Origin of the sequence: Streptococcus sp. HMSC065H07, assembly GCF_001837325.1 — a bacterium.
GTDB lineage: Bacteria > Bacillota > Bacilli > Lactobacillales > Streptococcaceae > Streptococcus > Streptococcus salivarius_H.
Genome location: NZ_KV832044.1, coordinates 43617 through 84125, shown reverse-complemented (window position 1 = coordinate 84125; position 40509 = coordinate 43617). Strand labels below are relative to the sequence as shown.

40 protein-coding genes and 1 tRNA gene are annotated in these 40509 nt (G+C 40.1%); 31 read left to right on the top strand and 10 right to left on the bottom strand.

The features are described 5' to 3' along the window. Positions 1–139 precede the first annotated feature (139 nt). On the top strand, positions 140–475 hold the full coding sequence (gene traF / locus HMPREF2637_RS09655) for a DUF6568 family protein (protein WP_064523149.1): 336 nt from the start codon (positions 140–142) through the stop codon (positions 473–475). Between the two features lie 17 nt (positions 476–492). After that, positions 493–906, top strand: coding sequence for an acyl-CoA thioesterase (locus tag HMPREF2637_RS09650; protein ID WP_064523145.1), 414 nt, complete (start codon positions 493–495; stop codon positions 904–906). A 31-nt stretch (positions 907–937) separates the two neighbouring features. On the opposite strand, the gene HMPREF2637_RS09645 is transcribed toward HMPREF2637_RS09650, so the two are convergent. Beyond that, the gene (locus HMPREF2637_RS09645) at positions 938–1720 is read right to left on the bottom strand and encodes a protein-ADP-ribose hydrolase (RefSeq protein ID WP_064523142.1); all 783 of its coding nucleotides are present in this window, start codon (positions 1718–1720) and stop codon (positions 938–940) included. A 194-nt stretch (positions 1721–1914) separates the two neighbouring features. Here HMPREF2637_RS09645 and trxA point away from each other — a divergent pair, with 194 nt between their 5' ends. From trxA to rsmA, 5 genes are all read left to right on the top strand, one after another. Further along, positions 1915–2229, top strand: coding sequence for a thioredoxin (trxA, locus tag HMPREF2637_RS09640; RefSeq protein WP_002884315.1), 315 nt, complete (start codon positions 1915–1917; stop codon positions 2227–2229). A 65-nt stretch (positions 2230–2294) separates the two neighbouring features. Beyond that, a complete protein-coding gene (locus HMPREF2637_RS09635) occupies positions 2295–2726 on the top strand; it encodes a CoA-binding protein (RefSeq protein ID WP_002891932.1) in 432 nt (143 codons plus the stop codon). A gap of 53 nt (positions 2727–2779) precedes the next feature. Then, the gene (locus tag HMPREF2637_RS09630) at positions 2780–3556 is read left to right on the top strand and encodes a TatD family hydrolase (protein WP_064523160.1); all 777 of its coding nucleotides are present in this window, start codon (positions 2780–2782) and stop codon (positions 3554–3556) included. Continuing rightward, on the top strand, positions 3549–4109 hold the full coding sequence (rnmV, locus tag HMPREF2637_RS09625; protein ID WP_021143590.1) for a ribonuclease M5: 561 nt from the start codon (positions 3549–3551) through the stop codon (positions 4107–4109). Before HMPREF2637_RS09630 ends, rnmV begins: the two co-directional genes overlap by 8 nt. 126 nt (positions 4110–4235) lie before the next feature. Further along, a complete protein-coding gene (rsmA, locus tag HMPREF2637_RS09620; protein WP_064523139.1) occupies positions 4236–5108 on the top strand; it encodes a 16S rRNA (adenine(1518)-N(6)/adenine(1519)-N(6))-dimethyltransferase RsmA in 873 nt (290 codons plus the stop codon). A gap of 39 nt (positions 5109–5147) precedes the next feature. On the opposite strand, the gene HMPREF2637_RS09615 is transcribed toward rsmA, so the two are convergent. Beyond that, positions 5148–5230 (bottom strand) — tRNA-Leu (locus HMPREF2637_RS09615). Between the two features lie 134 nt (positions 5231–5364). Between HMPREF2637_RS09615 and rsgA the strand changes: the two genes are divergently transcribed. From rsgA to gap, 10 genes are all read left to right on the top strand, one after another. Next, a complete protein-coding gene (gene rsgA, locus HMPREF2637_RS09610) occupies positions 5365–6237 on the top strand; it encodes a ribosome small subunit-dependent GTPase A (RefSeq protein WP_064523136.1) in 873 nt (290 codons plus the stop codon). Positions 6238–6244: 7 nt separating this feature from the next. Then, a complete protein-coding gene (rpe, locus tag HMPREF2637_RS09605) occupies positions 6245–6904 on the top strand; it encodes a ribulose-phosphate 3-epimerase (RefSeq protein ID WP_002884311.1) in 660 nt (219 codons plus the stop codon). Beyond that, positions 6897–7529, top strand: coding sequence for a thiamine diphosphokinase (locus HMPREF2637_RS09600; RefSeq protein WP_037602710.1), 633 nt, complete (start codon positions 6897–6899; stop codon positions 7527–7529). The genes rpe and HMPREF2637_RS09600 overlap by 8 nt, the downstream gene beginning before the upstream one ends. Before the next feature lies 1 nt (position 7530). Then, entirely contained in the window at positions 7531–8805 is a 1275-nt protein-coding gene (locus tag HMPREF2637_RS09595; RefSeq protein WP_064523134.1) for a DNA recombination protein RmuC, read from the top strand. Next, positions 8795–9736, top strand: coding sequence for a 3'-5' exoribonuclease YhaM family protein (locus HMPREF2637_RS09590; RefSeq protein ID WP_070840036.1), 942 nt, complete (start codon positions 8795–8797; stop codon positions 9734–9736). Before HMPREF2637_RS09595 ends, HMPREF2637_RS09590 begins: the two co-directional genes overlap by 11 nt. 93 nt (positions 9737–9829) lie before the next feature. Further along, the gene (gene purR / locus HMPREF2637_RS09585; RefSeq protein WP_060973393.1) at positions 9830–10645 is read left to right on the top strand and encodes a pur operon repressor; all 816 of its coding nucleotides are present in this window, start codon (positions 9830–9832) and stop codon (positions 10643–10645) included. A gap of 228 nt (positions 10646–10873) precedes the next feature. Next, the gene (gene rpsL, locus HMPREF2637_RS09580; RefSeq protein ID WP_002884809.1) at positions 10874–11287 is read left to right on the top strand and encodes a 30S ribosomal protein S12; all 414 of its coding nucleotides are present in this window, start codon (positions 10874–10876) and stop codon (positions 11285–11287) included. An 18-nt stretch (positions 11288–11305) separates the two neighbouring features. Continuing rightward, positions 11306–11776 (top strand): 30S ribosomal protein S7, encoded by a 471-nt coding sequence (gene rpsG / locus HMPREF2637_RS09575; RefSeq protein WP_002884746.1) that lies wholly within the window; start codon positions 11306–11308, stop codon positions 11774–11776. Between the two features lie 211 nt (positions 11777–11987). Next, the gene (gene fusA / locus HMPREF2637_RS09570; protein WP_002891917.1) at positions 11988–14069 is read left to right on the top strand and encodes an elongation factor G; all 2082 of its coding nucleotides are present in this window, start codon (positions 11988–11990) and stop codon (positions 14067–14069) included. Between the two features lie 188 nt (positions 14070–14257). Continuing rightward, on the top strand, positions 14258–15268 hold the full coding sequence (gene gap / locus HMPREF2637_RS09565) for a type I glyceraldehyde-3-phosphate dehydrogenase (RefSeq protein ID WP_002884461.1): 1011 nt from the start codon (positions 14258–14260) through the stop codon (positions 15266–15268). A gap of 153 nt (positions 15269–15421) precedes the next feature. Here gap and HMPREF2637_RS09560 read toward each other — a convergent pair whose 3' ends face one another. Continuing rightward, complete coding sequence (locus HMPREF2637_RS09560; protein ID WP_064523131.1) at positions 15422–16084, bottom strand: hypothetical protein; 663 nt, start codon at positions 16082–16084, stop codon at positions 15422–15424. Between the two features lie 141 nt (positions 16085–16225). On the opposite strand from HMPREF2637_RS09560, the gene pgk reads away from it, so the two are divergent. The 5 genes from pgk (at position 16226) to HMPREF2637_RS09535 (ending at position 20875) form a co-directional block, all read left to right on the top strand. Then, positions 16226–17425 (top strand): phosphoglycerate kinase, encoded by a 1200-nt coding sequence (gene pgk / locus HMPREF2637_RS09555; RefSeq protein ID WP_002891914.1) that lies wholly within the window; start codon positions 16226–16228, stop codon positions 17423–17425. 187 nt (positions 17426–17612) lie between these two features. Then, complete coding sequence (locus HMPREF2637_RS09550; protein ID WP_037602725.1) at positions 17613–18116, top strand: FUSC family protein; 504 nt, start codon at positions 17613–17615, stop codon at positions 18114–18116. 173 nt (positions 18117–18289) lie between these two features. Next, positions 18290–18664: a MerR family transcriptional regulator gene (locus HMPREF2637_RS09545; protein WP_008535631.1), complete on the top strand. Its 375-nt coding sequence runs from the start codon at positions 18290–18292 to the stop codon at positions 18662–18664. A gap of 48 nt (positions 18665–18712) precedes the next feature. Then, positions 18713–20056: a type I glutamate--ammonia ligase gene (gene glnA, locus HMPREF2637_RS09540; protein ID WP_002884322.1), complete on the top strand. Its 1344-nt coding sequence runs from the start codon at positions 18713–18715 to the stop codon at positions 20054–20056. 186 nt (positions 20057–20242) lie between these two features. After that, complete coding sequence (locus HMPREF2637_RS09535; RefSeq protein WP_064523128.1) at positions 20243–20875, top strand: CHAP domain-containing protein; 633 nt, start codon at positions 20243–20245, stop codon at positions 20873–20875. Between the two features lie 100 nt (positions 20876–20975). On the opposite strand, the gene rnjA is transcribed toward HMPREF2637_RS09535, so the two are convergent. Then, the gene (gene rnjA / locus HMPREF2637_RS09530; protein WP_002884294.1) at positions 20976–22658 is read right to left on the bottom strand and encodes a ribonuclease J1; all 1683 of its coding nucleotides are present in this window, start codon (positions 22656–22658) and stop codon (positions 20976–20978) included. Between the two features lie 4 nt (positions 22659–22662). Continuing rightward, positions 22663–22893: a DNA-dependent RNA polymerase subunit epsilon gene (locus HMPREF2637_RS09525; RefSeq protein ID WP_064523125.1), complete on the bottom strand. Its 231-nt coding sequence runs from the start codon at positions 22891–22893 to the stop codon at positions 22663–22665. Positions 22894–23153: 260 nt separating this feature from the next. Here HMPREF2637_RS09525 and tsaB point away from each other — a divergent pair, with 260 nt between their 5' ends. Genes tsaB through HMPREF2637_RS09500 form a run of 5 tightly spaced genes read left to right on the top strand, consistent with a single transcriptional unit; the run spans position 23154 to position 26325 of the window. Then, on the top strand, positions 23154–23840 hold the full coding sequence (gene tsaB / locus HMPREF2637_RS09520; RefSeq protein WP_064523122.1) for a tRNA (adenosine(37)-N6)-threonylcarbamoyltransferase complex dimerization subunit type 1 TsaB: 687 nt from the start codon (positions 23154–23156) through the stop codon (positions 23838–23840). Then, a complete protein-coding gene (rimI, locus tag HMPREF2637_RS09515) occupies positions 23800–24255 on the top strand; it encodes a ribosomal protein S18-alanine N-acetyltransferase (RefSeq protein ID WP_064523119.1) in 456 nt (151 codons plus the stop codon). Before tsaB ends, rimI begins: the two co-directional genes overlap by 41 nt. After that, on the top strand, positions 24255–25268 hold the full coding sequence (gene tsaD / locus HMPREF2637_RS09510) for a tRNA (adenosine(37)-N6)-threonylcarbamoyltransferase complex transferase subunit TsaD (protein WP_064523116.1): 1014 nt from the start codon (positions 24255–24257) through the stop codon (positions 25266–25268). Before rimI ends, tsaD begins: the two co-directional genes overlap by 1 nt. Before the next feature lie 51 nt (positions 25269–25319). Further along, complete coding sequence (locus HMPREF2637_RS09505) at positions 25320–26009, top strand: AzlC family ABC transporter permease (protein ID WP_064523113.1); 690 nt, start codon at positions 25320–25322, stop codon at positions 26007–26009. After that, positions 25999–26325, top strand: coding sequence for an AzlD domain-containing protein (locus HMPREF2637_RS09500; RefSeq protein WP_037599077.1), 327 nt, complete (start codon positions 25999–26001; stop codon positions 26323–26325). The genes HMPREF2637_RS09505 and HMPREF2637_RS09500 overlap by 11 nt, the downstream gene beginning before the upstream one ends. A 51-nt stretch (positions 26326–26376) precedes the next feature. Here the strand turns inward: HMPREF2637_RS09500 and HMPREF2637_RS09495 are convergent, their stop codons facing one another. From HMPREF2637_RS09495 to rnhC, 3 genes are read right to left on the bottom strand one after another with little or no spacing between them, the layout of a single operon-like run. Continuing rightward, positions 26377–28881, bottom strand: coding sequence for an SF1B family DNA helicase RecD2 (locus tag HMPREF2637_RS09495; RefSeq protein WP_064523110.1), 2505 nt, complete (start codon positions 28879–28881; stop codon positions 26377–26379). Positions 28882–28941: 60 nt separating this feature from the next. Further along, entirely contained in the window at positions 28942–29583 is a 642-nt protein-coding gene (gene lepB / locus HMPREF2637_RS09490) for a signal peptidase I (RefSeq protein ID WP_004183556.1), read from the bottom strand. A gap of 18 nt (positions 29584–29601) precedes the next feature. Continuing rightward, the gene (rnhC, locus tag HMPREF2637_RS09485; protein ID WP_064523107.1) at positions 29602–30492 is read right to left on the bottom strand and encodes a ribonuclease HIII; all 891 of its coding nucleotides are present in this window, start codon (positions 30490–30492) and stop codon (positions 29602–29604) included. Between the two features lie 315 nt (positions 30493–30807). Between rnhC and zapA the strand changes: the two genes are divergently transcribed. Then, complete coding sequence (zapA, locus tag HMPREF2637_RS09480) at positions 30808–31122, top strand: cell division protein ZapA (protein ID WP_004183554.1); 315 nt, start codon at positions 30808–30810, stop codon at positions 31120–31122. After that, the gene (locus HMPREF2637_RS09475) at positions 31119–31661 is read left to right on the top strand and encodes a CvpA family protein (RefSeq protein WP_064523104.1); all 543 of its coding nucleotides are present in this window, start codon (positions 31119–31121) and stop codon (positions 31659–31661) included. Before zapA ends, HMPREF2637_RS09475 begins: the two co-directional genes overlap by 4 nt. A gap of 102 nt (positions 31662–31763) precedes the next feature. Here HMPREF2637_RS09475 and HMPREF2637_RS09470 read toward each other — a convergent pair whose 3' ends face one another. Beyond that, positions 31764–34112 (bottom strand): endonuclease MutS2, encoded by a 2349-nt coding sequence (locus HMPREF2637_RS09470; RefSeq protein WP_064523101.1) that lies wholly within the window; start codon positions 34110–34112, stop codon positions 31764–31766. A gap of 232 nt (positions 34113–34344) precedes the next feature. Between HMPREF2637_RS09470 and polA the strand changes: the two genes are divergently transcribed. After that, positions 34345–36984 (top strand): DNA polymerase I, encoded by a 2640-nt coding sequence (gene polA / locus HMPREF2637_RS09465; RefSeq protein WP_064523098.1) that lies wholly within the window; start codon positions 34345–34347, stop codon positions 36982–36984. A gap of 416 nt (positions 36985–37400) precedes the next feature. After that, positions 37401–38495, top strand: a complete 1095-nt coding sequence (locus HMPREF2637_RS09460; protein WP_081260142.1) for a DUF6287 domain-containing protein — start codon at positions 37401–37403, stop codon at positions 38493–38495. 295 nt (positions 38496–38790) lie between these two features. Here HMPREF2637_RS09460 and mutY read toward each other — a convergent pair whose 3' ends face one another. Beyond that, positions 38791–39942 (bottom strand): A/G-specific adenine glycosylase, encoded by a 1152-nt coding sequence (mutY, locus tag HMPREF2637_RS09455; RefSeq protein ID WP_064523095.1) that lies wholly within the window; start codon positions 39940–39942, stop codon positions 38791–38793. Between the last annotated feature and the right edge of the window lie 567 nt (positions 39943–40509).

The following is a 40509-nucleotide window of genomic DNA, read 5'->3' as shown; positions in this document are numbered from 1 at the left end:
ATGTCGTAGGTTCGAGTCCTACTGGCGGAGTATAGTTTCTAAGCTAGACATGCTCTAGCTTTTTTTGTTAAGTTATTTACTTGTTAAAACTCTAGATTTCAGATATGATATGATTATATTTTAATTGAGAGGTATTATTATGTCGAATTTTGCATCAGAGTTTACACCTATTTCTATTACTACTGCTAAAGATAAAATTTCTTCTATAGATAAGTTTATTTTATTTATTGGACGTCCTTCTTGTCCATATTGTCAACTTTTTGAACCTAAATTATCAAATGTTGCACGTAATTCAAATCTTACTATTTTCTATATTAATAGCGAAAATAGTGAAGAACTAGAAGATATTCAAGCTTTACGTAAAAGATATGGTATTGCTACAGTTCCTGCTCTATTTGTTTCAGAAAATGGATCTGCTAAGGTTGTATGTGACTCTTCTCTTTCTGAGGATGATATTTTAGATTTTATTTCTTAGTCTTTTTGGAGGTTCTTATGTTTATTTGTAAACACGAGGTCCAGTATTATGAAACAGATCGAATGGGTATTACTCATCATTCTAATTATGTTCGATGGATGGAAGAGGCGAGAACTTTTTTTCTAAGAGAGATAGGTTGGCCTTATGAAAAAATTGAAGAGGAGGGAATTATCTCTCCTGTTACTTCAATTTCCTGTGACTATAAAGCTACTTCTACTTTTGCAGATGTAATTTTTATCGAGATTAATGTTAAAAGAGTTAAATCTGCTAAACTTACTTTTGTATACAATATGGTAAATCAAAACGGAATCCTTGTTTGTACGGCTGTTTCTGAACATAGTTTCTTGTCTAAGGACGGTGGTTTTGTCAATCTTAAAAGAGATCATTTGTCATTTTTTAATCTTTTAAAAGAGCATTCAGTTATGCAATAAAAAAGAAGAAAATCAAATTGATTTTCTTCTTTTATTCGGCAAGGAGTTTTTGATAAATAGCAAAATTTTCATCATCAAATACGTTAAATATTACTTTTTTTATTATACTTGACTCGTCAATGAAGGTTTTGACTGTTTGAATGGCGATTTTGGCCGCTTCTTGTTTTGGAAAATTGAAATCTCCAGTTGATAGACATGGTATAGCAATTGATTCAATGTTATTTTTCTCAGCTAGCGCTAATACTGAAAGATAACTTTTTGCTAAAAGATCTTCATCAATTTGTGTCGGTTGGTCTACTATTTTTGGACCTACTGTATGAATGACAAAGGCAGAAGGAAGATTGTAAGCTGGGGTGATTTTAGCCATGCCAACGGGTTCTTCATATCCTTGTTCTAAGATGAGTTCGAAACAAGCTTGGCGTAACTGAACACCTGCGTATGTATGAATAGCGTTATCTACACAATCATGAAGTGGTTTCATACATCCAAGTAAGGTTTTATTAGCTGCATTTACGATTGCATCTACTTCGAGTCTTGTAATATCACCTTTCCAGAGGTAGATTCGATCATCTTGTGGAATGGGCTGGAGCGAACTGAGTTGTACAAATCCTCTTTCCCCTTTTCTAACTTGTAGGTAAAGGTCTTGGATTGTTAAGAATTGTGTTGATGCTGCCATTGGTTTACGTGTATTAAAGAGTGCTCTGAGAAGTTTTTGTTTTTCCTCGAGTTCTTCTGGGATAATCAAATCATGTAATTCTAGATTTTCTTTTTTGAGTTCACCTATGAGATAGGTAATCATTGCATCTTTATCCATATTTACTCATTTCTATTTTTATAGTTTTTTATTATTATACTCCCAAGACTGGCTGTGGGCAAGTGATGTCTATGATAGGTAATGACTAATATTTGATAAGAATTTTTTATGTATGTGTCAAATTCTTGCAATAGCCTTTAGAATCATATAGAATAGGTCTACAAAAGTTTTATAATGTCTAGGAGGATGATTAAATGACACAAGTAGTAACAGATGCTACATTTGAACAAGAAACAGCTGAAGGCCTCGTTTTGATTGATTTTTGGGCAACTTGGTGTGGGCCTTGCTTGATGCAAGCACCAATTCTTGAGCAACTTTCTGAAGAGATTTCAGAAGATGAACTTAAGATTGTTAAAATTGATGTTGATGAGAACCCAGAAACAGCTCAGAAGTTTGGAATTATGTCTATTCCAACTTTACTCTTCAAAAAAGATGGTGAGGTTGTTAAGCAAGTAGCAGGTGTACATACAAAAGAACAAATTAAAGCTATCGTTGCCGAGCTTAGCTAACTAATCGTCACAGTCCCGTTTAGGGATTTTTATTTTTAGTTTATTCAAACGACGAGGAGAATCATATGTCTTATTCATTTCAAAATCCTAGTGATGAGGTTATAGAATCTTATTTAAAATCTGCAAAGACGATTGCAATTGTTGGTTTATCTCATCGCAAGGAGGCAGCATCTTATCAGGTTGCTCATTTTCTACAAGCTGCTGGTTATCGTATTATACCAGTAAATCCCAAACTAGAAGGTCAGGAGCTTCTAGGAGAGCATGTTTATGCTCATCTTAAAGATATCCCATTTTCGATTGATATTGTTGATGTATTTAGACGAAGTGAGCTTTTACCAGATGTTGCCTATGATTTTCTTGAAACGGATGCAACAGTTTTTTGGAGTCAAATTGGTCTTGAGAATGAGGAGGCTGAGACTATTCTTCGTCAAGCGAATAGACAGGATATTGTAATGAATCGTTGTACAAAGAGAGAATATATGCGACTCTTTGTTTAATAAAATGAAAAGGTGAGTGAGCTATGCTCGCTCGTTTTTGTTATAATAGAGCTATGATTGAAATTTTTGATACGCATACCCATCTTAATGTGGATAATTTTGCAGGAAAAGAACAAGAAGAAATAGATTTTGCAGCTGAACTAGGTGTTGTTAAAATGAATATTGTTGGTTTTGATAAACCAACAATAAATAAATCTTTAGCACTATCAGAGAGATATGATCAATTATATAGTACGATTGGATGGCATCCTACGGAAGCGGGGTCCTATTCTCAGGAAATTGAGGATATGATTGTATCACAATTGGATAATCCGAAAGTAGTGGCACTTGGGGAAATCGGTTTGGATTATTATTGGATGGAAGATCCTAAAGAAACTCAGATTGATGTCTTTAAGCGTCAAATATTTTTGTCAAAGGAACACAATTTACCTTTTGTTGTCCATACACGTGATGCACTTGAGGATACTTACGCTGTTATTAAAGAAGTTGGTATTGGTCCTCGTGGGGGGATTATGCACTCATACTCAGGATCCCTAGAAATGGCTCAAAAATTTGTTGATCTTGGAATGATGATTTCATTTTCAGGTGTTGTAACTTTTAAGAAGGCTTTGGATGTCCAAGAAGCTGCTCAGAAGTTACCTTTAGATAAGATTCTGGTTGAAACGGATGCACCGTATTTGGCACCTGTTCCCAAACGTGGTCGTGAGAATCGTACAGGCTATACACGTTACGTAGTAGACAAGATTGCTGAGCTTCGTGGTTTAACGAGTGAAGAAGTGGCTAGGGCTACTTATGACAATGCGATGAGGATTTTTGGTCTGGATGAATAAAATAAAGATTCAAGAAGTCATCGTTGTAGAAGGTAAGGATGATACGGCAAATTTGAGACGTTTTTATGAGGTGGATACCTATGAGACTAGAGGATCCGCTATTAATGAGGATGACTTAGAGCGTATCGATAAGCTTAATGACTTACGCGGAGTGATTGTTTTTACTGATCCAGACTATAATGGTGAGCGTATCCGTAAAATCATTATGGAAGCTGTTCCGACAGCAAAGCATGCTTTTTTAAACCGTGGGGAAGCAACACCAAAATCTAAGACTAAAGGTCGTTCATTGGGTGTTGAGCATGCGAGTTTTGAGGATCTTCAAAAGGCCTTATCTGGAGTTTTAGGTAGTTACGATGATGATAATCAGTTTGATATTAGTAAATCAAATCTTATGAAGTTAGGGCTACTAATGGGAGCAGATAGTCGAAAGCGTCGAGAATATTTGGGCGAGGCGCTTCGTATTGGTTATTGCAATGGAAAGCAGCTTTTAAAGCGTTTGGAATTGTTTGGAATCACATTAGAGGAGCTAGAAGAGGCTATGTCAAATTACTAGATTACCAGTGATCTTAACATCAAATCGCTACTAAGTAGCTTATTATTGAGGTTGGGATAATTAAGGGTTTGGACCTGTTTTGTGTTCAAGTATAAAAATCGTGAAAATAATAAGAAAAGAGAATAAATGAGAATTGCAGATTATAGCGTGACCAAGGCTGTCCTTGAACGCCATGGCTTTACCTTTAAGAAGTCTTTTGGACAGAACTTCTTAACAGATACAAATATTTTACAAAAAATTGTTGATACGGCAGAGATTGATAAAAGTGTCAATGTAATCGAAATTGGACCTGGTATCGGAGCATTAACAGAATTCTTAGCTGAAAATGCTGCGGAAGTTATGGCTTTTGAAATTGATGATCGGTTGGTTCCGATTTTAGAGGATACATTACGTGATCATGAAAATGTTAACGTGATTAATGAAGATGTTCTCAAGGCGGATTTACAGACACGTGTCAAAGAGTTTAAAAATCCAGAACTACCAATCAAGGTTGTAGCTAACTTGCCATACTATATTACGACGCCAATTCTGATGCATTTGATTGAGAGTAAGATTCCTTTTGCAGAATTTGTTGTTATGATGCAAAAAGAGGTTGCTGACCGCATTTCTGCAGAGCCTAATAGCAAGGCTTATGGTTCTCTATCAATTGCTGTGCAGTATTATATGACCGCTAAAGTGGCATTTGTTGTCCCTCGTACAGTCTTTGTACCAGCCCCGAATGTTGACTCAGCAATTTTGAAGATGACGCGCCGTGAACAACCGTTGGTTGAAGTTAAAGATGAGGATTTCCTTTTCCGAGTGGCTAAGGCTAGCTTTGTCCATCGTCGTAAGACATTGTGGAATAATTTAACAAATCATTTTGGTAAATCTGAAGAAGTGAAAACCAAACTTGAGCAGGCTTTGGAAATTGCTGATATAAAACCTTCTATTCGTGGAGAGGCTCTATCTATTTCTGATTTTGCACACTTATCAGATGCTTTGAGTGAAGCAGGTCTATAATTCAAAAATCCCACTGAATTTCAGTGGGATTTTTAGCTATGCGGAGAAAGGGATTTGAACCCTCACGCTTGAAAAAGCACATGCGCCTGAAGCATGCGTGTCTGCCATTCCACCACCTCCGCAGTGATAGGATTATTATACTGCAAATTACTAAAAATGCAAGGAGCTTAAGGAAATGGAAATGTGGTTTGTTTTGGATCAGAAAAGCGTGTTGTTTTGTGGTATAATAGGGCTATTAAACGATTGAGGAGTTCACTTGCAAGGAAGAATTATCAAAGCACTGGCAGGTTTCTATTATGTAGAGCATGATGGTGTTGTATACCAGACGCGTGCGCGAGGAAATTTTAGAAAAAAAGGACAAACACCTTACGTTGGGGATTTTGTCGAATTTTCAGCAGAGGAAAATTCAGAAGGCTATATCCTTAAAATTGGTCAACGAATCAATAGCTTAGTGCGCCCACCCATTGTCAATATAGATCAGGCTGTGGTCATTATGTCTGCTAAGGAACCGGACTTCAATAGTAATCTTCTGGACCGTTTTTTGGTTTTACTAGAGCATAAAAATATAAAACCTGTAATTTATATTTCTAAGATGGATTTGGTTGAAGATGATTCAGAAATGAAAGCCATTCAAAAACAGTATCAAAAAATTGGTTTTGATTTTATCTTCAGTTTGGAAGAACTATTGCCGCTCTTGACTGATAAAATAACAGTCTTTATGGGACAGACAGGTGTTGGAAAATCAACCTTGTTGAACCGTATTGCCCCACAGTTACATTTAGAAACAGGTGAGATTTCAGACAGTTTAGGTCGTGGGCGTCATACTACAAGGGCTGTAAGTCTTTATGATGTTCATGGAGGGAAGATTGCTGATACACCAGGATTCTCTTCGCTAGATTATGAAGTGGATAATGCCGAGGACTTGAGTGAAGCTTTTCCAGAAATCCGTCAAGCTAGTCATGGCTGTAAATTCCGTTCTTGTACTCATACCCATGAGCCTTCTTGTGCTGTTAAGGATGAGGTTGAAGATGGTCAAATTTGGCAAGTCCGTTATGATAATTACCTTCAATTTTTAAGTGAAATTGAAAACCGTCGTGAAACATATAAGAAAACTGTAAAAAGAAAGTAGGTCTCTCATGTCTTATAAAATTGCTCCGTCTATCCTAGCTGCTGACTATGCTAATTTTGCTTCAGAACTAGCTCGTATTGATGCATCAGGTGCGGAATATGTTCACATTGATATTATGGATGGTCAATTTGTCCCTAATATCAGTTGGGGAGCAGATGTGGTCGCTAGCATGCGTAAACATAGCAAGTTGGTTTTTGATTGCCACCTTATGGTTGTTGATCCTGAACGTTATGTGGATGCCTATGCACAAGCAGGTGCAGATATCATGACTATTCATGTTGAAGCCACTAAACATATCCATGGTGCCCTCCAGAAAATCAAAGCTGCTGGTATGAAAGCAGGTGTTGTGATTAATCCTGGAACCCCAGTCGAGGCACTTATTCCTGTACTTGATTTAGTGGATCAAGTACTTATTATGACTGTAAATCCAGGTTTTGGTGGTCAGGCGTTCATTCCAGAAATGATGTCTAAAGTAGAGCGTGTTGTGGAGCTTCGCGAAAAAGGTGGCTATTCATTCGATATTGAAGTTGATGGTGGTGTAGATAACAACACCATTGCAGCATGTGCCAAAGCGGGGGCTAATGTTTTTGTAGCAGGCTCTTACCTCTTCAAAAATCCTGATTTGACAGCCCAAGTTCAAACGCTTCGTGATGCTATTGATGCCTAAAATAGCTTTATTTGTCGGTGGTGAGCTAGAGTGGTTCACTACCGATTTTGATTATTTTGTTGGGGTGGATCGTGCTTGCTTACGTTTGTTGGAGTTAGGTTTGCCGCTTAATCTGGCTGTCGGAGACTTTGATTCAGTATCTCGGTCAGAGTTAGAGATGATTCAATCAGCTGCTAAAGAGTGTAGGATTGCTCCAGCTGAAAAGGATGACACGGATACAGAGTTAGCCCTAAAAATTGTATTTCAATTATATCCTGAGGCGGAAGTAACTATTTTCGGTGCTTTTGGTGGCAGAATTGATCATATGTTATCAAATCTATTTTTGGTCAGTGATCCTGAATTAGCTCCTTTTATGAGGCATATCTGTTTGCAGGATAAGCAAAATAAGATTACTTATTATCCAAAAGGAAGTCATAACTTGTTACCAGAACCTGAAATGACATATGTTTCTTTTTTACATGAAGGTGATGGAGAACTGACGATTTTGGGAGCAAAATACGAATTAACTAGTATGAATTATTTTCAAAAGAAAATCTACTCTAGTAATGAATTTGTTGATGGTCCAATTCAAGTGATTGTGCCAAATGGATATGTGATTGTCATCCAGACTAAAGATAGGAGTTAGTATGATCTATCTACTTACACTTTTAACTTTATTAAGTTTTGGGATTCTTATTGTTCTTTTCTTGAGAAATATGGAGTTAAAAGAACATATTAATAAGAGTTTGGAAGAAAATGCAGATAATCTTTCAGATCAAATTTCGTTTCAATTGGAAAGTTTTGCTAAGACAAACCAACTGGAAACGACAAAGCAATTGAACCAATTGCAGCTGGAACTATATCAACAGTTGACAGATATCCGAGAAGTTTTACATCAAAATTTGTCTGATAATCGAGACCGTTCTGACCAACGTCTTGAGCAAATAAACCAAAGCTTAACCAAAGCTGTTAAAGATATGCAGGATTCCAATGAGAAACGTTTGGAACAAATGCGTCAGACAGTTGAAGAGAAACTTGAGCAAACCCTACAAACACGTTTACAAGCCTCTTTTGAGACAGTTTCAAGACAGTTAGAGTCAGTCAACCAGGGCTTGGGGGAAATGAAAAATGTAGCCAAGGATGTTGGAAGTCTTAACAAGGTCCTTTCAAATACAAAAACACGAGGCATTCTGGGAGAGCTTCAATTAGGACAAATTATTGAAGACATATTGACTGTTAATCAGTACGAACGAGAATTTCCTACGGTATCAGGTTCAAGTGAACGAGTTGAATATGCAATCAAAATGCCAGGAAACCATAAAGACGAATATATCTACCTTCCCATTGATTCTAAGTTTCCTTTGGAAGATTACTATCGTCTGGAAGATGCTTATGAGTCTGGTAATAAAGAGGAAATTGAGAATCACCGTAAGTCTCTTTTGACTAGTATTAAGCGATTTGCCAAGGATATTAACAAGAAGTATCTTAACCCACCTGAAACCACAAATTTTGGTATATTATTTTTGCCGACGGAAGGACTTTATGCTGAGGTAGTACGCCAACCAGCCTTCTTTGACGCCCTTCGTCGCGAGGAGAATATTGTTATCGCAGGGCCGTCAACTTTATCAGCACTCTTGAATTCATTGTCCGTAGGATTTAGAACTTTGAATATTCAAAAGAATGCAGATGATATTAGTAAGGTTTTAGGCAATGTCAAACTAGAATTTAGCAAGTTTGGAGCTATGTTAGCTAAAGCTCAGAGACAATTGAATACAGCAAGTAAAACAGTCGATAGTCTTCTCAACACAAGGAGTAGGGCAATTGTTAGAGCTCTTGATACAATTGAAACCTATCAAGACAGTGCGACACAAAGTTTGTTAGATTTACCACGATTAGAAAACGAGGATAAGCATGAAGATTAATCAAATGAAAAAAGACGAGTATTTTGAAGGTTTTTATCTGATTAAGCGTGCAGAGGTACGTAAGACAAGAGCAGGAAAGGATTATATTGCCTTTACTTTTCAGGATGATACTGGAGAGATTTCAGGAAACCTGTGGGATGCTCAGCCTTATAATGTCGAAGAATTTACCGCAGGTAAAGTAGTGCATATGGAGGGGCGTCGAGAAGTTTATAATAATACTCCTCAGGTAAACCAAATAACCTTACGCTTGCCTACATTTGGTGAGCCAAATGATCCAGCTGATTTCAAAGAGAAACCACCGGTAAATCCTTCTGAAGTACGCGAATACCTAGAGCAAATGATTTTCAAGATTGAGGAAGCAACTTGGCAGCGTGTTGTTCGTGCTCTTTATCGAAAGTATAATAAAGAGTTTTTCACTTTTCCGGCTGCTAAAACAAATCACCATGCTTTTGAAAGTGGACTAGCCTATCATACAGCTACTATGGTTCGCCTAGCGGACAGCATTGGAGATATTTATCCAGAGCTCAATAAGAGTCTACTTTTTGCAGGGATTATGCTTCATGATTTAGCTAAGGTTATTGAACTTACTGGTCCTGAAAACACTGAGTATACGGTTCGTGGGAACTTAATTGGTCATATTGCCTTGATTGATGAAGAAATTACCAAGGTCCTTGTGGAACTTAATATTGACGATACGCGTGAGGATGTCGTTGTTTTGCGTCATGTTATTCTCAGCCACCACGGACAACTGGAGTATGGTAGCCCAGTTCGCCCGCGTATTATGGAAGCAGAAATTATTCATATGATTGATAATCTTGATGCCAGTATGATGATGATGATGACAGCCCTTAACCTAGTAGGACCAGGAGAAATGACAAATCGTCTCTTTGCTATGGATAATCGTTCCTTCTACAAGCCAAAATTTGATTAAAATCGAAATTAAGCGAGCATTTTATATGAAAATGTTCGTTTTTTGCTGTATTATGGTATAATAGTTAAAAAGTACAGAAAATATAGGTAACATATGAAATTAAAACGAAGTGAACGCATGGTAGTGATTTCAAACTACCTAATTAATAATCCCTATCAATTGACAAGTCTCAATACTTTTGCAGAGCGATATGAAGCTGCTAAGTCTTCAATCTCAGAAGATGTTGCTATCATTAAAAAAGCTTTTGAGGAAAGTCAAATAGGAGAAATCGAAACAGTAACTGGTGCATCTGGCGGTGTTATGTTTACACCGACCATTTCTGATGAAGATGCAAGAAGTCTGGTTGAAGATCTTTGTAAACGTCTTTCAGAGAGTGATCGTATCTTACCAGGTGGTTATCTCTACTTATCTGATTTATTGAGTACACCATCTATTTTGAAAAATGTTGGTCGTATCATTGCTAGTGCCTTTAAGGGACAAAAAATTGATGCCGTTATGACTGTAGCAACTAAAGGAGTTCCTTTAGCAAATGCAGTAGCAGATGTCTTGAACATTCCGTTTGTTATTGTTCGCCGTGACTTAAAAATTACAGAAGGTTCAACTGTATCGGTAAACTACGTTAGTGGTTCAAGTGACCGTATTGAAAAGATGTTCCTTTCAAAACGTAGTTTGAAACCCAATAGCCGCGTCCTTATTGTTGACGATTTTCTTAAAGGTGGTGGTACCATTACGGGTATGATTAGCTTGCTTTCAGAATTTGATAGTGAGTTAGTAGGTGTAGCTGTATTCGCAGAAAATGCCAAAGGGGATCGTGATATCCATGACTATAAATCATTACTTACTGTTTCTGACATTGATGTAAAAGCACAGAAGGTAGAAGTTGAAGTTGGTAATATATTTGACAAGTAATTAATCTACGATATTATTCCTAATTTGATGATTAGGAATTTTTCTTTTTAACAAGAAACTGTTGACAATAACCATCGAAAAATGATATTATACTAGACGGTACTTTTTACTTTTGGTCTCTCAAAAGTGTACAGAGACGTGCTGACATAAGTTGCAAAAGTACACACAGATATGGGCTGTCACCAAGTGCCATATCAACCAAAAATAAAAAAACACAGGAGAATGTAGATGCCTACAATTAACCAATTGGTTCGTAAACCACGTCAATCAAAAGTTGTTAAATCTAAATCACCAGCTTTGAACGTTGGTTACAATAGCCACAAAAAAGTTCAAACTAACGTATCTTCACCACAAAAACGTGGTGTTGCAACACGTGTTGGAACAATGACACCTAAGAAACCTAACTCAGCCCTTCGTAAATTCGCTCGTGTACGTTTGAGCAACCTTATCGAAGTTACTGCTTACATCCCAGGTATCGGACACAACCTCCAAGAACACAGCGTTGTTCTTATCCGTGGTGGACGTGTAAAAGACCTTCCAGGGGTACGTTACCACATCGTCCGTGGTGCACTTGATACTGCAGGTGTAGCTGATCGTAAACAAAGCCGTTCTAAATACGGTGCTAAACGTCCTAAAGGATAAGAAGGGAGATAAGATAAAATGAGTCGTAAAAATAGAGCGCCTAAACGCGAAGTATTGGCAGATCCATTGTACAATTCAAAAATCGTTACACGTCTTATCAACCGTGTAATGCTTGACGGTAAACGTGGTACTGCTGCAACAATCGTATACGATGCTTTCGAGCAAATTAAAGAAGCAACTGGAAACGATGCTCTTGAAGTATTTGAAACAGCTATGGACAACATCATGCCTGTACTTGAAGTACGTGCACGTCGTGTCGGTGGTTCAAACTACCAAGTCCCAGTTGAAGTTCGTCCAGAACGTCGTACAACTCTTGGTCTTCGTTGGTTGGTTAACGCATCACGTGCGCGTGGTGAACACACTATGAAAGATCGTCTTGCAAAAGAAATCATGGATGCTGCAAACAACACTGGTGCATCAGTTAAGAAACGTGAAGATACTCACAAAATGGCTGAAGCAAACCGTGCCTTTGCACACTTCCGCTGGTAATCATAAGTTTCAAGCTGAATTACAGTCATATATTCATAAGCTAAGATTATGGATTTGTAATAGGCTGACTTTGAATTCAAATAATATCATTCCTATCATTTGAAAACCAGTTAAATATTAGTGAAAAACGGGTAGGTCCTGCCTATCCGTTTTTTGACAATAATGTTATAATAAATAAGTAAACTAAAATATTTATAGGAGAATAGACCTAATGGCACGCGAATTTTCACTTGCAAAAACTCGTAATATCGGTATCATGGCCCACGTCGATGCCGGTAAAACAACTACAACAGAGCGTATCCTTTACTACACTGGTAAAATCCACAAAATCGGTGAAACTCACGAAGGTGCATCACAAATGGACTGGATGGAGCAAGAACAAGAACGTGGTATCACCATCACATCTGCCGCTACAACAGCACAATGGGATGGTCACCGCGTTAACATCATCGATACACCAGGACACGTGGACTTCACAATCGAAGTACAACGTTCACTCCGTGTATTGGATGGTGCCGTAACCGTTCTTGACTCACAATCAGGTGTAGAACCTCAAACTGAAACAGTTTGGCGTCAAGCAACTGAGTATGGTGTTCCACGTATCGTATTTGCCAACAAAATGGATAAAATCGGTGCAGACTTCCTTTACTCAGTAAGCACACTTCACGATCGTCTTCAAGCAAACGCTCACCCAATCCAATTGCCAATCGGTGCTGAAGATGATTTCCGTGGTATCATTGACTTGATTAAAATGAAAGCTGAAATCTATACTAATGACCTTGGTACAGATATTCTTGAAGAAGATATTCCAGCAGATTACGTTGATCAAGCAAACGAATACCGTGAAAAATTGATCGAAGCAGTTGCTGAAACTGACGAAGATTTGATGATGAAATACCTTGAAGGTGAAGAAATCACTAACGAGGAATTGAAAGCAGCTATCCGTCGTGCAACAATCAATGTTGAATTCTTCCCAGTTCTTTGTGGTTCTGCCTTCAAGAACAAAGGTGTTCAATTGATGCTTGATGCGGTTATCGATTACCTTCCAAGCCCACTTGATATCCCTGCAATCAAAGGTATCAACCCAGATACAGACGAAGAAGAAACTCGTCCAGCATCTGATGATGAGCCATTTGCAGCTCTTGCCTTCAAGATCATGACTGACCCATTTGTAGGTCGTTTGACATTTATCCGTGTTTACTCAGGTATCCTTCAATCAGGTTCATACGTAATGAATACATCTAAAGGTAAACGTGAACGTATCGGACGTATCCTTCAAATGCACGCTAACAGCCGTCAAGAAATTGAACAAGTATATGCCGGTGATATCGCTGCTGCTATCGGTTTGAAAGATACTACAACTGGTGACTCATTGACTGATGAAAAAGCTAAAGTTATTCTTGAGTCAATCGAAGTTCCAGAACCAGTTATCCAATTGATGGTTGAGCCTAAGACTAAAGCTGACCAAGATAAGATGGGTATCGGTCTTCAAAAACTTGCTGAAGAAGATCCAACATTCCGTGTTGAAACTAACCCTGAAACTGGTGAAACAGTTATCTCTGGTATGGGTGAACTTCACCTTGATGTCCTTGTTGACCGTTTGAAACGTGAACACAAAGTTGAAGCAAACGTAGGTGCTCCACAAGTATCATACCGTGAAACATTCCGTGCAGCTACACAAGCACGTGGTTTCTTCAAACGTCAATCTGGTGGTAAAGGTCAGTTTGGTGATGTTTGGATTGAATTTACTCCAAATGAAGAAGGTAAAGGTTTCGAATTCGAAAATGCTATCGTCGGTGGTGTGGTTCCACGTGAATTCATCCCTGCAGTAGAAAAAGGATTGGAAGAATCTATGGCTAACGGTGTCCTTGCTGGATACCCAATGGTTGACATCAAAGCTAAACTTTACGATGGTTCATACCACGATGTCGATTCATCTGAAACTGCCTTCAAGATTGCTGCATCTCTTGCACTTAAAGAAGCTGCTAAGACTGCACAACCAACTATCCTTGAACCAATGATGCTTGTAACAATCACTGTTCCTGAAGAAAACCTTGGTGATGTTATGGGTCACGTTACAGCTCGTCGTGGACGTGTTGATGGTATGGAAGCACATGGTAACAGCCAAATTGTTCGTGCATATGTTCCACTTGCTGAAATGTTCGGTTATGCAACAACACTTCGTTCTGCAACACAAGGACGTGGTACATTCATGATGGTATTTGACCACTATGAAGATGTTCCTAAATCAGTTCAAGAAGAAATCATCAAGAAAAATTCTGGTGAAGCTTAATTAGAACTTATAAAGTTAAGGTACTTATGAAAGTAAGTGCCTTTTTCTATTTGCAATTTTTTGAAAAAAATTATATAATATGACTGTTGAAAGGTTGAGTTGAAAGCGCTCAAGTTAATCTTTTCACAATAGGGAGAGCTTGCTCTCAAAATTATATTTATTTGATTTTCATAAGGAGGAAATCACTAATGGTAGTTAAAGTTGGTATTAACGGTTTCGGTCGTATCGGTCGTCTTGCTTTCCGTCGTATCCAAAACGTAGAAGGTGTTGAAGTTACACGCATCAACGACCTTACAGATCCAGTTATGCTTGCACACTTGTTGAAATACGACACAACTCAAGGTCGTTTCGACGGTACTGTTGAAGTTAAAGATGGTGGATTTGAAGTTAACGGTAAATTCGTTAAAGTTTCTGCTGAACGTGACCCAGAACAAATTGACTGGGCTAACGACGGTGTAGAAATCGTTCTTGAAGCAACTGGTTTCTTTGCTAAGAAAGATGCTGCTGAAAAACACTTGCACGAAGGTGGAGCTAAGAAAGTTGTTATCACTGCTCCTGGTGGAAACGATGTTAAAACAATCGTATTTAACACTAACCACGACATCCTTGACGGTACTGAAACAGTTATCTCAGGTGCTTCATGTACTACAAACTGCTTGGCTCCAATGGCTAAAGCATTGCAAGATAACTTCGGTGTTAAACAAGGTTTGATGACTACTATCCACGCTTACACTGGTGACCAAATGATCCTTGACGGACCACACCGTGGTGGTGACCTTCGTCGTGCACGTGCTGGTGCTGCAAATATCGTTCCTAACTCAACTGGTGCTGCTAAAGCTATCGGTTTGGTTATCCCAGAATTGAACGGTAAACTTGACGGTGCTGCACAACGTGTTCCAGTTCCAACTGGATCAGTTACTGAATTGGTAGCAGTTCTTGAAAAAGACGTTACTGTTGATGAAGTGAACGCAGCTATGAAAGCAGCTTCAAACGAATCATTCGGTTACACTGAAGATCCAATCGTATCTTCAGATATCGTAGGTATTTCTTACGGTTCATTGTTTGATGCAACTCAAACTAAAGTACAAACTGTTGATGGTAAACAATTGGTTAAAGTTGTTTCTTGGTACGACAACGAAATGTCATACACTTCACAACTTGTACGTACTCTTGAATACTTCGCGAAAATCGCTAAATAATTCAATTGTATAAAAAGAAGAGCTTCGGCTCTTTTTTTATTTCTCAAAATAATAAAACAGCCGTATAAATTGGCTGTTATAATCTCAGTAGTATTGTGATTTATGAATAAGCTAGAAGGCATTCCAAATAAGTAGAAAGAGCATGACACAACCTCAGGAGTTTTTATTGTGTTTTTGAATGGTTAGCATACCATAAATTAGTATAAAAACGGTAAGTGCTTCAAATAAGGTATAGATATCAAAACCAATGATTCCATGGATAAGATGGCAAAAAATCGCACAAGTTATTGCTCCACTATCTAACCAATAGTAAGAAGATAGAAAACGTATGCGTATCTTTTCAGAGATGACTACATAGTTAAATCCTTCCCAGAATCCCCAAATAAGACAGATGAATAGGTATGCTAGAATATTACTAGGAAATGATTGTATCATTACTTCTTTTGTTAATTGTATTGATTGAAGAGGTAGATAGGAATGAAACTGGTGAGTAACTACTTTCAATATGATAAGTGGTAAGGCTATAAGAAGAGATTGAAAAAGGGTAGGAACTAGATTTTTTGTGATTAATCTAAAGTATCTGAAAGATTCTTTACGATAAAGCATAACAGTGCTGGTTCCCAAGCCTGCAATGGCAAATTGACAACTGGCTAATAAGATTAATCGAAACCATAGTGGTACTGAGGTTTGGTTGGTGTAGGAAAAAAGAGTTGGTTTAAAAGTAAGAAAGAGGAGAAGAGGAACAAGGGTAAGAATGAGGATTACATTTAGATCATAGTCAGCTTGTTGCTGCCTATTGTTTAGTTGTTTTTTCATAGCTTTTTTACCTTTCTATTTTGATTATATGATAAATGTATTATACTAGCAATAAGCTAGAAATCCTCCTGATTTTGCTATCTCTTTTATGCATTTTGTGATATAATGAAAACGTATTAAAAAATTAAGGAGTCTGATCAAATGGCTAAATTGACTGTTAAAGATGTTGACTTGAAAGGGAAAAAAGTTCTCGTTCGTGTTGACTTCAACGTACCTGTAAAAGATGGCGTGATCACTAACGATAACCGTATCACTGCTGCTCTTCCAACTATCAAGTACATTCTTGAACAAGGTGGACGTGCAATCCTCTTCTCTCACCTTGGACGTGTAAAAGAAGAAGCTGATAAGGATGGTAAATCACTTGCTCCTGTAGCCGCTGACTTGGCTGCTAAATTGGGTCAAGACGTTAAATTTATCCCAGGCGTTACACGTGGTGCAGAATTGGAAGCAGCTGTTAACGCTCTTGAAGATGGACAAGTTCTCTTGGTTGAAAACACTCGTTTTGAAGATGTTGATGGCAAGAAAGAATCTAAAAACGATCCTGAACTTGGTAAATACTGGGCATCACTTGGAGATGGTATCTTCGTAAACGATGCATTCGGTACAGCTCACCGTGCACACGCATCTAACGTTGGTATCTCAGCAAATGTTGACAAAGCTGTTGCTGGTTTCCTTCTTGAAAACGAAATTGCTTACATTAAAGAAGCAGTTGAAACTCCAGAACGTCCATTCGTAGCTATCCTTGGTGGTTCTAAAGTATCTGATAAGATTGGTGTTATCGAAAACCTTCTTGCAAAAGCTGATAAAGTTCTTATCGGTGGTGGTATGACTTACACGTTCTACAAAGCACAAGGTATCGAAATCGGTAACTCACTTGTAGAAGAAGATAAACTTGATGTTGCTAAAGCTCTTCTTGAAAAATCAAACGGTAAATTGATCTTGCCAGTTGACTCAAAAGAAGCTAATGCATTTGCTGACTACACTGAAGTGAAAGACACTGAAGGTGAAGCAGTAGACCCAGGTTTCCTTGGTTTGGATATCGGTCCTAAATCAATTGCTGAATTCGATAAAGCCTTGACGGGTGCGAAAACAGTTGTATGGAACGGACCTATGGGTGTATTTGAAAACCCTGACTTCCAAGCTGGTACAATCGGTGTGATGGACGCTATCGTGAAACAACCAGGCGTTAAATCAATCATCGGTGGTGGTGATTCAGCTGCCGCAGCTATCAACCTTGGTCGTGCAGACAAGTTCTCATGGATCTCTACTGGTGGTGGTGCTTCTATGGAACTTCTTGAAGGTAAAGAACTTCCAGGATTGGCTGCACTTACTGATAAATAAGTCTATTAGAATGAAAAGAGTTGGGAAACCAACTCTTTTTTGTGTCATCTTATTGGGTGTTTGATAGAGGCTAAAACTATTATTGGGAAGTAAGTTTCTCTCAAAAAATTGCGATTATTAGTTTGAACTTTGCGGCATAATACTGTAGAAGTAGCCAAAAGTTTCATAATCATGTTAAAATAGTAAAATGGGATTGAAATTTGAACCGAAAAAATTTAAATTTGGTATGCGTACACTTAAGACGGGGCTTGCTGTCTTTCTTGTTTTAGGTCTTTTTTCTGCTTTAGGTTGGGAAGGGCTTCAGATTGGTTGCTTGACAGCAGTCTTTAGCCTTCGAGAAAACTTTGATAGAAGTATTCAGTTTGGTAAATCACGTATTTTTGCGAATACGGTTGGAGGTCTTTTGTCGCTATTATTTTACTTTGTGAATATGTGGTTTCATCATTCAGTTTGGGTGACCTTGCTATTGGTTCCAATTTTGACAATGTTAACGATTGTCATTAATGTGTCTTTTAATAATGCTTCTGGTGTTATTGGAGGGGTGGCTGCACTTTTGATTATTACCTTGTCTATTCCGCCTGATAATACTTTTACTTATGTTATTGCTAGAGTCTTTGAAACTTTCTGTGGAGTCTTTATAGCAATCCTTGTCAATTATGATTATGATTGGCTACTTAAACATTTAAAATAAGAATGATAGGGTTCTATTGGACTCTATTTTTTATGATTTTTCGATAAAATCCTTAAATTAGAGCGAATATACAATGTAATGTTCGGTAATTGCTCATTGTGTAAGAAAAAGTGACATAAACTGTTGACATGTAGAAATATTCAGAATATAATTGTTAGGAAAGGAGGATGATCATGGCAAGAGAGAAAGAATTAAGGCGTTCTCTAGCTGTTTTTCCGATTGGAACAGTTATGAAGTTGACGGATTTAACCGCTCGTCAAATTCGTTACTATGAAGATCAAGGTTTAATTCAACCTGAACGTACAGCTGGAAATCGTCGGATGTACTCATTAAATGATATGGATCGTTTATTGGAAATCAAAGATTTTTTGGATGATGGTTACAATATTGCAGCGATTAAACATGAGTACGAAGAGCGTGAAGTTCGTGCCCAACAAAAACAAGTGGCTTTAACAGATGCGGACGTTCGACGTATCTTGCATGATGAACTCCTTCAGCAAGGCCGTTTTACGACCCCGTCACAACAATTTGGTAACTTGCGTATCTAATTACGCTTTGAACTTTTATTTTTGGTTTTTATAAAGGAGACCCCTATTATGGCAATCACAGCAGCTGATATTCGTCGCGAAGTCAAAGAGAAGAATGTTACTTTCTTACGTTTAATGTTCTCTGATATCCTTGGTGTTATGAAGAACGTTGAAATTCCTGCGACAGATGAACAGTTGGATAAGGTACTTTCAAATAAAGCTATGTTTGATGGTTCATCAATCGAGGGATTTGTTCGTATCAACGAATCTGATATGTATCTTTACCCAGATCTTGATACGTGGACAGTTTTCCCTTGGGGCGATGAAAATGGTGCAGTAGCTGGTCTTATTTGTGATATCTATACTTCTGCGGGTGAACCATTTGCTGGTGACCCTCGTGGTAACTTGAAAAAAGCTTTGCGTCATATGGAAGAAGTTGGTTATAAATCATTTAACCTTGGACCAGAACCAGAATTTTTCCTTTTCAAATTAGATGAGCAAGGTAATCCTACGCTTGAAGTTAACGATAAAGGTGGTTATTTTGACCTTGCTCCTACTGACCTTGCAGACAACACACGTCGTGAAATCGTTAATGTGTTGACAGAAATGGGATTTGATGTTGAGGCATCTCACCATGAAGTGGCGGTTGGTCAACATGAAATCGACTTCAAGTATACAGATGTTTTGAAGGCTTGTGATAATATCCAAATTTTCAAATTGGTTGTTAAGACAATCGCTCGTAAACATGGTCTTTATGCGACATTTATGGCGAAACCTAAATATGGTATTGCTGGTAGCGGTATGCACTGTAACATGTCTCTCTTCACTGAAGAAGGAAATGCATTCTTTGATCCAGAGGATCCACGTGGTATGCAATTGTCTCAAGACGCTTACTACTTCCTTGGTGGTTTGATGAAACATGCATACAACTATACTGCAATTATTAACCCAACAGTTAACTCTTACAAACGTTTGGTTCCTGGATATGAAGCTCCTGTATATATTGCATGGGCAGGTAGCAACCGTTCACCATTGATCCGCGTTCCTGCGTCTCGTGGTATGGGTACACGTTTGGAATTGCGTTCAGTAGACCCAATGGCAAACCCATACTTGGCACTTGCTGTTCTTTTGGAAGCTGGTCTTGATGGTATTATTAACAAGATTGATGCTCCAGATCCAGTTGAAACAAACATTTACTCAATGTCTCCTGAAGAACGTAAAGAAGCAGGTATTATTGATTTGCCATCAACACTTCGTAACGCTCTTAAAGCATTGGAAACAGATGAAGTGGTTCGTCAAGCTTTGGGTAATCATATCTATACAAACTTCCTTGATGCGAAACGTATGGAATGGGCAAGCTATGCTACCTTTGTTTCACAATGGGAAATTGATAACTACTTGGACATTTATTAAGGAATTAAATTTGAAAATCAGGTTATGCCTGGTTTTCTTTTTCTTCTAAATTTATTAAGTTCTTGGACAAATTACGTAGTTTTAACTGAGCTGTTTTCTTTTGTCATATTTCTTTATTCCCCCTTAATCGCATTAAAATATGAGAGTGTTAAACTAATTCCATATTAATCTTATTCAGGGGGAAATATGAAAACTACAAAAAAAGCTGCTTTGGCAGCAGCCTCAAGTGCATTATTGCTTGGTCTTACAGTCTCACAAACAGTTAATGCTGATACTTATACAGTTCAAAATGGAGATTCATTCTTCGGGATTGCTAGTCAGTATGGTGTAGATCCTTATCAATTAGCAGCTGAAAATGGCATGACTATTTGGTCAACAATTGTTCCTGGTGGAAGCTTGGAAGTTTCAGGAGCTACTACGGCAGTTGAAGAAACAACAGAAGCTTCTTCTTCAGAGGTAACAGCTACTGATTCAGATGCAACTTGGAATCGTTATCCAGTTGGTCAATGTACATGGGGTGTTAAGGAAGTCGCTCCATGGGCAAGTAACTGGTGGGGTAATGGTGGCGATTGGGCCGGAAGCGCTGCTAGCCAAGGTTATGCTGTAGGTTCAACACCTGTGACAGGATCAATTGTATGTTGGACTGATGGTGGTTATGGTCACGTTGGTTATGTAACACAAGTTGGTCAAGATGGTCAAATTCAAATCTTGGAGTCAAACTATAACAACCAGCAACAAATCAATAACTATCGTGGTTGGTTTGATCCACAAAACTCAACTACACCAGGTTCAGTATCTTACATTTATCCAGGTGCATAAAACGAAAAGAAGCGCTTATAGCGCTTTTTTACTTGCTGGAAGAGTTGTGCTCAGACTGGATTTAAACTTAAAAAATGGTAGCTAGATGGCTACCATTTTTTTATTTATCAGGTGTGAGAATCATTGGAATAATGATTGGTTCACGTTCTGTTTTTTCATATAGGAATGGGCGTAAAGCATTGACGATAGCTCCGTTAACAGATTGGATGCTAGCATCTTTATTCTTAAGAGCGATACGAATAGCATTGAATAGAATGCGTTGGCTTTCGCGGATAAGATCGCCAGATTCACGCATATAGATGAAGCCACGACTGAGGATGTCTGGACCAGCTAGAATCATCTTAGACTTGAAGTCAACAGTAGCTACGGCAAGTACGACACCATCTTCAGAAAGATCACGACGATCACGAAGAACGGCAGCTCCGATATCCCCAATGCCATTACCATCAACATAAATATCTTGAGCATTGAAGTGACCTGCACGACGCGCAGAGTCTTTTGTTAGGGCTAAGACATCACCATTTTCCATAATGAAGATATTATCTTTTGGAACGCCACAATCAACAGCAAGACCTGCGTGGACTTTCTGCATGCGGTATTCACCGTGAACAGGCATGAAGAATTTTGGTTTTATCAAACGAAGCATTAGTTTTTGCTCTTGTTGACCACCGTGTCCAGAGGTATGGATATTGTTGATTTTACCGTGGATAACATCAACACCAGCTTCTTGAATGGTATTAATCAGACGGTTAACGCTAGTGGTGTTCCCTGGAATAGGACTAGATGAGAAGATGACAGTGTCACCAGGTTGTAGTGTCACTTGGCGGTGCATACCATTGGCGATACGTGCAAGGGCCGCCATAGGCTCCCCTTGAGAACCGGTACACATGATAAGAATTTCACTGGCATGATAGTTTTTCATCTCACTAGGATCAATGATAGTCCCTTTTGGAACCTTGATGTAACCTAGTTCAACTCCATTGACAATGGCTTTTTCCATAGAACGTCCGAAGACAACAATCTTACGGCCAGTTTTTACAGCGGCTTCGGCAGCTTGTTGAAGACGGAAAATGTTTGAGGCAAATGAGGCGAAAATAATACGTCCGTGGATGCCTTCAATAATTTTCATAATGGATTGGCCAACAACCTTCTCGGAATTAGTGAAAGTTGGTACTTCAGCATTGGTTGAGTCTGAGAGGAGGCAAAGAACACCTTCCTCACCAAGTGCAGCCATACGGTGAAGGTCTGCTGGTTCCCCTACTGGGGTGAAGTCAAACTTAAAGTCACCGGTACACACAATTTTACCTTGAGGTGTATGGATGACAATACCGAGAGGTTCTGGAATTGAGTGAGTAGTGCGGAAGAAGGTCACGCTCATATTTTTGAAAGTAAGCTCTGTATTAGCATTAATTTCGTAGAGTTGTGCGTCACGAAGTAGTCCGTGTTCTTCCAATTTTCCTTTGATAAGAGCAAGAGCAAGCGGTCCTGCATAAATTGGGATATTTGCCTGTTTAAGAAGGAAGGGAATCCCACCAATATGGTCTTCGTGACCGTGGGTAATGACAAGTGCCTTTACACGATCAACGTTTTCAACGATGTAAGAATAGTCTGGGATGACATAGTCGATTCCGAGAAGATCGTCTTCGGGGAATTTAATACCCGCATCGACGATGATAATCTCATCTTGGTATTCAATACCATAGGTGTTTTTACCGATTTCCCCCAAACCACCAATCGCATAAACCCCAACTTCTTCAGGTTTTAGATTGATTTTTGATGCCATGGTCTTAGAACTCCGTTACTTCAAAAACGCCTGTTTCTTTTTCGTATTCAAGGGCTTTTTCTGAGAGGAGCTCGATGAATTCGATGTTATAGGCAGTGTTTTTTTCGATGATTTGACGAGCTTGGATACGTCCCTCAAGTTCAGTTTTTGCATCGATATCTAGGTAGAGTGATTTTGTCTGTTCACGGCGTGGATTACGCTCTTTAGTTTCTTGGTAAAAGACTTTATAAATCATGGTTTTCCTTTCTTTCCAAAAGGCTCTGCCATTCTATAAAAAAACCGGTCAAGTTAATCTTTCTATGATTTACTTGACGTTATGATATTCACTTTATGAGTAATAGCTAGTAGCCTTGATTCGTTTAACAATTACTATTATTGTACCATAAGATAAGGGCTAGATAAAGAAAATGGTGGAAAAAGTTGGAAAATGTTCGTTTCTGGGAAACAGTGACTTGTGTTATAATAGAAAAGCATAAAAGGAAACAAGGAAAAAAGATGAAAATATTAGCATTTGATACTTCTAGCACTGCTTTATCAGTAGCCTTGTTGGAAGATGAGAAACTAGTGGCAGAGACAACTGTCACAGTAAAAAAGAACCACAGTATTAGTCTAATGCCCACCATTGATTTTTTAGTTGCTCAGGCAGGCTGGCAGCCGTCTGATTTAGAACGTATTGTGGTTGCACAGGGGCCTGGATCCTACACAGGGCTTCGTGTGGCTGTCGCAACAGCTAAGACGTTAGCCTATGCGCTTGACATTGATTTAGTGGGAGTTTCAAGTCTACAGGCGCTGACAAACCTTTCGGTTGACGGTGTTGTGATTCCTATCATGGATGCCCGTCGTAATAATGTTTACGTTGGTTTTTATGAAAATGGTCAGGCTATCGCCCCTGATCGTCATGCTGCCTTTACAGATGTTCTTGAGCAAGCTAAAGTTTATGAAAAGGTGACATTTGTCGGTGAAGTAGCTCATTTTGTGGATCAGATTAAGGAAAGTCTTCCAGAGGCAACGATCTTGTCTAACCTTCCATCAGCTCAGTTAATTGGTCATTTAGGCTTGTCTTTGCCTTCTGTTGATGTGGATGCTTTTGTTCCACATTACTTGAAGCGGGTTGAGGCAGAGGAGAATTGGCTTAAAACGCATGAGGAGACTAACCGTGACAACTACATCAAGCGCGTCTAGACTGAGTAGCCAAGAGCAAGCCCAACTGATTTATCAGATTTTGTCGGATGTTTATGACAAGTCTCCGTGGACGAAAGAACAAGTGGTAGCAGACTTGGCTTTAGATACTACGGAATATTTCTATGTGTATGATCAGGAAGAAGTTGTTGGTTTTTTAGCCCTTCAAAATTTGGTGGGTGAGCTCGAGGTGACCAATATCGCCGTTTTAAAAGCTTATCAAGGGCGTGGTTATGCTAGTCAGTTGATGAAGCATTTGGAAGATCGTAGTGAGCCTATATTTCTAGAAGTGAGGATTTCAAATCAAGTCGCTCAGGCGCTTTATAGAAAATTTGGTTTTGAAAGTCTAGGAATTCGGAAAAATTATTATCATGAGCCTCAAGAAGATGCAGTTATCATGAGGCGAGAGGAAGTCTAATGACAGATAGATATATTTTGGCAGTGGAGAGCTCGTGTGACGAGACTTCAGTTGCCGTTTTGAAAAATGAGAAGGAACTTTTGAGTAATATTATTGCCAGTCAGGTGGAAAGCCATAAACGTTTTGGTGGTGTTGTCCCTGAGGTGGCTAGTCGTCACCATGTGGAAGTGATGACTCTTTGCATTAAGGATGCCCTTTCAGAGGCGGGCATTACTGCTGAACAACTAGATGCTGTAGCAGTAACCTATGGTCCTGGTTTGGTCGGAGCGCTCTTGGTCGGGATGGCAGCGGCTAAGGCCTTCGCTTGGGCACATGGATTGCCTTTGATTCCAGTTAATCATATGGCTGGGCATCTTATGGCAGCGCGTGAGGTGCAAGAGTTGGAATACCCCCTCCTAGCCCTTTTGGTGTCTGGGGGACACACAGAGTTGGTTTATGTGTCAGAACCGGGAAATTACAAGATTGTTGGTGAGACACGTGATGATGCAGTTGGTGAGGCCTATGACAAGGTCGGGCGTGTGATGGGTTTGACCTACCCAGCTGGGCGTGAAATTGATGAATTGGCTCATAAAGGGAAAGATGTTTATGATTTTCCACGCGCTATGATTAAGGAAGACCACTTGGAGTTTTCATTTTCAGGCCTAAAGTCTGCTTTCATCAATTTGCATCACAATGCAGAACAGAAGGGAGAAGTTCTAGTCAAAGAGGACCTTTGTGCTTCCTTCCAAGCTGCTGTGTTGGATATTCTCCTAGCTAAGACTAAGAAAGCCTTGGAGCGTTATCCTGTCAAGACACTTGTTGTTGCTGGTGGCGTAGCAGCTAATCAGGGCTTACGTGAACGTTTGGCTGAAGAAATTACGGATGTAGATGTGGTTATTCCGCCTTTACGTCTCTGTGGTGATAATGCTGGCATGATTGCCCTAGCAGCTGCCATTGAATGTGATCAGAAACATTTTGCTGAGTTGGACTTGAATGCAAAACCAAGTCTTGCCTTTGCAGGATTTGAAGAATAAGAAGAACCTCTTACTAGTCTGGTAAGAGGTTCCTTTAGAAAGGAATTGAGTATGTCTGCCTTTCGTTTAGGTGTAAAAGCTGCAGTACCGACAGCCCTAGGATATGTGGCTATTGGCCTAGCCTTTGGTGTTGTAGCGGCGGCTTCTGGTCTATCGGCCCTTGAGGTTGGCCTCATGTGTGCCTTGGTCTATGGAGGCTCGGCTCAGTTTGCTATGTGTGCATTAGTAGTTGCAGGAGCTAGCCTTGGTGAGTTAACCTTGACTGTTTTCTTAGTTAATTTGCGTAACATGTTGATGAGTTTACATGCAACGACGATTTTTACAAAAACAAGCCTCTGGAATCAGCTGGGAATTGGTAGTCTGATTACGGATGAAAGTTATGGTGTCTTGTTGGGAGAATATGTGCATCATAAAGATATTTCTGCGAACTGGATGCATGGGAACAATATTTTCAGCTATCTGGTTTGGATTGTATCATCAGTTGTTGGGTGTTTGATTGGTTCCATGATTCCTAATCCTGAGCTTTTTGGTTTGGATTTTGCCTTGATTGCCATGTTTATAGGTTTGTTAAGTAGTCAGATAGATGCTTTGTTAGGTAAAGGCGTGCGTAAGCTATTCCTGATTTTACTATCTATTGCTGTGGCTTATCTGAGCTTTAGTGTCATCTTGTCGGAATCTTTGGCTGTTTTAGTGGCTACTTTAGTTGGATGTAGTGTGGGGGTGATGTGTGATGGCCGTTAATAAGTTTATTCTCATTGCCATTCTACTTGGATTTGTGGTTAGCTGGGTGCCCCGTATTCTCCCCTTTGTTTTAGTGAAATACAAGGGCTTACCAGATATCGTTGTTCGATTTTTGCACTACTTACCAGTTTCTATCCTCTTTGCTCTGATTCTCTCTAGTCTCACGACTGAGAAGATTGGTCACTTGCCACAGTTTAAGTGGATGGAAATACTGGCTACTGTGCCAACGGTAATTGTAGCATTTAAGAGCAAAAATCTGCTCTATGCAGTAATCGTCGGTATAGTGTCTATGGCCCTGATTCGTTTAGTGTTTTAGTAAATGAAAAGACTTGGAGTTGCTCTTAGTGAGTCGCTTTCCAAGTCTTTTTTAGTTATTGTTAAAAAAGGCAGCAATATCGTCTTCACTGAGACCAATCATTGGATCTATAGTTGACCAATTATCTTCCGTTAAACGATAGTTTTCTTCGGTTTGCACAGGTTTGTTAACAGACTTATCCACAGGTTGTGAATAAGTGTTAATAAGAGCTGGAGATGGATTTATATTTCTCGAAATGTCTTTGTTTTCAAGGGGTTCTGAGGATCCGTTGTTTTCCTTTTTGGTTTGATTGGATGCGTCTGTTGCCTCGTTTTTAACAATCTTTTCGACAGACTTATCAACAGCTTGTGTATAAGTTTGTTCAAAACGTTGGATGAGATAAGTATTTCGTTTAGCCCCCTCGTTGTGAACAGCATAATCGAAGGCTGCGATTTCCCCTAGCATGACTAGTTTACTCTTGGCGCGTGTGATTGCGGTGTAAATGAGGTTACGTTGTAGCATACGTCCACTTTGGCGTGTGATGGGAAGGATAACGACTGGGAACTCACTTCCTTGGGATTTATGGATTGACATGGCATAGGCCAGAGTAATCTTATTCCATTCGTTACGAGGATAGATAACCTCATTGCCGTCGAAGGACATGTAAATTTCGTCCTGTTTGCTTTCAGTATATTTACCAGGAATGAGATCAGTAATGATTCCGATGTCGCCATTGAAGACATTGAGTTCTGTATCGTTGACCAGATGGAGAATCTTGTCATTCTTGCGGAAGAAGATATCATTAAAGGCGAACTGATTGGCCTTTTCTTGAGGATTAAGTAGGTCTTGCATAATGGTATTGAGATTGTTAATACCAGCCTGTCCTCGGTACATGGGGGCTAGAATCTGAACATCCTGAGCTGCAATCCCACTCTTTATCGCAGCAGAGACGATTTTAGGAACCATCTGTGGAATATGGTTGGCATTGGCCTCAAAGTAAGAGCGGTCAGCCTTTTTCTCTGTGAAATCAGCGGGTAGTTGTCCTTGGCGCATCTGGCTAGCTAGGGTAACGATAGTGGAATCCTCGGATTGTCTGAAAATTTTGGTTAGGGAAACCTTAGGCAAGTTATCAATCTGCAAAAGGTCAGCCAAGACTTGGCCAGGGCCTACGGAAGGTAGTTGGTCTTGGTCACCCACAATGATAACTTGGGTTGAATCAGAGATACTTTCAAAGAGTTGATTGGCCAACCAAGTATCAACCATAGAGAACTCATCGATGATAATCAAATCGCAATCGAGATAGTCCTCTAAGGTCTTAAAATCGTCCTCGCTATTGAGGCCTAAATGTCTATGAATAGTGGCGCTAGGGAGTTGGGTGAGTTCGTTCATCCGATGAGCAGCCCGTCCCGTTGGTGCTGCTAAAATAATGGGTAAATCAGACTTTTTGAGATCTAGGCCATGAAGGTCAGCATAGGTTTTAATAATGCCGTTAATAACAGTGGTTTTCCCTGTTCCGGGACCACCTGTTAGGATAAAGACCTTGCTTTGTAGGGCTTTGATAATGGCATCTTTTTGAACCTGATCATAAGTAATACCAAGCTCCTCTTCCACCCCTTCAAGGCTGTCTAAGATTTTGTCTTCAGAGCTGACATCAGGTTGGTCCTTCATGATACGAGTTAGGTGGGTATAGATGCCCTGTTCCGCAAAATATAGGGTATTATCAAAGATTTTAGTCTCTACATTTTGCACCTTATCCTCTTGGATAAGATTGGTTAATTGGTTAGCGACCAAGGCGGGGTCAAGTTCAATCGGACGAGCACTTTCCAAAAGAATGATGGTCCGTTCAAGCAAGGCTTTGGCTTCTATGTAGGTATCGCCTTCTTCCATACTGGCTTCTAGTAGACAATGAATCAAGGCTGCTCGTAAACGCTCAGGGGCATCACTAGCAATTCCAAGACGTTCAGCTAGTTGGTCAGCCATTTTAAAACCGATTCCTTGAATCTCCTCTACTAATAGATAAGGGTGTTCCTCAATAAGGTTTAGTGACTCTTCCTTATATTGGTTGAAAATTTGTGAGGCGGCCTTTGGTGTGAGTCCATAGCTAGAAAGTTTGGACAGGATTTGCTCGGCTCCATAATTGATTTTTAACTTAGCAACAAAGGCTTCTCGATTGACCTTGGAGAGGTTGGGGATCTGCTCTAACTCGCTAGGATCCTCGAGAATCTTGTCAATAGGGTCTTCTCCGTAAATTTCGACAATACGCTCGGCCGTTTTCTTACCGATTCCTTTGAAATTGTCGCTGGCAAAATATTTGATAAGACCGCTGGCAGAAGGTTTTGAACGCTCGTAGCGGGTCATTTGTAGCTGTTCCCCATATTTAGGGTGATTGGTTAGTTGGCCCCAGAAGGTATAGTCTTCACCCTCCATGACATCCCCCATAGTTCCTGTGACAATGATTTCGTAGTCTTCAAAATCACTGTCTGTTTCGTCAATTTCTAAGAGTAAGATACGAAAAAAATTACTAGCGTTTTCGAAAATGACGCGTTCGATAGTTCCTGAAAAATAAAATTCTTGCATATGTTTTTCCTAGATACATAATAAGGCTGGGTTTCCCCAACCTTATCTTATTTAGTGTTTTTAATTGTCCTCAACGGTACCAATTTTACTAAGTGGCCAGAAGCGGAATTTGACTTCCCCTACAAGAGCACTCTTGTCAAAGTAACCAACTGCTCGACTATCTTTGGAAACAATACGGTTGTCTCCAAGTAGGAAATATTTGCCTTCAGGAACAGTGACAGAGAAGGTCGTGTTACCGTCAGCATTGGTTGTAAAGGCCTTGGCATCCTTAGCCAATTGTTGGAAGTAGCCGCTCTTGCTCTTGTCGTCCTTGTAAGCATACTCTTTTTGTAGCTTATCTTTGGCAAAGGCAGCCTGGAATTCTTTGAGGTATTCTTCCTTGACTTCTTTACCGTTGACAGTAAGTTTATCGTTTTGATAGGTAATGGTATCACCTGGCATACCGATGATACGTTTGACGATTTGCTTCGTCTTACCATCTTCGACTTCCTTGGCAACGACAATATCGAAGCGTTCAATGGATGTGTGTTTCAAAACAATAACACGTTGATTATTGGCTAGAGTAGGATCCATTGAGTGGCCATCAACTTGGACAGGGAGCCAAAGGAAGAGGCGAGTCAAGAGGAAGAATGTGATAAAGAGGATAAAGAGTCCCCATTCACTAAGTAAAATGAGGAAGTATTGGGTCCATTTGTTTTTCATAGTTAAGGCCTTTCAGGGTTATTTTAAGCGTTGGTAGGCTTTTTTAGTATTGGCGAAATGATATTTAGCAGTAGCTTGGAGAGCCTGATCTCCGTAGGCTTGAAGAAGCTTGGCTGCGACCTGGTCGGACTTAGCACCAGCACCTGAAGGAAGAGTATAACCTACTTCTTGGCTGAGTTTATCCAGATTTTCCAGGAAGAGATTGCGGGCGATGATAGAGCTCACCGCGACAGCTAGGTATTTACCTTCGGCTTTTTCTTCTAAAGTAATAGGAAAGTCAAAGCGATTACGTTCGTTCTTGAGATATTTTTGATAATTTTTCTCACTGGTGAAGGCATCGATGACAATCTTATCTGGTTTAGCACCTGATTGTAACAATAGGAAGATAGCCTGATTATGGAGGGCTACTTTAACGGACACAGCATTATGACTCTTACCGTCTCCAACCACTTCATTGTACTTTCTAGGCGAAAGAAGGAGTGCCTTGTGAGGAATTTTCTCCTCCAAAATAGGTGCAATCTGACGAATCTTGATATCGTTAAGATTTTTAGAATCATCAACTCCTAGAGATTTCAAAAAGGCATGGTCAGCTGGTGTAACTAGACTAGATACAACAGCTAGACCACCAAAATAGGAGCCATTTCCGACTTCGTCTGATCCAATTAGGGCTAGGTTTTGCCCATCAGGTGAATGCTTAGGTTCAGCTTGGTATCCAAAACGGCTAGCTAGGATTTCTGGCTTAGCACCTTGGAAAGTTACCTTTCCTGAAGTATAGGCGATGACACTTATTCCATCGACCTTGGCTGAAAAACTTGCATAAGGATTTTTAGTCGCAGTCGCATAGCTTGCTAGGTCCTTCTGGAGTGTCGAAATCTGCTCTGCTGTCATTTTTAATACGATTGTGCCCATGAAATCTATTTTAGCACAAAAAAGGAGAATTGGTAGATATTTTACAGACTCGGAATCCCTGAAAATTATTTTTCTAGAGAAGTGCAAAGTCTAAAATTTACGAAAGTTAAAATTTAGGATATAATGATTAAAAAGAGAATGCCTAACCCTGCTCTTTTTTCCACAAATAGAAGAAATAGGTTGGCATTTAAGTGTCGAACACGCCTCAGAGTAAGTGTCTGAATCTTGCTAAAAAATGGCGATATAAAAGCAATAAAATAAGGAGAAGCTGCGGTGGCGAATCCGTGACACCATTGATTGGCAGCTAACAAGCAAATGGCAAATAAGAACCGTTACAAATTTCATTTTGGAGAGAAGAACCTCACGCTAACAACTGATAAAGATAACCTATTCATGGAAGAGGTTGAGCGTGTTGCCCACGAGAAATATAAAATTATCAAAGAGCAGATGAAAAATGCTGACAATGAAACGATTGCTATCCTAATGGCTATCAATTCTTTGTCGACTCAGTTGGAACGTGAAATCCAAGTTGAAGATATGGAAAAAGAGTTGGAAACGTTGAGGGCTAAGCAACTTGAACAACTTAAGGTCAAGGCGACAGCTACAAATGACGATGAGGATGACGCATGATTGGACTCCTTGTCTTAGCTATCGTGGCTTGGAATTTCTACATTGGCTACCGTCGAGGCCTCTTTATGCAAGCTTATTACGTGGTTTCAGTCATTATTGCCATGTGTGTAGCGGCCTACTTTTACCAGTCGCTAGGAGAGGCTATCAATCTTTGGGTACCTTATACCAATCCAACCAAAGATGCTAGTATAGCTTTCTTTAAAAATCAGAACATCTTCTCACTTGACCGTGTCTATTATGCAGGTGTTGCCTATTTTGCCATTTACTGTGTGGCTTATTATGGTTTGCGTTTTCTTGGGATTTTCTTCCATTTTGTGAGAATTGAGCGACTTGATCAGAGACGTTACCAAGTGGTAGGTGGTGTCTTGGGCTCCTTAGTGAGTCTTGTGCCTTTGACTATGTTGGGGAATATTCTTGCGACTGTTCCCATGAATAACATTCAAACGGTCTTGTCATCTAGCTGGGTTTTGCGCCTTTTGATTAATTGGAATTTTCCAGTTAGTCAGATTATCCAGCACTTGTGGACAAGTGTGATATAGAAAATAGAAGTCTTCCTTGATTAAGGGAGGCTTTTTTGTTCTTTGTTTTGGTAACATATGAAAAAAGACTGAACACAAGGTCTCAGTCTTTCTTATCTATTTTTACCCTAAGGTTGCAATGGTACATCCGGAACCACCAGCACTTTGTGGGGCATATTCAAAACTTTTAACATGGCGATGACGGCGGAGATATTTGGTAACAGCATCACGGATGACACCTGTACCAATACCGTGGATGATGTCCACCTGACTCATGTTATTAAGTAGGGCTTGGTCAATAAAGGCATCAAGCTCTTGCATAGCTTCTTCGTAACGTTTCCCACGAAGGTCTAGACGGGCACGAGGACCGCCAGATGTCTTCTTGGCTTTTTTAACCACGTTAATCTGTTTCTTCTTAGGTTGTTGGGCTTCAGCTTGGGCACGAACCAGAGTGAATTCGTCTGCCTTGAGGGTCATCTTGATGAGACCGATCTGAGCTTCCCAGTTACCATTTTTTGCTTGACTGGTAAGGGTACCACGTTGCCCATAGGCGGTAACGATGATATCATCTCCGACACGAGGGGCACGCGCAGCCTTTTCTTTCTTAGCCTTACGAAGGACCTTATTCTTAGAGAGGTCCACTTGTGGGGCAAGTTTCTTGAGTTTTCCTTTGGCGTCGATAACTTCATGAGGTTTGAGTTGACTCTTATCGTGGAGATTTTTGAGAATACTATCGCTCTCAGCCAAAGCGGTATCAACCATCTCTTGAATTTCTTTTTGAGCCTTTTCGAGTTCCTTGTCGTATTCATGGGAGAATTCGTTATAGAGTTTCTTGACCGCACGGTTGAATTTAAGGTTCTCTTGCTCCACGTCCTTGATGTGTTCCAGACGTTTTTGTGTTTCCACAGTTTGGGCTTCAAGTTGCTCGATGATACGGTTGACATCACTATCAGTATCCGTGAGGTTTTCTGCTTCCTTGACAATAATCTCATTCAAACCGAGGCGTCGAGCAATTTCAAAGGCATTAGAACGACCAGGAACCCCTTGCATAAAACGATAGGTAGGGCTTAAAGTCGCTGTGTCAAACTCCATGCTGGCATTTTCCACATGTTGCGTCTCAATCCCATAGGCCTTAAGCTCAGGATAGTGAGTGGTAGCCATGGTCTTAATCTGACTTAAACGGAGGTGCTCTAAGATTGCCATGGCTAGACTAGCTCCTTCCTGAGGGTCGGTACCAGCCCCAAGCTCATCGACCAAGACCAGGCTGTTACTGTCGGCAGCATTCAGAATCTCAACAATGTGGGTCATGTGACTAGAGAAAGTTGACAAACTTTGTTCGATAGACTGTTCGTCTCCGATGTCCGCAAAGATCTCTTGGAAAATGGCGACACGGCTGCCCTTATCAGCCAAAATTGGAAGACCAGATTGAGCCATTAGTTGTGCTAGTCCTAGCGTTTTAAGCATGACCGTTTTACCACCAGTATTGGGACCTGTGATGACAATGGCCGTGAGGTCCTCATCAAAGCGCAAATCGTTGGCTACTGGATTGACCAAGAGAGGGTGACGGACGTTAAGCAGTTGGAGTGTTTGGTTGTCACTAATCTTTGGAATAACCGCCTTTTTATCATGGAGATAGAGGTATTTTCCTCGAATGAAGTCCATGTGGCCCAAAATCCAAGCGTTGTTGGCAATTGCAGCAGCCTGTGGACGGAGTTGATCAGACAGTTCATGCAGGATACGAGCCATCTCGTGGCGTTCGTCTGCACGTAATTGTGTAATTTCTTCGTTAAGCTGGATAACGGCACGTGGCTCGATATATACTGTGTTTCCAGAGCTTGAGATGTCATGCACAACTCCAGCAATACGGTTACGGTAGGTATTTTTGACAGGAAGCACCGAACGACCGTTACGACTAGCAATCAAACTCTCAGCCAACATGTGACCAGATTTCTTGAGAATGTCTTGCAAGGTCTGGCGAATGGCATCATCACAAGATTTAAGTTGACGACGGATGTTTTGCAACTCTGGGCTAGCAAAATGCTCAATAAAACCACCGTCATTGATGCTCTGAAGACTGCCTTGTAGACTTGGGAAGGCTTCAATCTTTTCGAAAAGACGTTTAAGGGCGATGAGCTCTACATTTTCAAGGTCAGCGTAAAAGCGACCAAGGTCAGCAGAAGCTTGCAGCACCTTCTTGATAGCAATGAGCTCCTGGATGTTGAGGTCAGCATCTAGTTCCAAGCGACGCAAGGGCTCAGAAATATCTCGCAAGCTACCAATGGCAAAGCCATGGTGCTCTACGAAAATCTCTGCCATTTCTTGGATTTCTGTAAATTGATTTTGAATTCTTTCTGGATTGGTCATAGGTACCAAGTCACGCAACTCCGCCTGAGCCTGTTCAGTCTGCAGGTATTCTGTGAACTGGTCCTTGACCTTGTTAAATTCTAATTGGTCTAAAATCTTTGTGTTCATAGCTCCTATTATAACACATTTGACTATAGGGGGGGTGGAGGTGGGAAATGCTTGAGATAGTTTTATAAGCGGGCTTTTGTCATCAGATGTTGACTGGCTATTTTTACAGTTTATCTCTGAACAATTTTCCTTGAAGTTTTTTATTTTTGAACGACTATTTTACAAAAGAGTCTCCCTAAAATAAGAGATTTTCAATTAAAACCAATGCTCCCATCTATGCTATAATAAACCTATGACTAATCAGAAAAAATTACTCCTAATTGACGGTTCATCCGTTGCCTTTCGTGCTTTTTTCGCACTTTATAATCAAATTGACCGTTTTCGTAACAATAATGGCCTTCATACCAATGCCATCTATGGTTTCCACCTCATGTTGGACAACCTGCTTGAGCGTATCCAACCGACTCATGTTTTGGTAGCCTTTGATGCTGGGAAAACAACTTTCCGTACAGAGATGTTTGCAGACTACAAGGCTGGTCGTGCCAAGACTCCAGAGGAATTCCGTGAGCAGTTCCCTTATATCCGTGAGATGTTGGCTGCACGTGGTATCGCCTATTATGACCTGGCTCAGTACGAGGCAGACGACATTATCGGTACCTTGGCTAAGATGGCTGAAAATACCAGTGAGGACTATCAAATTACTGTTGTCTCTGGGGATAAAGACTTGATTCAGCTGACTGACGAAAACACAGTCGTTGAGATTTCGAAGAAAGGTGTGGCTGAGTTTGAGGCCTTCACACCTGATTACCTCATGGAGAAAATGGGTATTACTCCAGCGCAATTCATCGACCTCAAGGCCCTCATGGGTGATAAGTCCGATAATATTCCAGGAGTTACTAAGATTGGTGAAAAGACTGGTCTCAAGCTCCTCTTGGAACACGGTTCCCTTGAAGGTATCTATGAGCATATTGATGAGATGAAGAAGTCCAAAATGAAGGAAAATCTCATCAATGATAAGGAACAAGCCTTCCTTTCTAAAACACTGGCGACCATTGATACCCAGTCTCCTATTGAAATTGGCCTAGATGATACGGCCTTTACGGGACCTGACCTTGAAAAATTGGCAGCTTTTTATGACGAGATGGGCTTTGTTCAGTTCAAAAATACCCTTGGTGGCGAGGTTGTGCCACAAGATTTTGATGTGGCCTACGCAGAGCCTAGTCAAGTGACAGAAGATCACTTTAGCTCTGATGATTTCTTCTATTTTGAAATCCTCGGTGACAATTATCACACAGAACCTATCATCGGTTTTGCTTGGGGGAATGACAAGCAGATTTATGCGTCTACAGATATTGACCTACTCAAATCAGAGGCATTCCAGACAGCTCTTTCAAAAGCTGTTAATATCTACGATTTCAAGCGTAGTAAGGTCCTTTTGAGCCATCTAGGGATTGACTTGCCGACGGCTAATTTCGATGCCCGTTTGGCCAAGTATCTGCTCTCAACCGTTGAAGACAATGAATTGTCAACAATTGCCCGTCTCTATACGGGCCTACCATTGGAAACAGATGAAGTGGTCTATGGCAAGGGAGCTAAGCGTGCGGTTCCTGAAAAAGAGGTCTTACTCAGCCACCTGGCTAAAAAAGTCAAGGTCCTTCAGGTCGCTAAACCGGTCATGCTTGAAAAATTGGCTGAACACGATCAATCAGAGCTTCTCTTTGACATGGAGTTACCACTGGCAAATGTGTTAGCTAAGATGGAAATCGCTGGTATTAAGGTTAAGGGACAAACCCTTAACGAGATGGCAGTGGAAAACCAAGTAGTCATTGATAAATTGACCCAAGAAATCTACGAAATGGCGGGCGAGGAGTTCAATATTAACTCGCCTAAACAGTTGGGTGTTATCCTCTTTGAAAAGATGGGTCTACCTTTGGAATACACTAAGAAAACCAAGACAGGTTACTCAACAGCTGTGGATGTCCTTGAACGTTTGGCACCGATTGCTCCAATCGTAGCTAAGATTTTGGAGTATCGTCAAATCACCAAGCTTCAGTCTACCTATGTCTTGGGGCTTCAGGATTATATCCTTGAGGATGGCAAAATCCATACCCGTTATGTGCAGGATTTAACTCAGACAGGACGTCTGTCATCAGTGGATCCCAACCTGCAAAATATCCCCGTTCGCTTGGAGCAAGGTCGTCTCATTCGTAAGGCCTTTGTCCCATCGACTGAGGATGCAGTGCTTTTAAGCTCGGATTACTCACAGATTGAGTTGCGCGTGCTTGCCCATATTTCGGGAGATGAGCATTTGATTGCAGCCTTTAAAGAGGGGGCAGATATCCATACCTCTACAGCCATGCGTGTCTTTGGCATTGAAAAGCCAGAGGATGTCACACCTAACGATCGTCGTAATGCTAAGGCTGTGAACTTCGGTATCGTTTATGGTATTTCTGACTTCGGTCTTTCCAACAACCTTGGCATTAGCCGTAAGAAGGCCAAGGAGTATATCGACACTTACTTTGAACGTTATCCTGGTATCAAGGCCTATATGGATAATGTGGTTCGTGAAGCCAAGGATAAGGGCTACGTAGAAACTCTCTTCCACCGCCGCCGTGAGTTGCCAGATATCAATTCTCGTAACTTTAACGTCCGCAACTTCGCAGAGCGTACAGCCATCAACTCTCCTATCCAAGGAAGTGCTGCTGATATCCTCAAGATTGCTATGATTAACCTAGACAAGGCTCTGGTAGAAGGTGACTATAAAACTAAGATGCTCCTCCAAGTGCACGATGAAATCGTTCTTGAGGTGCCAAACGATGAACTTGTAGCGATGAAAGCCTTGGTTAAAGAAACCATGGAAGCTGCAGTTGAACTCGCTGTCCCTCTCATCGCAGATGAGAATGACGGCCGCACATGGTATGAGGCAAAGTAACACATGAAAGAAAATTTTCCATTTACCTACTTTCTCTTGCGTTATATGCTAGGATTTCTGGCCGTTGTTCTAGCTATCGTAGCAGTGTTGGTGATTATCACCTACTTTATGACCAAGTAGAAATAGACAGATAAAAGCTGGACTGAGGTCCGGCTTTTTTTGATTCGTATACTTGTAATTGTAAAAAGAATTACCATCTAATGTCTAGATTTTTTAATTAAAACTCTAATTTTATTGAGATTGAAATTGTTTAGTCATAGTGAAAGCTCGGATTATATAAGTATTCTTGATAAATAAATATAAATTAATTTTTCAAAAAATACTTGACTTGATAATCATACAATTGTTAATATAATGTCAGAGAGATTTAAATGATTTAATGTTAACGTTAGGTCGTTTCTTATGAAAGGATAGTTATGAAAAAGAAATTAACAGGATTTGCACTCTTATCAAGTTTGTTCTTGCTGACGGCTTGTAACGCAACAAATACGGACATCTCAGGTTCAGGCGACAGCACCTCTAAGTCTGAGCAAGTGAGCGGGGATTCATCTGAGACTGAGGAAGTGAGCTACGATGAGCTCTACGCTTCGGTCTTGGACCTCTATCGTCCCATTGCTCTGAACGGCGATACATCGGCTGTTCCAAGCAACCTTTCAACTGAGGAAGCTTATTCAACTAATACGATTTTTGAAGCCAATAGAGTGGGTGAAAAAGTCCAATATAGCTATGTAGACATCGATGATGATGGCTCAGCTGAGCTTTTGATTGGGACTCCTGATAGTGTTCATGCGCTATATTATCTTGATAATGATGATAAGCCTGTTTTTGCTATAAGTGCTGGAACCTTTGCCAAGGGTGGTTACTTGAATACACTGCATTTTTATAAAAATGGGATTATTTATTCTCAGTTATTTCATAGAATGAAGCCTGAAGCAAAGGCTGAGACCTATGAAATCAAGGATGGAGTCTTTAATCAACTTCAATCGGTTGATTTCAGTATGTCTGAGACAACTGATGGTGCAAGTAAGGTCGGTCTCGGTGACGCTCAGACTCTGGATTTATCTGTCGAGGATTGGTATGACTTTGATGACTCAAGTAGCGACGAGACAGACGCAAGCAGTAGCGATAGCAAGTCCAACAAAGAGACTGGCATGGATATCAATGCTATCCAAAATGGTGATTTTTCAAGTATCGCTGGGACTTGGAAGAATGGTAAAGGCTATACAATGACCTTTGATAAAAATGGGTTAGTAAGTGATACTGAGAAGGTAGCAATTGAATATGGAAAAATTACTGATGGTTTTTTTAAAGCAGGACTTGTGCCAAAAGAAGTTGGTCCTGGAGGTGGAATGATTGCATTCTTACCAAAAGGAGTATCTTTGACTGGTTCTGTAATGTCATCATCAGAGACAGCTGACGACCAATCTGATAAGACAAAAGATCGTCTTTGGATGGGACAACAACTAAATGGCACCACAGACGATAGTTATTTCTTCTACAAAGTAGACTAATAATTCACAAGCTGAAACTTGAATGTTTCGGCTTTTTTGTTCCCCATAGTGACATTTATGTCACTATTTTTTATTGGCCGTCTTACTTATAATAGAAGCATAACTGAGAACAGCGACAGGAGTTCTTAATAAAAAGGAGTGTCGTACTATGATTGAATTTTTGATATCAAAAAATGTGACTTATTTGGAATTGTTTTATATCTTTCTGGGAGTAGTTCTTTCAAAGGTATACCTTGCTTTGCGTGGCCGGAAGCACAATAAACTTGATGCATAAGAAAAAAGGTAGCACTCAATGCTATCCTTTTTTGCTGTCTTCATAAGCCTTAATCATCTTCTTCTGTGGTGTGGCCATTGGGAACTGGTCGAAGTCCTCAGCCGCTACCCAGCATAGCTCCTTATCGGTAGTGAGTTTGTCGTCATTAACGCTACCTTCTACCATCTCGATGGTCCATTTTTGGTGGCTGAAGGTATGTTTTACAGGTGTAAAATCATTGTTCGTCCACTCTGGTTTAAGGGCATAATTTTCCTCAAAAATAGCCTTTTGAGAGACTGTCTCGAGAATACTATCATCTTTTTCAAAAAGGCTGAGTTGTTGGCCAATAAAGTCCGTTTCCATGATAGGAAAGGACCAGAAACCACCTAGCAGACGTCCCTCGATATTTTTTTCGAGCAGAAATTCACCCTTTGCATTTCTGATAATAAAAGCCTGAATTTGCATAGGTTTAGGCTTCTTCTTAGGCAATTTGATAGGGTACTTGTCATAAGTTCCGTTGAGATAGGCTGCACAGAAAAAGCGAATTGGACTTTCGTCGGGTCTTGGATTTTTAGCCGATTCGATATCAGTCCCAAGGTCCATAAGCGCCTGATTAAAGTCCCCTGGACGGTCAGGGTCAATCAAAATGTCCATAATCGCTTGAAAAATCTTACGATTTTTGGCGTCTCCGATATCGTAGTTGACCTCAAAGAGACGGGCCATAACTCGCATAACATTACCATCAACAGCGGGCTCTGGGAGTACAAAAGCGATGCTAGAAATAGCACCAGCAGTATAGGGTCCGATGCCCTTGAGTTTGGCAATGTTTTCATAAGTATCTGGAAATTGACCATCAAAGTCATCCATGATTTGTTGCGCAGCCTTTTGCATGTTTCGGACACGTGAATAGTAACCTAGCCCCTCCCAAGCTTTGAGAAGCTTCTCTTCTGGAGCTTCAGCCAAATCTTTAACTGTTGGGAACCAGTCTAAAAAGCGCTCGTAATAGGGAATGACAGTCTGAACCTGGGTTTGTTGTAGCATGATTTCACTGATCCAGATATAGTAGGGATTTTTAGTTCTTCGCCACGGTAGGTCTCGTTTCTCTCGATCGTACCAGTCCAGGAGGGTCCGACGAAAAGAGGCGATTTTCTCAGCATCCCACATGACAATGCCGTATTCTTTTAAATCTAACATGTCTCTATTGTAGCAAAGAAATCTTTTTTCAAAAAATTATGCGTTTTTCTGTTAAAAAGATTGACAAAAGTAAGCGTTTACATTATACTAAGAGTGTAAAGAAGATAAGGATTCATCAAGGAGGTAAAAGCCATGGTGAGAGTCAATATTTCAAGGTACAAAAACGGAGACTAAGATCTCTAAACAAAACAGTAGGCAAAACAATAACTTTACCATTCATCTCTGAGGAGCGTGACCGCATGACAGTAGGACGTTACAAGAACGGAGATTAATTCAGTCGCATAAAATAGCTACAAGGGAGTGATACCACCAGAAGTCGAAAGCTAAACTCAAATCTGTTAACTTAAGAAAAGTGAGGTAAAGCTCATGAGAAATGTTAGTAGGTATAAAAATGGAGACACATAGGTTGTTGCGTAAAATAGCCTAAGGAGTGATACCCATGCCATACGAAACGTAAATCCTATATTCTTAAGATGAACGAGGTGAGTTCATGAAAAATATGAGTAGGTATAAAAACGGCGATTAATAATGTTGCATAAAATAGCTACAAGGGAGTGATACCACCAG

Excerpts from the sequence above, each read along its gene's own strand:
- traF (WP_064523149.1), top strand. The coding sequence starts at position 140 with ATGTCGAATTTTGCATCAGAGTTTACACCTATTTCTATTACTACTGCT.
- HMPREF2637_RS09650 (WP_064523145.1), top strand. The coding sequence starts at position 493 with ATGTTTATTTGTAAACACGAGGTCCAGTATTATGAAACAGATCGAATG.
- HMPREF2637_RS09645 (WP_064523142.1), bottom strand. The coding sequence starts at position 1,720 with ATGGATAAAGATGCAATGATTACCTATCTCATAGGTGAACTCAAAAAA.
- trxA (WP_002884315.1), top strand. The coding sequence starts at position 1,915 with ATGACACAAGTAGTAACAGATGCTACATTTGAACAAGAAACAGCTGAA.
- HMPREF2637_RS09635 (WP_002891932.1), top strand. The coding sequence starts at position 2,295 with ATGTCTTATTCATTTCAAAATCCTAGTGATGAGGTTATAGAATCTTAT.
- HMPREF2637_RS09630 (WP_064523160.1), top strand. The coding sequence starts at position 2,780 with ATGATTGAAATTTTTGATACGCATACCCATCTTAATGTGGATAATTTT.
- rnmV (WP_021143590.1), top strand. The coding sequence starts at position 3,549 with ATGAATAAAATAAAGATTCAAGAAGTCATCGTTGTAGAAGGTAAGGAT.
- rsmA (WP_064523139.1), top strand. The coding sequence starts at position 4,236 with ATGAGAATTGCAGATTATAGCGTGACCAAGGCTGTCCTTGAACGCCAT.
- rpe (WP_002884311.1), top strand. The coding sequence starts at position 6,245 with ATGTCTTATAAAATTGCTCCGTCTATCCTAGCTGCTGACTATGCTAAT.
- HMPREF2637_RS09600 (WP_037602710.1), top strand. The coding sequence starts at position 6,897 with ATGCCTAAAATAGCTTTATTTGTCGGTGGTGAGCTAGAGTGGTTCACT.
- HMPREF2637_RS09595 (WP_064523134.1), top strand. The coding sequence starts at position 7,531 with ATGATCTATCTACTTACACTTTTAACTTTATTAAGTTTTGGGATTCTT.
- HMPREF2637_RS09590 (WP_070840036.1), top strand. The coding sequence starts at position 8,795 with ATGAAGATTAATCAAATGAAAAAAGACGAGTATTTTGAAGGTTTTTAT.
- purR (WP_060973393.1), top strand. The coding sequence starts at position 9,830 with ATGAAATTAAAACGAAGTGAACGCATGGTAGTGATTTCAAACTACCTA.
- rpsL (WP_002884809.1), top strand. The coding sequence starts at position 10,874 with ATGCCTACAATTAACCAATTGGTTCGTAAACCACGTCAATCAAAAGTT.
- rpsG (WP_002884746.1), top strand. The coding sequence starts at position 11,306 with ATGAGTCGTAAAAATAGAGCGCCTAAACGCGAAGTATTGGCAGATCCA.
- fusA (WP_002891917.1), top strand. The coding sequence starts at position 11,988 with ATGGCACGCGAATTTTCACTTGCAAAAACTCGTAATATCGGTATCATG.
- gap (WP_002884461.1), top strand. The coding sequence starts at position 14,258 with ATGGTAGTTAAAGTTGGTATTAACGGTTTCGGTCGTATCGGTCGTCTT.
- HMPREF2637_RS09560 (WP_064523131.1), bottom strand. The coding sequence starts at position 16,084 with ATGAAAAAACAACTAAACAATAGGCAGCAACAAGCTGACTATGATCTA.
- pgk (WP_002891914.1), top strand. The coding sequence starts at position 16,226 with ATGGCTAAATTGACTGTTAAAGATGTTGACTTGAAAGGGAAAAAAGTT.
- HMPREF2637_RS09550 (WP_037602725.1), top strand. The coding sequence starts at position 17,613 with ATGGGATTGAAATTTGAACCGAAAAAATTTAAATTTGGTATGCGTACA.
- HMPREF2637_RS09545 (WP_008535631.1), top strand. The coding sequence starts at position 18,290 with ATGGCAAGAGAGAAAGAATTAAGGCGTTCTCTAGCTGTTTTTCCGATT.
- glnA (WP_002884322.1), top strand. The coding sequence starts at position 18,713 with ATGGCAATCACAGCAGCTGATATTCGTCGCGAAGTCAAAGAGAAGAAT.
- HMPREF2637_RS09535 (WP_064523128.1), top strand. The coding sequence starts at position 20,243 with ATGAAAACTACAAAAAAAGCTGCTTTGGCAGCAGCCTCAAGTGCATTA.
- rnjA (WP_002884294.1), bottom strand. The coding sequence starts at position 22,658 with ATGGCATCAAAAATCAATCTAAAACCTGAAGAAGTTGGGGTTTATGCG.
- HMPREF2637_RS09525 (WP_064523125.1), bottom strand. The coding sequence starts at position 22,893 with ATGATTTATAAAGTCTTTTACCAAGAAACTAAAGAGCGTAATCCACGC.
- tsaB (WP_064523122.1), top strand. The coding sequence starts at position 23,154 with ATGAAAATATTAGCATTTGATACTTCTAGCACTGCTTTATCAGTAGCC.
- rimI (WP_064523119.1), top strand. The coding sequence starts at position 23,800 with ATGAGGAGACTAACCGTGACAACTACATCAAGCGCGTCTAGACTGAGT.
- tsaD (WP_064523116.1), top strand. The coding sequence starts at position 24,255 with ATGACAGATAGATATATTTTGGCAGTGGAGAGCTCGTGTGACGAGACT.
- HMPREF2637_RS09505 (WP_064523113.1), top strand. The coding sequence starts at position 25,320 with ATGTCTGCCTTTCGTTTAGGTGTAAAAGCTGCAGTACCGACAGCCCTA.
- HMPREF2637_RS09500 (WP_037599077.1), top strand. The coding sequence starts at position 25,999 with ATGGCCGTTAATAAGTTTATTCTCATTGCCATTCTACTTGGATTTGTG.
- HMPREF2637_RS09495 (WP_064523110.1), bottom strand. The coding sequence starts at position 28,881 with ATGCAAGAATTTTATTTTTCAGGAACTATCGAACGCGTCATTTTCGAA.
- lepB (WP_004183556.1), bottom strand. The coding sequence starts at position 29,583 with ATGAAAAACAAATGGACCCAATACTTCCTCATTTTACTTAGTGAATGG.
- rnhC (WP_064523107.1), bottom strand. The coding sequence starts at position 30,492 with ATGGGCACAATCGTATTAAAAATGACAGCAGAGCAGATTTCGACACTC.
- zapA (WP_004183554.1), top strand. The coding sequence starts at position 30,808 with ATGGCAAATAAGAACCGTTACAAATTTCATTTTGGAGAGAAGAACCTC.
- HMPREF2637_RS09475 (WP_064523104.1), top strand. The coding sequence starts at position 31,119 with ATGATTGGACTCCTTGTCTTAGCTATCGTGGCTTGGAATTTCTACATT.
- HMPREF2637_RS09470 (WP_064523101.1), bottom strand. The coding sequence starts at position 34,112 with ATGAACACAAAGATTTTAGACCAATTAGAATTTAACAAGGTCAAGGAC.
- polA (WP_064523098.1), top strand. The coding sequence starts at position 34,345 with ATGACTAATCAGAAAAAATTACTCCTAATTGACGGTTCATCCGTTGCC.
- HMPREF2637_RS09460 (WP_081260142.1), top strand. The coding sequence starts at position 37,401 with ATGAAAAAGAAATTAACAGGATTTGCACTCTTATCAAGTTTGTTCTTG.
- mutY (WP_064523095.1), bottom strand. The coding sequence starts at position 39,942 with ATGTTAGATTTAAAAGAATACGGCATTGTCATGTGGGATGCTGAGAAA.